The organism is Acidobacteriota bacterium, assembly GCA_038040445.1.
Taxonomy (GTDB): Bacteria; Acidobacteriota; Blastocatellia; order UBA7656; family UBA7656; genus Onstottus_A; species Onstottus_A frigus.
The window spans coordinates 1-55,826 of record JBBPIG010000014.1 but is presented as its reverse complement, the minus strand read 5'-3'; the positions used below and the strand labels follow the sequence as shown (position 1 = coordinate 55,826).

General features: G+C 57.7%; 35 protein-coding genes, 1 pseudogene and 1 riboswitch. Of the genes and pseudogenes, 23 read left to right on the top strand and 13 right to left on the bottom strand.

Translation table 11 applies throughout. The features are described 5' to 3' along the window. From AABO57_15985 to AABO57_15940, 10 genes and pseudogenes are all read right to left on the bottom strand, one after another. On the bottom strand, positions 1 to 1,877 hold a 1,877-nt coding region (locus tag AABO57_15985), incomplete at its 3' end, for a FecR family protein (protein MEK6287240.1). Between the two features lie 348 nt (positions 1,878 to 2,225). Beyond that, entirely contained in the window at positions 2,226 to 3,584 is a 1,359-nt protein-coding gene (locus AABO57_15980) for an amino acid permease (protein ID MEK6287239.1), read from the bottom strand. 70 nt (positions 3,585 to 3,654) lie between these two features. Beyond that, a complete protein-coding gene (locus tag AABO57_15975; GenBank protein MEK6287238.1) occupies positions 3,655 to 6,240 on the bottom strand; it encodes an amidohydrolase family protein in 2,586 nt (861 codons plus the stop codon). Positions 6,241 to 6,395: 155 nt separating this feature from the next. After that, positions 6,396 to 7,733 (bottom strand): hypothetical protein, encoded by a 1,338-nt coding sequence (locus AABO57_15970; protein MEK6287237.1) that lies wholly within the window; start codon positions 7,731 to 7,733, stop codon positions 6,396 to 6,398. A gap of 59 nt (positions 7,734 to 7,792) precedes the next feature. Further along, positions 7,793 to 8,056 carry a hypothetical protein gene (locus AABO57_15965; protein ID MEK6287236.1) on the bottom strand — a complete coding sequence of 88 codons (264 nt, stop codon included), beginning with the start codon at positions 8,054 to 8,056 and terminating at the stop codon, positions 7,793 to 7,795. Positions 8,057 to 8,091: 35 nt separating this feature from the next. Then, positions 8,092 to 8,394 carry a HigA family addiction module antitoxin gene (locus tag AABO57_15960; protein MEK6287235.1) on the bottom strand — a complete coding sequence of 101 codons (303 nt, stop codon included), beginning with the start codon at positions 8,392 to 8,394 and terminating at the stop codon, positions 8,092 to 8,094. Further along, a pseudogene (locus AABO57_15955) lies at positions 8,387 to 8,679 on the bottom strand (type II toxin-antitoxin system RelE/ParE family toxin). The gene AABO57_15960 and the pseudogene AABO57_15955 overlap by 8 nt, the downstream one beginning before the upstream one ends. Before the next feature lie 57 nt (positions 8,680 to 8,736). Beyond that, positions 8,737 to 9,921: a glycosyltransferase family 4 protein gene (locus AABO57_15950; protein MEK6287234.1), complete on the bottom strand. Its 1,185-nt coding sequence runs from the start codon at positions 9,919 to 9,921 to the stop codon at positions 8,737 to 8,739. An 8-nt stretch (positions 9,922 to 9,929) separates the two neighbouring features. Next, positions 9,930 to 11,057, bottom strand: coding sequence for a radical SAM protein (locus tag AABO57_15945; protein MEK6287233.1), 1,128 nt, complete (start codon positions 11,055 to 11,057; stop codon positions 9,930 to 9,932). Positions 11,058 to 11,211: 154 nt separating this feature from the next. Next, on the bottom strand, positions 11,212 to 12,450 hold the full coding sequence (locus AABO57_15940) for a hypothetical protein (GenBank protein ID MEK6287232.1): 1,239 nt from the start codon (positions 12,448 to 12,450) through the stop codon (positions 11,212 to 11,214). A 207-nt stretch (positions 12,451 to 12,657) separates the two neighbouring features. Between AABO57_15940 and AABO57_15935 the strand changes: the two genes are divergently transcribed. Beyond that, entirely contained in the window at positions 12,658 to 13,683 is a 1,026-nt protein-coding gene (locus AABO57_15935; protein ID MEK6287231.1) for a DUF4114 domain-containing protein, read from the top strand. Here the strand turns inward: AABO57_15935 and AABO57_15930 are convergent. Beyond that, positions 13,680 to 18,125 carry a fibronectin type III domain-containing protein gene (locus AABO57_15930; protein ID MEK6287230.1) on the bottom strand — a complete coding sequence of 1,482 codons (4,446 nt, stop codon included), beginning with the start codon at positions 18,123 to 18,125 and terminating at the stop codon, positions 13,680 to 13,682. The two genes, AABO57_15935 and AABO57_15930, sit on opposite strands and share 4 nt — an antisense overlap. 316 nt (positions 18,126 to 18,441) lie before the next feature. Further along, positions 18,442 to 18,511, bottom strand: a riboswitch (cyclic di-GMP riboswitch). A 457-nt stretch (positions 18,512 to 18,968) separates the two neighbouring features. Here AABO57_15930 and AABO57_15925 point away from each other — a divergent pair. From AABO57_15925 to AABO57_15910, 4 genes are all read left to right on the top strand, one after another. After that, a complete protein-coding gene (locus tag AABO57_15925) occupies positions 18,969 to 20,144 on the top strand; it encodes a GNAT family N-acetyltransferase (protein MEK6287229.1) in 1,176 nt (391 codons plus the stop codon). A gap of 1 nt (position 20,145) precedes the next feature. Next, positions 20,146 to 21,075, top strand: a complete 930-nt coding sequence (locus AABO57_15920; protein MEK6287228.1) for a cupin-like domain-containing protein — start codon at positions 20,146 to 20,148, stop codon at positions 21,073 to 21,075. Positions 21,076 to 22,087: 1,012 nt separating this feature from the next. After that, on the top strand, positions 22,088 to 22,534 hold the full coding sequence (locus tag AABO57_15915) for a hypothetical protein (GenBank protein MEK6287227.1): 447 nt from the start codon (positions 22,088 to 22,090) through the stop codon (positions 22,532 to 22,534). Positions 22,535 to 22,695: 161 nt separating this feature from the next. Beyond that, positions 22,696 to 23,541, top strand: coding sequence for a hypothetical protein (locus tag AABO57_15910; protein ID MEK6287226.1), 846 nt, complete (start codon positions 22,696 to 22,698; stop codon positions 23,539 to 23,541). Positions 23,542 to 23,784: 243 nt separating this feature from the next. Here AABO57_15910 and AABO57_15905 read toward each other — a convergent pair whose 3' ends face one another. Both AABO57_15905 and AABO57_15900 read right to left on the bottom strand, forming a co-directional pair. Beyond that, a complete protein-coding gene (locus AABO57_15905; protein ID MEK6287225.1) occupies positions 23,785 to 24,873 on the bottom strand; it encodes a GNAT family N-acetyltransferase in 1,089 nt (362 codons plus the stop codon). Positions 24,874 to 24,924: 51 nt separating this feature from the next. Beyond that, a complete protein-coding gene (locus AABO57_15900; protein ID MEK6287224.1) occupies positions 24,925 to 26,145 on the bottom strand; it encodes a GNAT family N-acetyltransferase in 1,221 nt (406 codons plus the stop codon). Between the two features lie 169 nt (positions 26,146 to 26,314). Between AABO57_15900 and AABO57_15895 the strand changes: the two genes are divergently transcribed. The 18 genes from AABO57_15895 to AABO57_15810 all read left to right on the top strand — a co-directional run bounded on the left by AABO57_15895 (position 26,315) and on the right by AABO57_15810 (position 55,749). Beyond that, complete coding sequence (locus AABO57_15895) at positions 26,315 to 27,913, top strand: Wzz/FepE/Etk N-terminal domain-containing protein (protein ID MEK6287223.1); 1,599 nt, start codon at positions 26,315 to 26,317, stop codon at positions 27,911 to 27,913. A gap of 196 nt (positions 27,914 to 28,109) precedes the next feature. After that, positions 28,110 to 28,985, top strand: a complete 876-nt coding sequence (locus AABO57_15890; GenBank protein MEK6287222.1) for a CpsD/CapB family tyrosine-protein kinase — start codon at positions 28,110 to 28,112, stop codon at positions 28,983 to 28,985. A gap of 111 nt (positions 28,986 to 29,096) precedes the next feature. After that, positions 29,097 to 30,128, top strand: coding sequence for a polysaccharide deacetylase family protein (locus tag AABO57_15885; GenBank protein ID MEK6287221.1), 1,032 nt, complete (start codon positions 29,097 to 29,099; stop codon positions 30,126 to 30,128). After that, on the top strand, positions 30,119 to 31,669 hold the full coding sequence (locus AABO57_15880; protein MEK6287220.1) for an oligosaccharide flippase family protein: 1,551 nt from the start codon (positions 30,119 to 30,121) through the stop codon (positions 31,667 to 31,669). The genes AABO57_15885 and AABO57_15880 overlap by 10 nt, the downstream gene beginning before the upstream one ends. A 1-nt stretch (position 31,670) precedes the next feature. Continuing rightward, the gene (locus tag AABO57_15875) at positions 31,671 to 33,101 is read left to right on the top strand and encodes an O-antigen ligase family protein (GenBank protein MEK6287219.1); all 1,431 of its coding nucleotides are present in this window, start codon (positions 31,671 to 31,673) and stop codon (positions 33,099 to 33,101) included. An 11-nt stretch (positions 33,102 to 33,112) separates the two neighbouring features. After that, a complete protein-coding gene (gene asnB / locus AABO57_15870) occupies positions 33,113 to 35,086 on the top strand; it encodes an asparagine synthase (glutamine-hydrolyzing) (protein ID MEK6287218.1) in 1,974 nt (657 codons plus the stop codon). Beyond that, complete coding sequence (locus AABO57_15865) at positions 35,083 to 36,291, top strand: glycosyltransferase (protein MEK6287217.1); 1,209 nt, start codon at positions 35,083 to 35,085, stop codon at positions 36,289 to 36,291. The genes asnB (AABO57_15870) and AABO57_15865 overlap by 4 nt, the downstream gene beginning before the upstream one ends. 26 nt (positions 36,292 to 36,317) lie before the next feature. Next, positions 36,318 to 38,489, top strand: coding sequence for a bi-domain-containing oxidoreductase (locus tag AABO57_15860; GenBank protein ID MEK6287216.1), 2,172 nt, complete (start codon positions 36,318 to 36,320; stop codon positions 38,487 to 38,489). Positions 38,490 to 38,499: 10 nt separating this feature from the next. Beyond that, a complete protein-coding gene (locus AABO57_15855; protein MEK6287215.1) occupies positions 38,500 to 39,546 on the top strand; it encodes a glycosyltransferase family 4 protein in 1,047 nt (348 codons plus the stop codon). 345 nt (positions 39,547 to 39,891) lie between these two features. Beyond that, complete coding sequence (locus tag AABO57_15850) at positions 39,892 to 40,752, top strand: class I SAM-dependent methyltransferase (protein MEK6287214.1); 861 nt, start codon at positions 39,892 to 39,894, stop codon at positions 40,750 to 40,752. Between the two features lie 507 nt (positions 40,753 to 41,259). Continuing rightward, entirely contained in the window at positions 41,260 to 43,824 is a 2,565-nt protein-coding gene (locus tag AABO57_15845; protein ID MEK6287213.1) for an alginate lyase family protein, read from the top strand. Between the two features lie 6 nt (positions 43,825 to 43,830). Beyond that, entirely contained in the window at positions 43,831 to 45,786 is a 1,956-nt protein-coding gene (gene asnB, locus AABO57_15840) for an asparagine synthase (glutamine-hydrolyzing) (protein ID MEK6287212.1), read from the top strand. A 6-nt stretch (positions 45,787 to 45,792) separates the two neighbouring features. Then, positions 45,793 to 47,172, top strand: coding sequence for a glycosyltransferase family 4 protein (locus AABO57_15835; GenBank protein ID MEK6287211.1), 1,380 nt, complete (start codon positions 45,793 to 45,795; stop codon positions 47,170 to 47,172). Position 47,173: 1 nt separating this feature from the next. Continuing rightward, entirely contained in the window at positions 47,174 to 48,487 is a 1,314-nt protein-coding gene (locus AABO57_15830) for a UDP-glucose/GDP-mannose dehydrogenase family protein (GenBank protein ID MEK6287210.1), read from the top strand. Between the two features lie 23 nt (positions 48,488 to 48,510). Continuing rightward, positions 48,511 to 49,428, top strand: coding sequence for a serine/threonine-protein kinase (locus AABO57_15825; protein ID MEK6287209.1), 918 nt, complete (start codon positions 48,511 to 48,513; stop codon positions 49,426 to 49,428). A gap of 171 nt (positions 49,429 to 49,599) precedes the next feature. After that, entirely contained in the window at positions 49,600 to 50,466 is an 867-nt protein-coding gene (locus AABO57_15820) for an AAA family ATPase (protein MEK6287208.1), read from the top strand. A gap of 321 nt (positions 50,467 to 50,787) precedes the next feature. Next, positions 50,788 to 54,327, top strand: coding sequence for a protein kinase (locus tag AABO57_15815; protein ID MEK6287207.1), 3,540 nt, complete (start codon positions 50,788 to 50,790; stop codon positions 54,325 to 54,327). Positions 54,328 to 54,402: 75 nt separating this feature from the next. Further along, positions 54,403 to 55,749 carry a hypothetical protein gene (locus tag AABO57_15810; protein MEK6287206.1) on the top strand — a complete coding sequence of 449 codons (1,347 nt, stop codon included), beginning with the start codon at positions 54,403 to 54,405 and terminating at the stop codon, positions 55,747 to 55,749. The last annotated feature ends 77 nt before the right edge of the window (positions 55,750 to 55,826 follow it).

Here is a 55,826-nt window from a genome sequence, read left to right as displayed (position 1 = left end):
ATCTGCTGGCGCGACTGCTCCTGTTGGACCTGTTGCTGAGCAGCTTGCTGTTGCGGACCGGCTTGCTGTTGCTGTTCAGCCTTGCGCTGCTGCTTCATCTGCTGGCGCGACTGCTCCTGTTGGACCTGTTGCTGAGCAGCTTGCTGTTGCGGACCGGCTTGTTCCTGGCGCATGAGCTGGCGCATTTCACGACGCGCAGACTTGTCACCCTGCTCAGCGCGTGCCGCAAGCGCAGCCATCCGCGGGTCATTCTCCTGGGATCGAACCACAGGTTGAGGCAAGCCATCGCTGCGGCGCGAGGTTGCGAACTCACCAGTCTCATTGATCCGTAGCTTGTTCTTTCTCTGCTTCTCGGGCGCCACCTCGGCCCTCAACGCCTTGGCGAGATCTGATCGCACGCGCCAGGCTTCAGGCCTTGCGCTAGCAACAACCGGCCTATTGAAAACTTCCTGCTCGTCGCGCGCGAACCTGAGTCTGCGCCGCCCGTCGTCGCGTCTTATCGCAAGCTCCCGAATGCCTTTGACTGCAAATGGGTCGAGTACCTGGCGCGAGTTGGCAAATGCCCTCGGATCACCGGTGGTGAAGACCCCGGGACCGATCACCCGATTCAGCGATCTCACCGGGACGACGGTCACCGCTCCGGGCGCGTTGAAGTTCACAAAGGTCCTCTGAACGGTCACGACGTTGATGACTTCCTGCGACGCAAGGTATCGCGGCCGGAAACTCTCGTCGTAGTATCTGGGGACATACACCTCTCCGGGCCCCAGCGGCACCCAGGCGATCTCCTCCGCTAACGGAATGAAAGCGACTGGCGCCGGGCTATATTCTCGTCGAGTCCTCAGATCACCCGGTACCCAGAACCACCTTTGATTCACGGAAGCCCATCGGCCGTAGTGATAAGGCGCCCAGCCCCACTGCTCGGAAGAAACCCACGACGGACCCCACAGGTCGTCGAGATCCCATCGGCCCGAGCGGAACGGCGCCCACCCCGCACTTACGCGCGGCGCCCAACAGCGTCCGTAGTTGTCGACGTCGACCCAGTCACCATAGTTGTCCAATTCATAAATGCCCGGTATGTCGGCCGAAAGATATTGCGAGCTGACCGAAGTGCGATACGCGTCGTAGTAGAAAGGATCTTCCAAATAGGCGTCATAGTTTTGATAATGCCCATCGTAAGTGCTCGGGTATCGGTCGCGGTAATAGTCGTCGACGATGTTGCCGGCCAGGTTCGGCGCCAGCCTGGATGCTAACGCTTCAGTCGCCACTGCTCCTACAAGAGTGAACATCTGACCGTTGCTTATGTATCCGTCCTGTCCGACTACTTGAGCAAGCCCGCTGAGCACGGAGATGATCGCGTTGTCACCGTCCATGCCGACTTGATAGAGTCCCGGCTCGGTGAAATGAACTGCGCCGCAAGGCGTCGCGACCTCGTACAAATCGTCGGCCTCGAGCGGCCCGACGTCGAACAGCGCTGAACCGCTTCTCAGGGCCAACTGCGTTCTGTCTTCTTCAAGCGAAAGCACGTCCAGCGACGTGCTCGGATTCAATTGAACATAGTCGCGTCCGGTAAGCGCGATCGAGGCACGTGAGCCGTCGCGCGCGAAGATACGATCACCAACACTGACCGGGGTATTAAGCGTGGCTTCAGCCCAATCGAGCTCTTTATCCTCGTACGCGGCCCGGGCGATCCCCACGCTACCATCTACTCGATCTATTCGCGCGGCGTACGGCTGCACCGAAGTATCAGCATTGGCGTCATGGCTGCCGCGGGTGAGCAATAGCGCTACCCCGGATACCGCGACGATCAGAATCAATGCGGCTAATATTGCGACCCGCGGCGAAACGCTGGACAGCCGATTAGTAAATTGTTTTAACATCTGTTCCACCCTCCTCTTTCGCTAGCTCGTTGGACTATCGTTGATACTGCAACAACAATGCCCGAACCTCACCGCTCTATAGCGATGCTGAGACCGAGGGATGAGTTTGCTGAGCTGTCATTAGACGTTTAGTGACGGCATTTAGCGGGTGGTTTGAAATGAGACGAGCAGGCGAGCAATATGCACGATATGGTGTCTGACTCTGATCAATGCAGAATCGAGTTCGGCGGTGTATTCACTAGGCACGCGCACACCAAAGCCGGGCCAGGCCAGGGAGATCTAACTCAAGCTCGAGTAAAGCGCCGATGATTTTGGGGATGTCGCATGATCCTAAGCTTGTCACTCAGTTCACGCGTCGGGACTCACAGATGATTCGAGAGCCGGTGTGCCGCGCGAGCGCCAAACCAGGTAAGCCGGCAGTCCGAGCACGATGATTCCCAGCGCGAGCGCGGTCTTGCCAGGTTGGTCTCTCAGATTGTTGACTAGAGTATTGGTCACCAAAACAAACGCGGCGGCGATGAACAACAGCGGAGTCCATGGATAACCGGGGACTCTATAAGGTCGCTGCGCTTCGGGCAGCCGCTTGCGATAAACGAAGATCGTTGCTGCCGACAGACCATAAAAGATCCACCCGCAGAAGACGACATACGTAAACAACTCTGTGAAGCTCCCGGACACCGCGAGCACGGCGGACCAAAGCGAACCTGCTACGATCGCGAACGCCGGAGTGCCGAACCGCGGATGAACTTCGGCGAGCTTCCGGAAGAACAAACCGTCGTTGGCCATCGCGTAGTAGACGCGGGGACAGGTCAGGACGTTGCTGTTGGCAGCGCTGAAGACAGAAACGAGAATCGCGATTGCTATCAGTTTTGCCGCTGTGGGGTTCACGACCAGAGTGAGGGACTCGGCGGCTACGCTTGTCGAGCCGGCGACGCCTGCAGGCCCCAGCGCCGCCAGGTAAGCCATATTCGCGAGCAGGTAGATTGAGATCAAAGCCGCGGTTCCAAACAATAGTGCGCGGGGGTAGTTGCGCTGAGGGTTCACGACCTCGCCCGCGCTGAAGGTCACGTACTGCCATCCTTCATAAGCCCAGAGCACGCCGATCATCGCCAGCCCGAAACCAGAAACCAGCGAGCCGCTGAAGGCACTCGGCCATATCGCGGCGGTCGATGTACTGAAGCCCTTCCCAAACGCCAACAGCGCAACGGCCATGAGCAGGATCGCGCCAACCTTTATTCCGGTTGTCCAGTTCTGCAAGTCGGCGCTCTCTCGAGTGCCCTTGACGTTCACCAGGGTCAACACCGCGATCATTCCGAGCGAGACGACTTTGATCATCGGAACCGACAACGGAATAATCTGCGACAACGTCGTGCTGAACGCCACGGCAAGCGTCGCGATCGTGCCGCCATTCATCGCAAAGAACAAGGTCCACCCGAACAGAAAAGCCGGGAGCGGACCGAAGCAATCGCGAAGGTGAACGTAGAGTCCGCCGGCCTTCGGATTCACGGCGCTCAACTCGCCGTAGGTCAGCGCCCCCAGCAAGGACAACACTCCGCCCACCAGCCAAACCAGCATCGCCGGTCCGATCTGGCCGCCCGCTTGTCTGAGGACTTCGCCCGGCACTAAGAATATTCCGGACCCGATCACCGATCCGATCGTGAGCAGGGTCAAATCGCGGAGGTTGAGCACGCGAGCTAGTTTGGTCATGAGTGTGGAGTCCTGAGTCTTGATAGTGCCTTAGCATCGAGAAAATTGGAGGCAAGCCACCCTTTCCGCTTTACTTTGCGTACACAACCCGGGCGCCGACGATCGTGTAGACCACTTCCGTCTTCTCAATCTCATCAGGGTTCAGGCGGAAAATGTTCTTCGATAGCACAACCACATCAGCCAGCTTTCCAACTTCAAGCGAGCCTTTGTTCTTCTCGGCAAACTCGGCGTAGGCGCACGATGAGGTATAAGCTCGCACTGCTTCTTCGACTGATATTTTCTGCTCGGGGACCCATCCGCGAGGGTTCCTTCCATCGATGGTTTGGCGCGTCACCGCGGCGTGAATCCCGAGGATTGGCGACAGCGGAGCTACGAACCAGTCTGAGCCGAATACCAGCGTAGCGCCTGAGTCGAGCAGCGACCTGAACGCGTAGGTCGTCCTGATTCGAACCGGACCTATTCGCTTCTCGGCCCAGCGACCGTCGTCGATTGCATGATAGGGCTGCATCGACGCAATCACGCCGAGTTTGGCAATTCGCGAAATGTCCGCCGGTAACAAATGCTGCGCGTGCTCGATGCGGAAGCGGCGGTCGCGCGGGCCATTCTCTTTGGCGACTTCCTGATAGTAGTTGAGCAGAATGTTGTTCGCTTTGTCACCGATGGCGTGAATCGAGCATTGCAAGCCGGCTTTGTCAGCTTCTTTGATGTTCTGTTTGAGCTTGCCTTCAGGAATGTTGTCATCGACCATCAACCCCGAAGTCTTAGGCGCATCGGTGAACGGTTCGAAGAACAATGCAGTCGTCGAGCCCAGCGAGCCGTCCATAAAGGCCTTCAGCCCGCCGAGCCTCAACCAGTCGTCGCCTTTCCCCTGCCGGGCAACGGCGTCGGCCTGACGCTTCCACTGGCTCATCGGAGTGCGGGCGTACACGCGCACAGTCAACCGGCCCGCGCCGCGGAACCTCTTGTATGCTTCATAGTCGTGCCAGGGCGTTATGTCCTGAATCGAAGTCACTCCGACGCGCGCGGCTTCGGCGAGCGAAGCCTTGAGCGCTTCGTCACGCTCCGCTTCGGTTGCTTGCGGAATAGCGCGATACACCAGATCCATCGCGTCGTCTTTCAGAATGCCGGTCGGCTCGCCGGTCTGACCGTCTCGAACAATCGTTCCACCGGGCGGGTCTTTGGTTTCTCTTGTTATGCCGGCCAATCGAAGAGCTACAGTGTTGGCCAAAGCCATATGGCCATCGAGCCGCGAGACGAACACCGGATTGTTCAATGTATGGCGATCGATCAGCTCTTTAGTCGGCAGCGGACCGCCCGGCCAGCGCTCGTGGTCCCAATCGCCGGCCGTTATCCACCGGCCGGCGGGGAGCTTCGCGGCGCGATCTTTTATGCGCCGCGCGAACTCTTCCGGAGTCGCCGCATCGCGCAGCTCGACCGATAGAAGATGAAATCCGCCCTCGATGAAATGAGTGTGATCGTCGATGAAGCCCGGCAGCGCAAGCTTCCCGTTAAGGTCAATCACGCGAGTCTTCGAATCGATGAGCTTCTTGACTTCATCATTCGACCCGACAGCGATGATCCGTTCGCCACGCGAGGCGATGGCGTCGGCCCAGGGTCGCGACTTGTTCCCGGTCCAGATGCGGCCATTGACGATTGCGAGTTCGGCCAGGGGCGGCGTTCGCGAGAAATCGTCGGCGATCATTCGAGACACGAACGGAATGATATCGGCCTGCTTGCTGTTGTCAACGGTGAAGACCGTGAGGATGTACTCGGCTCCGTTCGGCAATCTGATGTAAGCCGCATCGTGGCGCGTGCTGGAGGTCCATCCCGCCTTCGAGTAATACTGGGAGCCCGGCGGCACGGACTTTCCCGCGAACCTGGTTGCTTGATCGTCAGCATCATCGCTCTTCGATTGCGGATCGCGATGCAGCAAGCCCATCATCGCGTGACCGCGAACGGGCGAAACCGCGCGGCCGGTGACGATCTCGCAGACCAACCGCGCGACGGCCTCGGTCGTCAGCTTGTTGCGGTATTCGAAGTTCGGCCCCAACCCTTGCCGTTCGCGTCCGTAAGGGCCTTCACACCAGGTCTTCTGATTGACGTTGATCTTTTCGTAGCCGAGGCCCGCGAAGTAGCGATTGATCGCGTTGCGCCTGTTCATCCATTCGCTCAGGGCGGCTTCATCAAGCTCCGGCCCATCGGTTGTGCCGGTCAGCGCATCCACCACGTAATGCGTCGCGTCATTTGACGACTCAACGATCATGTCGTGAAGCGCCCGCTCGAGCTCGGACGTTTGCTTCAATACACCGGTCTCCATTTGATGATGAGCGGCGACGAGGTAAAAGAGCTTCACAACGCTGGCCGGATACGTCTGCTCTTGCCCGCGATGGCTGGCCCACCCAGGACGCTCGCGGTCGTTGAGATCGATCACCGTAAGCGCGATCTTATCCGCGGTCAGGCCGCCGCTGCCAAATTTTTCGACCGCTGCGGCAACGGCATCGCGAGTGAGCTTTTCAAGCCGCGACGACTGCGCGAACGACAGCTTGGGTCCGGTCGCACCCGTTTGGGACATGACGATTGCCTGGCTCGCAAAAAATGCTGCGGCCAGTAAGCCGAATTGGATTAGCTGAACCCGCCATGATCGCTGGGGATTCATCAGTCACCTCCAGAAATACTGAACAAGAGTTGTGGTAATCTCGGGGAACGAAGAGACGATGCGCAAGGGGAGGCCGGGCGCTGAAGCTTTCTCGGGATCAAAGCTGTAACAATTTGAACGCTTCAAGGATCGATTCAGACTCTTCCATCGTGGGGTCACTTGCTGCTGCTCGCCGCACCCTTCTTGCTTTTCCAGATCAGCTCGGCCACTCGTGACAACTGCTCGCGATTCTGCGCGCCTTCGATCAATACGACGTCTTTGCCTCGAAGCTCGATGGACGCAAGTCCTTCGTCGGTGTCAAACACGCGGGGCTGTGCGTTAAGGCCAGCCGGCTTGCCGAGCTTGTAGCGCTTCTCGGTGCGCTCCGAGTAGGCGTCAAAGAATTCCTTTGCGTCGTTCTCGGTGTCCCACGTCGTGTACTGCGCAAGCGCGACCGCGCCGGTAGCCTTCTTCTCGTAAAGCGCGTAACGATCGCCGCCCCACCCAGCGGCGGCGCGCTGCGCAGCGCGCTTAGGAATGAACTCCGCAAGCGCGACCAGATATCCGAACTCGCCATTCACATCCGCGTCAGCCTTCTTCCAATCGGGCCCGAGCGCCCCGCCGAGGTCGGGCAGCTCAATCTTCACCGGGTTGTCCCGATTGAGGAACCGCTCCGGGTGCATGATCTGCTCGGTCGAAGCGGGCAGGGTCTCGTAGCTCGAATCCAGCGCGCGCCACGAACTATTCTTCAACACTGCGGCGACGAAGCCCGCTCCGTAGAGGTATGGAAACTGGAGGTTCTCTTTCAAAACCTTTGGCGCGCTGGCCAGCACGGGATAGTTCTTAGCGTCGCCGTCGCCATCCTGGTCGAGCAAGCTGTCCGTCAACGAGCCGGCCTTCTTGATATCGAACTTCATACCCTGCTGCTCGAACTCGTACTCGATCATCACCAGGGTCGCCTCGCCTTCTATCAGCGCGTGAACTGCAAGCTCGGCGTCAGAGTCGCCCTTGGGCCAGGTCTCGAACCGGCCAAGGTTGAAATGCTGGTCCTGAAGCGCGTGAACCAACTCATGCGCGATCACTCGTTTCTGATCGGCGATCGGCAGCCAGGCAGCCAGATAGAACTCTTTGGTTTTTGGCTCATAGAAGCCCGCCACCTGCTCGCGCAGAAGCTGCACGATATAGTCGCGCAGGCGGAAGCTCCTGCTAACCAGCCCAAGCTTCACCAGCGTCTTCTGTCCCGCTTCGAACTCCGCAGGTGGAGTGTTCTCGTCCATGTCCTTTATTACCGCCTGCTCGATTTCGTCTTTGGTCTTGAGTGAGCTCTTTACGCTGTGCTTGATATCCAGAGCGCGCAGGCGGCTCACTACCTTGAGTATTTCCTCGGTCGAGTTGAGCGAGGCGGCATCCGGCTTGGCGATCGAAGGCGCGCCCTGTCGTGCCTCGTTCACCGAAGCCGTGAACAACACCAGCGCCAGCAACAGAGCGACGCCGGCCTTGAATCTCTTGTACATCAAAAACCTTTCGTTATGGGATTGGCTTCGGTGAATTGTCTACGTGGAGGATGGCTTTGTCAATTTTGGGCTGGATCGGGAAATGGCGGGCCGGCTTCGTTTCTAGAAAGCAAATCGTCCAAGCCAGATTCCTCAAGAACGTCTTCAAGTGTTCCCATCTCCTCACACGTCTCGATGAATCCCGCGATCGCATCGCGGATATTTCGTCGAGCCTCTTGTAAATCATGACCGCACGAAGATACATCAAGGGGAACACAGTGGGCGATCATGACGGCACCTTCTTCGAAGTAGACGACCGGTATAGCTTTGAGCTTGATGCTCATATCGTCATATTCTCTACAGACGTTTTCGTTTGTATTTAAGCAACGTAAGCGTGCACTTGTTTCTCGATTTCCGGACCAATCAAGCGACGGGCAACCCTCAGATCATAGTCGGCTTGAAGCCCCAACCAAACCTCGGAGGAGACGCGGAAGTACTTAGCCAGTCGTAGCGCAGTATCGGCGGTGATTGACCGCTTCCCTTTGAGGATAGCGCTAATCTTGCCGGGCGCGACTCCTATATCCCGAGCCAGCTTGTTGATGCTGATGCCCAGCGGCTTCATGAACTCCTCGGAAAGAATCTCTCCGGGATGGATCGGGTCAAGCTGCCTTTTGTTAGCCATGAATCACCTTAATATAATCAACGATTTCGACGTCATACGCGTCACCACTTATCCAGATGAAACAGACCCGCCATTGGTCATTGATGCGAATGCATGTTGTCCCCTCCGATCACGTTTCAGCGCCTCCAGCTGATTTCCAGGCGGCACGCGCAAATCCTGAAGCGATCTGGCGCGATGGAGGTATAGCAACTTTCTACGCGCGATTCGTTCAAACGCCTTGAATCGAGGAACATCAACGTCAGCAAACAACGCCTCCGTATCCTTAGATCGGAAGGACCGAATCATCTAGCAGCAGTCTATTACGCGTCGCGTAAACGGGTCAACAAGGTAGGCAACGTGAGGCTAAACAATCGAGGCCAGTTGTTCGCCGACTGCCACTGCGGGGTCCTTGACCGCGATGCCGTATGATGTCACAACCTTTTCCACGTTTAGTTTGAGATCAAACTTCGCTCTTGCTGCTGCGATGCCGGCGCGGCCCATGCGCTCACGCAGATCGCGATCCGCGACGAGCTTCAGAATTCCATCGGCAATGGCTGGAGCGTCGCCGCGTTCCACTACGAAGCCGGTCTTACCGTCTTCTACCAACTCCGGTATTCCTCCGACTCGCGTAGCCACCATCGCCTTGCCGCAAGACATCGCTTCGGCGATCACGTATCCAAAGACCTCTTCCCAACGAGAGACCTGGCAAACCACATCCGCGGCCGCGTAGACTCCTTCGGCCATCGGGTCTTCAACCTGGCCAGTCCAGCTCACGTTGGCTTCAAGACCCATCTCAATCGCCTGACGCGTGTATCGCTCACGATGAGCACCCTCACCGACGAACACAAAATGGACTTTGGAATTTTGAGAGATCACCAGTCGCGCGGCGGCGAGCAAGTCGCCGATTCCCTTCTCGGGAATGATCCAGCTCACCTGAGCTACCAGCATGCGATCCTCCGGGATCGAATGCTTGCGGCGAAACTCGGCGGCTCTCTCTTCTCCATCCGAGGCGCGGGAAAGATCCGCGCTGTTGTAGACCATCTCCAGCCTTTCAAGCGGAAACAAATCTCTGCCTGCCACACAGCGGCAGCCATATTCGCTCACCGTGATGACACGGGTAATCGGGCGATTGATCAGGCGCGCCACACACCGCTTCCAAAAAGGAGCGCGCTGGCTGACGTAGCCTTCAGGCTGCGAAGAATGATCGGTGAAGAAGACTTGCCCGACGGAATAAAGCTTCGCGAGCCACGGATACGGTCCGATGAATCCCGTAAAATGAAGATGGAGGATTTCGGGACGATAACGCCGCAGTATCCGCGACATTCCCCTTATCGCGCGCCACTTCGTTCGCCACGAGTCCTCGATCACCTCGATGCGGACGTTGGGGAGTTGCAGGTAGGAGCGCACCGCTTCGGGTGGCTCTTTCAGAAAGCAGAGGACGCTTCGCCATCCGCGCTCGCCGAGTTGAATTGACAACTCACGCGCGTAAGCCTCGGCGCCTCCGATGCGGGCCGGCTCAATGCCAAAAACTGAAACTACGGTGTTCACCTGAGACACTAGTACGAAGTGAGAACCGGGAGAGAGAGAACAGTCTTCTCTGCAACCGTGCAACGCCTGTCGAGGCAGCAACCGCTTTCCCACCACTGGGGCCGGCTTTCCCAGATATCTCGAATGCGCTGGGTCTTGATGTTGCCGACCGGTTCCATTCCGGTGCACACAGTCACATTACCGTCGGCTTCGAACTGCATCATAGTCAGCGCGGAGCACAAGGCTTTCTCTTCGTGCGCGCTGTGGCTCTGGGTGGCAATTCGCAAAGCATCCGGGTTGCGGAAATAAGGAATCATCGCCTCCAGTTGGGCGTAGCTGTTTGCGATGGGAAGCCCGGTTCGCTTGAGCTCGATCAGTTGCTCGACTACCGCAACCGCCTTATTGGGGTCATCCGGCCAGGTGTTGCTGTGCTCAAACCACTGGGCATCCTCGGCGGTGTTGTAGTTTTGCTCGATGGGTTGGTAGAACACGTGCATTCCATCCTGATTGGCGTAGTGTGCGACCTCGCAGACGTGCTCGAGGTTCTGCCGCATTATGACCGTCTTCAGCCGGATCTCGAAACCGAGAGCCTTCCCCTTGCGCACTCGCTTGAGCGTTTCGATTGAGGCGGCGGTCTTTTCGAAGAACTTCTCGCGGCCGCGAATTCTGTTGTGCACTTCGCCGATTCCATCCAGCGAGATCGTCAACCGCCAGGGCCGCGTGAGCGCCAGCTTCTCGATTTTAGATTGATCATCCCAGTAACCGTGGGTAAGGAACTCGATGAACAGCCCGATCGAAGAACCGTGAGCCGCTATGTCGATCGCAGCCGGGTTCAGCATCGCTTCGCCGCCGCTTATGAAAACGTGTACCGGGCCCAGCCACCCGCGCAAATCCGACAGCAGCATCTTCCAGCGTTCAGGGCTGGGAGAATCTTCTTTGCCGCGATTCTTCCAGATGTCACAGTGAACACAGCGCGCGTTGCAGCGGTAGCTGAGCATCAACCCAATAGAGGTAGGCCGGCAGCGTGAAGCCCAACGGCCGCCTCCGAACGTTCGTAGTCTGTAGTTGAGTCCCTCGTAAACTCGCTTGTAGGCGTAATTGAGCATGGGGAATTGCCTTGCCTCGTTGTCTATCATTTTCAGCACATTTGCGTTCAATCGTCCTGCTTGAACCTGACACCGGTAAGCCTCCCGACTCGAGAGCCACGGGTGGGAATTGCTTCAGTTAAGGCGTCAGACAAGCTGGTGATCTTCCACTCTGCTCATGAGATATGGCGAATGGTTTCGGTTCTCCACCCTATGGAAAAACCAGTCACTGATTCATCGGCGGGACTTTGATGATGAACACATCTCTCCGCGTGCTACCCCAGTTGCTGGTGAACGCTATGAATCTCCCGTCCCGGCTTATGTCGGCCCGAGGCGTGTCCCAGTAGTCCCGGTACGCCGAACGGTGATGCGCCAACCTTCTCACTTTCTGACTCCCGTCGGTCGACGCCTGGAAGATCTCGTTGCGAAACGGTCCAACCGGTCCGCTCCCCGTTGTGTAGTTGCTGATCACGCACCAGCCGTCGTTGTCCGCAAGCATCGAGACGTGATTCGACTGAGACCAGTCACTGCCGAAGCCGACCACCGGCTGGTACTGATGCGGCGCCGCAAGGTTTCTCACCGTGTACTGGTTGTTCCAATTGTCGTGCCCGACGACGATCTGCCGCCCGTTGTCGCTGTGCCCCGGAGAGAAGTCCGGCGCCGGGTCTGTCAGGTTCTCAACTACGCGCGTTTGAAGGTCGGTCACTTGAACGTCTACCGTTCGGTCAAACTTCGCCTTAACCACGAGGTAGCGGCCCGATTTGTCTACCTGAACCTCGTCCAGCGTCCCCATCTCCGCATAGCCCAGGATCTTGTTCTGATCTCGTCGCCAGACTAAATAACCGACGGGCTTGTAGTTCTTGTCTTTCCTGCTGAAGGCAAACACATTGTCGTCGAGGCTCTTGCTCATCTGACCCAGGAAGCCTTCCGTAAGCTCACCGCTGAAGTCTCTGATCAACGAGTATTTCCTTGTCGCCACGTCGTACGCGTAAAGCTTCTGGCCAACGTATCCGAACAGCAGGTTGGCGCTAGTCCCGCTCCATATCGCATCTTCGATAGAGAGGTATCCGCCGCCCCCCACCGGCTTATCGAACAGCGGGCCCTTGCCAAGGATCTGAAAGTTCATCGGGTCTAAGCGGTAGAGCCTGGGATTTTCGTCGCAGGCGATGAAAAACCGCGTACTATCCAGATTAAACGTCGGCCAATAGGAGTAGAAATTCTTACAGGACGTGCCGTCTCCTTCGTCAGTCACCCGCATCATCATTGTGCCAAATGCCGGATCGACAAACGTTCCCCCCGCCCGCGGCAGTTGAGGGGGGTATCCCTCGGAATAGATTCTACGGTCCGTGACTACCGCCGGCGCACTGCTCGCGGCCGGCGCCGGTGGTCTCCTGGTTTGAGCAGGAACTATTAGCGCTGCACTGACAACCAGCAGCGTTGCAGAATTCATAATCTTCTTCTTCATACCTTTTTATCGCGAGTCTGGGGCACGTTAAGCAGTTTGGTTGCGGGGTTGAGAAGATGCGTAGGGACCTGCCCGATTCTACGTTAGCCACACCCCCCGGGCAACAGTTTCCTGAAACGCGTTCATTGACGGTCCAACGCTTCTGGAAGAACAGGCGCTTTGAGAATTTTCCTGCCGTAGAAAGGGGTCTCTGAGAGGTGCTCCTTAATGCATATGATCACTTCCAATAGCACAAGCTACATTCGACAATTCCTGGTACTTGGCATGGTGTTGTCATTGCTCAGTCTGATGATTTCTGCCCCACAGCCGGCTCGCGCTTTCGGCGCCCTGCCGCAGGCCGCAGAGTGCCAGTCTGGAGTTGGCGGGCGGCTCTTCTCGAACGGCGGCGACGCTGAAGTAGAAATCCTCCCGCAGGACGCTGGGTTCACTCTCGAGCTTAGTCTCATCTCACCCGGTCCCTCGCGTTTCATCGGCACAAACCGCGACAGCGGTTTGATCGTCAAGCTCGGAAGCTTTCCAGCGGGCGCCGAACTGGTCTTCAGCGTTTTCGTGAGGGAGACCCAGAGAACTTTTGTGATGGGCTCCGGCTCGGGAAACGCTGACGGTATCGCCCACGCCGAGGTCACCTGCTTCAGCGTTAAGCGGGCGAACATTGGCTTTGAAGATCAACTGGGCGGTGGCGACAGAGACTACAACGATTTGCTCTGCACGGTTCGCCAGACGCAGAGCTGCAACTACTCGCTCTCTCCCGCAAGCCAGTCGTTTGGTTCTGGCGGCGGCAGCGGCAGTGTCAATGTTGGCGCGGCTAGCAGTTGCAGTTGGAGCGCCGCCAGTAACGTGGGATGGGTGACAATCACGTCGGGCGGGTCCGGCAGCGAGAGTGGAAGAACCAATTACTCGGTCGCAATGAATCAAAACACGGACTCACGGACGGGGACGATTTCAGTTCAAGGACAAACGTTCACGGTGTTTCAAGACGGCGCGGGCTCCCAGCCGCAGATAACCGGCACTTTCCGCAAGAGTGATAAGAAGATGTTCGTATACGGCATCAACTTCGATGGCGGCTCGGTCATTCTACTGAATGGCGAAGAGCAAAAAACCCTCTACGATGTCGAAACCCCCACTACCAAATTGATCGGTAAGAAACTCAGCAGATGGGTCCAGCCGGGCGACACGCTGCAGGTTAGAAACTCTTCGGGCGCCGTTTCTCCAGGGCACACTTATACGCCTTAGACAGGACTCCCCTCGGCGGTGAATTGGATTTTAGCCAGGTGAGAGACCCCGGCGAAGCGAGGTGCGAGTCTTACTCCCAGGTTCCACTCGCGGGTGATATCCACCCACAAATCCTTTGCCGCGACGAACCCTTTCGCCACGTCGCCACTTCTGTCCTTCCTCGAGGTGACGGCCAGGGAACCTGCCGTTGCCGCGCTGATCACTGCGCTGTTGACCGTGCCGCCCAGATCCAGGATCACCGCATCCACCCGGAGCGGGTACGTGGGCGCTTTGCTGCTCGAGTAGAAGACCGTGCCGTTCTTGGAGTACTTCACGACGCCGCCCACGATAGCCATGCGGAAGACATCAGAGCCGGTGTACGTCGTTTCACTCTGATAGACATTGTTCTCACGCACCTCGGCCACACCAAAGTCCGTCAGCTTGATCGCGAAGTCTATCGCCGGATACTGCGTATCCAACACGGTGTGAGTGAGCCCGCAGAACCGGATTTGACCTGTCGATCCGGCTGTGAATTCAAAGTAGCCGTCTCCCGACAGGATCTGTTGTTGTGAAACAGCTCCGGCGTCATCTTCGTCATCAAGGCCCGCAGTCTTCAGCAGAGAGCTCCCCGACACCGTGCAGTTGACCACATTGCTCCACGCAACGCTCTGTGTGAAACCTCCGCTGCCTACTCCGCTTGCCGGCGTCGTGAAGCTGAAGTCGCCAGACACTGCCAGGTTCCCGGCTGCGTCTTTCGAGCGCGCCCGGTAATGGTACAGGGTGTTGGCCGAAAGCCCCGCGACCGTTGCGCTGTGACTTGTTACCATTGCGGTGCTGAGAGACGTCCCGCTGCCATATGAGGCGGTCGTTCCGTACTGCACTTGAGTGTCACTTCCCTCGTTGGTGTTCCAACTGATCACGGCGCTCGACGACGTGAGCGATGACGCGCCCACACCGGAAATGACCGGCGGCGTCGTGTCGCCCGGACCCGAACCCGACCCTTGTGGAACTCTTATGATGAACACGTCTCGTCTGACGGCGCTTCCCCAGTTGCTCGTGAACGCTACGAACCTGCCATCCCGGCTTATGTTGGCTCGGGGCGTGTCCCAGTAGTCCCTATACACTGAGCGGTGGTGAGCCAGTCTCCTCACGTTCTGGCTGCCGTCGGTAGAAGCCTGAAATATCTCCTGACGGAACGGACCGAGCGGACCGGTTCCACTGGTGAAGTTGCTTATCACACACCAGCCTTCGTTGTCCGCAAGCATGGACAAGTGATTCGACTGAGACCAATCGTTTCCGAAGGTGATGACCTTCTGGAACTGACGCGGCGATGCAAGAGTCCTAACCGTGTACTGATTGTTCCAGTTGTCGTGTCCGACCACCATCTGCCTCCCGTTGTCGCTGTGACCAGGCGAATAGTCCGGCGTTGAATCTGTCAGGGCCTGTAAATTCGCGGTGTCGAAATCCACTACCTGAAAATCTACCCCGCCGCCAAACTCCGCTTTCACGACCAGGTAGCGTCCGGTTTTGTCCAACTCTACTTCATCGAAGTTCCCCAGAGTGACGTTGCGCAGTACCCGGTTCTGGTCTCTGCGCCAGACGATGTAGCCGGTCGGATGGTAGTTCGTATCCTTCTTGGTGAAGGCAAACACATTGTCATCCAGACTCCTGCTCATCTGGCCCAGGTTGCCCGGAGGAAGCTCGCTGGCGAAGTCTTTGACCATCGTGTAAGTCCTCGCCGAAACATCAAAAGCCCACAGCTTTAACTCGTGGTATCCATACAACACGTTCGGGTTGGTCCCGCTCCATTCGGCGTCTTCCGTCGACATAAACCCGCCGCCCGGGAGCGGTTGATCAAACAACGGGCCTTTGCTGACGATCTGAAAATTGTTCGGGTCAAACCGATAGAGCTTGGGGTTTCCGTCGCAGGCGATGAAGAACCGCGTGCTGTCGAGGTTGAATGTCGGCCAATACGAATAGTAGCTGTAGTTCGACGTGCCGTCATTCTCGTCCGTTACGCGCATGATCGTAGTGCCGAATGTTGGGTCGATGAACGTGCCGCCGGCTCTTGGCAGAGCAGGCGCTTGAGGCTCCGGATGAACGTTGTGGTCGGTGACCACGCCCGACGAGGGAGGAGGCGGCGGTGGAGCCGCGGATGTCGCAAACGTGAAGTCGCCCGACGCGGCAAGGTTCCCCGAGGCGTCTTTCGACTTCACCCGGTAATGATACGAAGTGTTCGCCGAAAGTCCGGTCAACAGTGCGGTGTGACTGGTTCCCAGCGAAGCGTTTACCGCGGTCGATTTTCCGTATCCGGTCGTCGTCCCGAACTCCACCTGGGTATCGCTCGCTTCATTGGTGCTCCAGGTGATCGTAGCGCTGTTGGTTGTAATGCCCGATGCCGCAACCCCGCTGATTACTGGAGGCGTCGTATCGGCGCCGCTGAGCGTCGTGAACGTGAAATCGCTTGATACGGCAAGGTTCCCCGCTGCATCTTTGGACATCACTCGATAGTGATACAAGGCGCCCGGGTTGAGGCCGCCGAAAGCGACGCTATGGCCGGTCACCATCGCGGGATTCTGAGTCGAGAGCGCGCCGAACCAGTCGTCTGTGCCGTACTCGACCTGGGTATCGCTCGGCTCATCAGTGTTCCATGAGATGGTGGCTCCGCTGGCGGTGACGCTTGAAGCGCTGACTGAGCTGATAACCGGCGCTGTCGTGTCGGCGGTAGTCGTGACGGACACCGTCGCCGAAGCGCCGATGCCGGGATTCGACGAGCAGGCTGCTTTGACGATGTAGGTCCCCGGGGCGGCCGGCGCAGTGTACAAGCCGGTGCCGGTAACCGAGCCGGCGGTCGCTGACCATGTGAGGGTGTCGATGCTGCCAGTTACTATTGCGGTAAACTGCGAAGTGGCGCCTGCGGTTGCGTTCGCCGTGGCCGGACTTATCGACACAACTGTGCCGATAGTTGTGATGAATATCATCGCGTTGTTGACCGCAGCCATCGCGTCGACAAGCGAGGCGTTGACCAGCAATGGATAGACAGGCGAGGCGGTGCTGGTATAAAAGACCGAACCGTTCTTGTAGTAGTTCACCGCGCCCGACTCGACGGCGACTCGGAAGACGTTGCCCGGTTTGTACTTTGTCTTTGCCTTGACGACGCCGTTCTCGACGACGAAGGCCTTCCCGTTGTTCGCCAGCTTGATCGCGAAATCGATATCGCCCGCCGACTGATGAATCGCGTTGCTGTTATTCAGACCGCACCATCTTTCCTTGTCATTTTGCTCGGCAGTAAATTCAACATTCGCGTCGCCCGACATGACTGCCTGTGCGGATGTGGCGCTCGCGTCGTCTGCCTGGTCGATGCCTCCGGTCTTTTGCAGCGAATTGGCGATGGCCGAGCAGTTGACCATACTCGTCCAGTTGATGCTCGAAGCAGTGGCCGCTGCGTGCACCGCCGCGATGAACACATCCGAGCGCGAGCCATCCGTGTGTGAGGAGAAAATCGAAAAGCGCCCATCGCGCGATAAGTCAGCTCGCGACGGATTCACCGGACTGCTTATCGTGGTAAAGACATCGGACGCGGCGTTCTGCTCGAACGCGCCCTCGGGCTCCCGAGAATCGCCGGTCGTCTCGAGCTGCACCGACTCGAGCTGTTGTTGTGTTCGGTAGCGCCACACCCGCCTGATATCGCCGCTGACTATGAGCGCTTCACCGGATCGATCGAGGTGCGCTGTGCTAAAGCTCGGTACTCCGGCTAAAGGGTCAGCGAGGTCAAACAGGTAAGTGCTTTCGGTGCTTCTCTCCCACACGATTACAAAGCGCCACGCGGAACCTGGCTCTCGCAGGGCGAACGAGAAATGGTTGTCGTCCGACCACGACTTACTAAAGTGGCCTGCCTCGCCTTTGAAAAGAATCTCCGGGAAGTCCTTCAACAAAGTGTAGCTTCCCGAGCGTGTGTCGTAGCCGTAAATGCGCGTCGAATCGGTAGAGTCCAGCCCTATGACCGTGTCTGGGTTAGTCGCCGACCATTGACAGCTATCGGATTGGAGCGCGATCGAGCCGAAGAGCGGCCCTTGCTTCTGAATACCGAGATTCGAAGGATCCAACGTGTAGAGCGTTGGCTTGCCGTCGAGATCGACGAAGAAGCGCGATGAGTCCAGATTGAAGCTCGAGCTGTTTACACGCGGCGTGAGCGTCGCCCGCCCGTCGCGCTCGTCCGTCACACGCACTATTCTCGTGTCAGAGTCCGAATCAACAAAGACACTGCCGGCTCCTTTCAGCAACGAGTCTGAAGAGCGTTCGCTCGGAACCGGCGCTGCAGAGATTCGCGCGATCGCGCTTTGCTGAACTAGAAGCGCCGCAACGATCATCCATACGGCAACAAGATTTTGTTTCCTGGCGAAGCTGCTTTTGATGCGTCGCGGCAAGACAAGCCGAGAAAAGTGGTGTGTTCGATTAGCCATCTCATACCCCAAGTGTTCGCCGGTTCGAGAAGGCGTGGACTACTTCATTGGCCGAGCAGTCTCAACAGCCATCCAGTCGCCGTCGCGCTGTCCCACGCGGTTCGGAGTCGAAGCCGTCATTCGTGAGAGGGAACCAGGCAGGGGGCTAGCCAGTAATGGAGTGAGATGGACCGTAAAGGAAGGTTTTCATCTCACTTCGGCAGCCAGTCATCCTTCAGAGATTTTGGATTTTAGATTTCCTGGGAGCGCAGGCATCCTTGCCTGCTTGGCGTTTGCGCGGGAAGAAGCAGGCAGGGATGCCTGCGCTCCCAGGAAATCTAAAATCCAAAATCGCAAAGGCCTTGGCTTTGCGACCCAGGATCACTCCTGGTGTGCCTTTATCGGTGAAACAACCGCGCCATTTCTCGAAACACACAGTGACGCGGATAGGTCGGATCGGTGACAGACTATGAAGCTAGTTACTCGCCCGCTACGGGGTGAGCTGAGTCGTCTGCCGGCTGCTGCCAATCCAACCGCTCAAATAACACCGGGTAAGCATTGACCTGCTGAGCAGCACGAGTGCCGCTCGACTCGTAGAGGCTTATCCGTTCCTGAACGGGTGCAAGCGTTGTTCCAACCCGAACTCGTCACCTGTATTGGTTAGTCTCGGTGTTGCTCTCTGGGGTGTGGAGGTTTGTCGTAACGTGCCGCGCCGATGCCTGGGTATTTTCTCCACGACGCGTGGCGAACACCCATCCTGTCTTAAGCACCCGAGAGGCCCCCCATTTCAGGAAGTGGGGGGCTAATTGACATTTATTTAAGGCATGAAGTGAAGACCGCGCGGGCGGTAGCGCTAGAGTGATGATGCAACCCAAGCCAATTTTTTCTGAAGACACTTCTGCGGCGCTCGCCGGGCGGACATCCGTTGTCGTGGTAGAGGACTTCAACAAGCTGCACGACTACATTCATGCATGGGAGGATCTTGCGGACCACGCCTTGGAGCAAAACCCTTTCTACGAGCCGTGGATGCTGATCCCCGCGCTCAAATCCTTCACAACCGGGTCGAACGTCAGGGTTGTCCTCGTCTTCGCGCTCGATCAAGGCGAGCCCCTACTATGCGGCGTTTTTCCTGTTGAGAAAAAGACGCGCTACAAGAAGCTTCCAGTCGCAGCGCTCAGCTTATGGCGGCATATCTATAGCCCTCTTTGCACGCCGCTAATCAGAACTTCTTTCGCCCGCGAATGCATGGATGCTTTTCTCGATTGGCTCGCCTCCGAGCGCGAATGTACGCTGATGGATTTCAATCTCGTCTCCGGCGAGGGACCTTTCCATGAACTTCTGAGCGAGTGTCTGATCGCGCGTGGGTCCGCGAGCCTGGTGAGTGAGGCTCATGCTCGCGCTCTTCTTCGACCGAAAGAGAACGCCGACCAGTACCTGCGCGCCGCGATGAGCCGCGAGCACAGAAAGGATCTCAGGCGAAAGAGACGACGCCTTTCCGAACAAGGTTATCTCGAATTTAACTCGCTCGAACTCGATGGGAACCTGGATAGCTGGACGAAAGAGTTTCTCGAGTTGGAAGCGGGCGGCTGGAAGGGTCACGACGGCGGGGCTTTCGCTTGCAAAGATGTGAACAGAAGTTATTTTCTGACGATCGTAAAGGCGGCCTTCGAAAGGGGGCGGCTGATGATGCTGGCGCTTCGGCTGGACGGCAAGCCCCTGGCAATGAAATGCAATCTGATTGCAGCGCCCGGATCGTTCGCGTTCAAGATCGCCTTCGACGAGAATTATTCGCAGTACTCGCCGGGAGTGCTGTTAGAGCTTGAGAATATCAGCCGCTTTCACGCCGAACGGCGCGTGGAATGGATGGACTCCTGCGCCGTCCCCGGCCACCCAATGATTGATCGTCTGTGGCCCGATCGCAGGGCCATTGAGAGCGTGTTGGTCCCAACAGGCAGGAGGACCGGGGAGCTTGCGATTTCGGCGTTGCCTCTGATGAGGTCGCTCAATCGGAAGATCAGGGGCATTGCAGCTAGAGGCTAGAATGAAATCAAGAGCGAGTTCAGCAAGCGGTTCGCCAGGCGCCGGCGTTGCGTTGTCGAGTCTATCCGAGCGAAATCTGTTGTCTCTCGATGAGGACGTTTTTCGCGCGCGCTTTGATCGCCGCCCCTTCACTATCTCTCATCACCTGGTCGATCATCCGCTCCTCACACTTCCGAGTCTAATCGAGCTTTCAAAGAGGCTGCCCGAGGGCAACATCAGGTACAACCGCGGAGATGTGCCAGCCGGACAACAGCTTTATACAGCCCCGAAAACAGAGTTATCCATCGAAGAAACGATTCGGCAGATAGAGCAGTGTGGTTCGTGGATGGTGATAAGGTTTGTCGAGCAGGATCCCGCATATCGCGATCTGTTGAATCAATGTTTGGATGAGATTCAACCATTATGCGAGCGAGTCGGTCCGGGTATGTTCAGACGTGAGGGCTTCGTCTTCATAAGCTCGCCGGGAAGCGTAACTCCGTTTCACGCGGACCCCGAACATAACTTCCTCCTTCAGATTCGTGGAACGAAGACTGCGAGCCTCTTTGACGTTGCCGACCGCTCGATAGTCTCGGAAGAAGCCTTGGAGAAGTACCTCTGCGGAGCACCGTTCAATAGTCCTTTCAAAGATGAATATCAGGAAAAGGCCTTCGTGTTCGATCTGCGCCCCGGCGATGGTCTGCACTTCCCTTTGAACTGGCCTCACTGGGTAAAGAACGGCGACGAGGTTTCGATCTCTTTCAGCATTACGTTCAGAACGCTTGAGTCTGAGCGCAGAGAGATCGTTTACAAAGTGAACAACTATCTGCGTAAGCGAGCAATCAATCCAAGGCCCTACGGTCAATCACGTCTAATTGACTCCGCCAAATTCTATGCATTCCGCGCTGCCAGGCGCACGAATAGTCTTGTGAGTCGCAACCCCGAAATAAACTGACTGATACATTACTCTTCCAACTGAATCTCGCCTGTTGCTTTTCATATCGCCCCGAGATATTATGCCGCCCGCCGGTTGTTAACATAACTCACGTTTCTCAGTCATCACTCTGAGAAACGACCGCGATGATATAGAAACGCTCACGTACAACCTATAGGTTGGCGAGGACTCTTTGCGAAATCGCGGAGAATGAGACGTTCTCAGGCTAGTGCCAGCTCGACCCTCGGCGGGACTGCGCCCGCTTGCCGCGGTTGGCTGAAGGTATTTTGCAATGGCCGAATCTGAAAGGAGATTCCAATGAACCTAGACCCCAGTAAGTGGGAATATGACATTCCCGTAGCGTCTCACATAAGGATTGAGATGGAAGTATCTGGACGGGTGCTTCACAAGTATCATGTCGGGGAGATCGCACTAAAATGTATCAAGTGTGGAAACGTCGTTCCCCTGTCGCCTTGCTCCAACTGCGACTCAACAACTTATGAACCGGGAAAATCAACTGATGGAACTGTCGGACTATTCTGTACCCAATGCGAAAAGGGATTCAGTAACTGGACTTGTTCGCAATGTGCAACTGAGAACGCAGTCAACAAGACTGTTGCTAAGCAAAAGGGGATGTGCTTCATCGCAACGGCGGCCTTTGAGAGTGCTGAAGCTCCCGAAGTCTTCTTCTTGAGGAAGTTTAGAGACGATACCCTTCTCAATTCGACGGCAGGGGCGTTTTTCGTTGATGTGTATTATCGGGTATCTCCATCTTTAGCTAGCATCGTTTCCCGATCGAGGATCCTAAAACGCTCTTCGCGTGTGATTCTTCGTTACGTTATCCAACACTTAAGAAGCCGAGTATAAGAAAACGATGACTGCATCGCGCGCACAACGATGACGCGAGCGCGACGACCTTGGTTTCCTAGTAGCACGTGTGCCCTTTCAGCTTGCAGGTGTCGCGCGTGCCGCGTGATCGCTGGTGTTAGGCAATAGATCACGTCACCCAACGATCTGACAAAGGAGGAATCTCATGAACAAGACTGATTTTGTTTCCGCATTGCAGGAATTCGGAGACGGCTGCAACACGACAATCATTCCCGCAGGAACGGATTCGTTTGAGTTGCAGCTTCGCGATGCCCCTTCCAGTAGGAGAATGTTTCTTAAAATGGAGACCGAACCTAACGGCAAGGATGTTGCCGAAGTCCTGTATCGTTGTCTCTGTGGGATAGTGACCGACCCTAATGCATTGCCACACATACTGTCTAAGAATTTTGGTGGTGTTATGGGAACCGAGTTCTTTTTTTCCGGTAGAGAGATGGAAGGTAACTTCTGCTTATTCTTGGAAACCCGAGCTTACTTAGACCCGGCGAGTGAGGATAAAGATGAAGTAACCGGACTCATGGTTAATTTCATGATGAGTCCCCTTTTCACGATGGAGTGGGATTTCCCACAAGGAGTAAGGAACTTTCTCTGGTGACTGTGCCCGTAGGATCGAATCGCAGGAGGCATAAAGATGTATATGCCCGCGACCGTCAGGCATATTTCTGAAGTGCTACCTAAAACAATTACTGATGGGTGAAGGCTGCGGTAGTCGCAATGATGCCAAATCTCACCTTTCAGGTTGATAGGAGGACAACGATGACGACCGACAGTAATGCGGCGAGACAAGCAGCGCTAGAGAGCTTTAACCACGCTATTGAGGCCCTTCAGGGGGGAAATAGAGAGGAAGCAGCAAAACACTACCAAAGAGCGTTCGACTCAATTCTAGAGGAGGAAGCGCAAGACCGAGCATTCAAAGCGTTCGTGGCTTATCAATATGGTGTATGTCTATTGAAGCTGCATGGCATAGACCAGCAGAAGGGTTCGAGAGCTACTTCACCTTCTCATCAAGATGCCACAGCAAACATAAAGCATCTTTGGGAAGAAACTCTGCGACTCTTCAATTCGGTTAATAAAAGTACAATCGATGACATCGATAGGCAGTTCCCCCTGTCCTCTGCGGTTCACAACATAGCAAGCGACCCTCTGATGCAAGATGTGATACTCCCCGAAATGATTGAATTCGCATTTGATCTTGCAAGGCAGGGCCAGAAGGCGGAGGCAGTTGAAATGCTTACAAGCGTGCTTCGTAAGCTGGACGAGGCGAACCCAGATCACAAGGTTATGTTAGCCAAGGTGCATAACCGGCTGGCAACACTCTGTAGCGACACAAGGGATAAGCAAGAGGCTGCGGACCACGCGGAGTGGGTCTTGAAGAACGCGCCGCCCATTGATGAAACCATGCAGATGGTAATGGAATTGATTCTCGAACAGGCTGGGCGGAACGCCCCAACAATATCGCAACCTTCAGCTTCGCCACCGCAATCAAGCGCCACATTCAGTAGCCCGGCGAATGCAAAAGCGGGCGGTGGTTGTTCTTCGCTGCTAAGCGTTCTAATTATCTCAGTGCTCGCGTTGATATTGGCCTTCTTTGTTCTCAGATGACTGCTGAAGGCGAATCTCAGAGAGGTGGGTTTCACTCAAAAGGAGGAAAGAGTATGGGACAATGTAATTCATGTAGTGGAAAGGGATCGAGAAGATGTCCTCGTTGTGAAGGCAAAGGTCGTTTAAGCGAAGGCTGGATGACCACCAAGACTGTGCAATGTAACAATTGCCATGGTTCGGGAATCGTGAAGTGCGGTGTGTGTCATGGAAAGGGTTGGTTATAACTCCGGATTGATTTGGTACTCAAAACTCACTCTCATTACTCGAAGGCGGGCTGACGAACACCCTGTCCATATCCTGATCCGCTTCGGTGAAATGCCAGGACTGCGCTTTTAGCAGCACGTCTCGCTGCGGGTCCTCATCCGCTACCGCCACTTGAAACCCGCGTTCCTCTCGGCCAATGAACCCGTGACGGCGAACCCTGCGCGCGAGAGCGCTGTCCTGGGTCAGGCTTATCTCGATGCTCGAACAACCGGCCGCCGCGGCATTTTCTATTGCAAGCTGCAGGATTGCATCCATCAGCTTCGCATCGGGCGCGCTGAACAGGTCGGCTATTGCGGCGAACTCGCCTGCTCGCTCAATCGCGACAAACCCCTCGAGCCGGCCGTTTTGTCTTACGGCAAGCGGGGTCTGACTACGAGCAGGCGCGGCCAGGTATCGCCACGCCAGGTAGCTACAATCGCGGCGACAGGCAACTGGATGTGCGGTTGACGCTCGCTGAAACATGACGTCGAACTCGGCGCCAAAGTCGCCAAAGTCATTGATCTCTTCGAGCGTGTATCCTCTCGCGTTCGACCTGGTCAGGCGGTCGAGCACCCTAATAGGTATGTTTGCCAGATTCGCTTGCCCTTTCGTCGGCATCCGCGAGAAGGCAGCCCGGTATGCTCCCCGGCTGGTCAGCGGGCGCACCCATCGCTTGTAGTTTGTCACCAGATGCGATCCTGCTTTGACCAGCGCGCCCAGGTTGTTCCGCGTCGGCGGGCCATACATGAAATCGACCCCGCGCTCGCGCATCTGGGCAAAGCTCACCGCGTGCAAGGCTGTGGCAAGCCCTTGCCTTCTGACTCGCGGTTCGATGAAGCAGTCGCCGCCAATTCCACCCACGCGCTCGCGTCCCAGGACCATCACCTTTCGAGGGAATATCGAAGTGCACCCGACAGCCTCGCCGCTCGCACGTTCTATCGCTAGCCACGACAGCGCGCGGCCATGTGGATTATCCGTGTACAGCCAGTCGTAGCGGGCGGCCATATCGCCCGGATATATCTTCCCCATTAGCTGGATTACTTGCTCCCGGTCGTTGTGGCTCGCCGGGCTTATTTCAAACTCTTGCATCGAAGTTCTATGCCGCGTGAATGGGATTCGGGAGAGGTTTGTCTGTGCATTTCATTTGTAGTGCCGTTGAGTAATCAGCCGGTGACCGGCAATTCGTAGAGGCTCAGGGATTGTAGCACGCAGCAGAGACTTACCGATCAGCTTCGCCCTCTCGATGCTCTTATGCGCTTTCCAGCGAGTGCCGGCGCGAACCGAAGTCAGGCAGACACTCTCGTTGTAGTCCTTTGTCCAGGCTTCTTTGTATTGGGCGTTCCCGCCCATCAGGTCATATTCATGCACGCTGTCGTCTTCCAGATACGCTCCGATGCACAGACCATTCATCACACTACCAAGCCCGTCGTTGGCATAAGCTGGATCAAATCCCGCCTGAAACGCATGGGCGACGTGGTTGTCCAAGAAATCGAGCCGAACGGCGGCGATCGCTCCATCCACTTCAAGAGTCGTGAGTCCGAGCCGCCGCTCGCTAAGGCTTATGCGCATCGCTTCCTTCAAAAACTCTTCGACGCCGGGCAAGGCAAAGGTCCCCGGCTCGCCCTTGGATTGCCAGCGCGCTTGATGTAGCCGCACAAGCGCGTCCATTGCAGGCCCGAGCTCGTCGGCCGTTTCGACTAGCCTCAGGCTGCAATCATGCAAGCTCAATAGTCTACGGGTGCGGCGAAGGACGTTGTGACGCGCCGAGTTTCTCAAGCCGCGCACAAACGTTTCCCAGTCGACGGTGGTGTCGATGTAATAGGAGCGATTGCAGACCTCGATCTTAGTATCCTCGCCCAGTCCGGCCACCAGATGAACGAGTATGGCCGAAGACGCTGGAATTTCTTTCAGACAGAGGCGGTCCCAGTCGTTGCTGCGTTCAAGGCATTCAACGATAGCCTCAGCGACTTGCCGCTCAAAGCCATGCCGCGCCACGACGTCCAGGTACTCGCTCGTTTGCGCATAAACGCCGGTGCCCAGAAACAACAGCTCCCTCAGATGGGGGATGCCGGCGGTCCGTCTTTGCCGCAAGTAAAAGGGGGCGAGACCGAACAACGCGCCCTGTTCATCTCGGCAGGTAATTATGAAGAGCTGGCTGTCAGGCGGCCTCAACAGGCGCCACCAGAGCCGGTTCCACGCAGATCGCAGAAAGAAGACGCGCTGATCGCTTTGTTCGAGCAACCAGTCCCACTCTGGGGCGAGAAGTTCGAAGTCCAGCTCATCGGTCAACACCGAAGCTCTCAAGCCGGTGTATGTGGTTACGCACGGGCCATCGATCATTGCAGCATCAAGCCTTTCCATACTGTACGTAAATTGCTTTAAGCCCAAGATTTCCACATCGATGGGCGCTCGATAATGCGCTGTCAGCCCTATGGAAAATCCCTGCAATTACGAATTTACCAATCGTGAGACGATCAGAGTGCGCTTGTCTAAATTGCGCTCGATCAACCAGGCACTTGATGAGGTAAATATGGGAAGCTTCAGACCTAGAGGTTTTGCGGAATGCCTACAGATACTCTGGCGGCGAAAATCGTTAATCGCGTTTATAGCAGGGATAGTGTTGACGGCGGCTGCGGCTGTCGTGATAGGCATACCCAAGGTCTACGAGTCACGCGCGCTTACAGTTGTTTCCGGCGCGATATATGACCGTCAGGCGGCAAACGGGGCTCAGGTAGCAGCGGTGACCGAACAGATAACCAGCCGCTCGAACCTCGAGACCCTGATACAGCGCTACAACCTTTACGCCCCGGTTACGAAGATGGACGCCACCGTCCAGCAATTTCAAAAAGAGATCAAGCTCGAAACGAAATTCCGCAGTGATGCGCAAGGGTTCCCCGAGTCGTTCACCATCTCCTATCGTCACCCCGATGCCGTCACCGCCCAACAGGTGGTCACTGACCTGGTTGCGCTCTTCGATCAAGCCAATAAGACGCTCGAGCAGCAAGCCGCTGAAGAAGCGCAGAGAATCAGAACCGAGATCGACGGCATCGAGGCAAAGCTCGGCCACGCCGGCACGCAGCGCATCGCAAACGCCTATCGAAGCACCGCCGCGAGCCGCGCCGCGGGTGCGTTTGAGCGTCAGCGCACCGAACGCAACGCGATAGCGTCAACGCTTGAAACACTCAAGGATCGTCAGTTCGCGCTCGACGCGCAGATCACCGGCCAGAAACGTCTGGTCAATCAGCAGCAGGAAATCGTGAGGACCTCTCCTCCTCCCGCTGACGACACGCGAGCGTCAAGCTCGTATGGCGCGCTTCTCAGACGCAAAGCGGAACTAGAAGGCCAGATTCAAGATTACTCTTCCAAGTTCACGGACAAATACCCTAGACTGGTGCAGGCTCGCGAGCAGCTTGCCGAAATCAATCAGCGGATAGCTCAGGCCAGCGCAGTTGGTGAGCAGGCCCGGGCGACCTCGGCTTCGCCTGCAGCGCTCGAGCTTCGTAACCTGCAGCGTGAATTGTCGCGGATGGAGACGGAGCTCGAGGTAGTCAGACGCGAGATCGATCGCAAACAGCGCGCGGCCTCCAGCCTTCCCTCGAGTTCCATTGCCCCTTCGTACACCCCCGCCCCGGCAGTGTCAATGGCGGACCCTGGCCTGAGTGGCGTATCAGGCGACTTTGGAGCCGAAGGTTTGCGCGAACGCTATACCGCTCTGCTGAGGAGGGAGGATGCGCTTCGCCAATTTCAGCCCTCGACCGCGGGGCCAGCCACACCGTTCTTCCAGATGGTGGACCAGCCCAACCTTCCGCAATCGCCTGCCGGACCGATCAGGTCCAGACTCATGATGGTGGCGGCGCTGCTCGCCCTGGTGATTGGCGTGATCGGAGCGGCGATAGTAGAAGCACGAAAGCTGTCGATGATCTACGACGAGCGCGACGTGAACTATTTTCTGGGAGTGCCGGTTGTCGCGTTGATTCCGGAAACGTTGACCGTTTCCGAGCGTGGACGCAGCGCCCGTCAACTCTTCGCGCGCCGGCTCGCGTACCTGGTGCTGGGCGCTGCGGCAGTTCCAATCCTGGCGTTGCTGCTCGACGCCACGAAGATATTTCAGATTCTGGGAAGCAAGTAGGAGTCGTCTGATGTTCAGAGTTCAAGCTTCAGCTTGCCTGATCTCGAACGAGGAAACTAAGCAACCTAAAGGTTGAACTCTGAACTTCCACCTGGATGCTTAGAGTTCAAGCTTCAGCTTGCCTGATCTCGAACGAGGAAACTGAGCAACCTAAAGGTTGAACTCTGAACTTCCACCTGGTTGAAAGGTGAGGTCGATGGGAAAAGTACACGAAGCGCTAAGTAGGGCACAGAACGCAAGCGACGAGCTCGATCTATTTGACGAAGTGGAGGAGGGGCAAGACGGCCAGTCCGAGCCCGCTCCCGAAAAGTTTCACTTCATGCGCTATTCGTTGGGCGCGACCGCCACGATAGTCGCAAAGGACCAGGCCAAGCGTGGCCCTGCGAACGCCGCGCTTGCGCCGCGAGAGCCGGCGCGGCCGGTGCGCGAGGTCACCCTTATCCCCGAGCGCGTCGATCCACACCTCGTTGCGTTCTTTAACTACGATCCGCGCGCCACGCAGGAATACAACAGGCTCGCCCTGTCTTTGATTTCCAAAGCAGCCGAACGCGGACTCAAGCGGGTGCTTGTAGCATCGGCGCAAGAGGGCGAAGGCCGTACGTGCGTCACCCTGAATCTGGCTTGCGCGCTCGCTCGCGCCCGGCAGCGAGTCCTGGTTGTAGATTGTGATTTGCTCAATCCGTCCGTTGTGCGCCTGCTCGGGCTCAACCCGGAGATTGGCCTCTACGAAGCGTTCGACCGCGCAATGCCCCCAGGCGCGGCGGCGATCACGATTCGTCCTTACGGCTTCAATGTGTTGCCAACAATTCGACCGGTCGACAATCCGGCGGAGCTGTTGGCCGCGCCGGGCTTTTGGAAGATGCTCCAGTCATTCGACGCCGATCACGACTTTATACTCTTCGACTCATCGCCGCTTGCTACTGGAGGGGATTCGAGCCTGCTGGTGCGTTTCACTGACTCAACGCTGATGGTTGTCCGCGCGGGTCAAACCAGTTCCGCGCAGATGGCAAAGGCATTGGCGCCTTTCGCTCAAGATGACATTCTCGGCGTCGTGATCAATCGTGCCGATTAGTAAGGAGCTGACAGCCTTCGCAAGCACGTTTGATCGCCGCGTTTGTCAAAGCGAGTTTCTGGGCAGGGAAAGCCGAGAGAGACCGCACTCGTGAACGGGTACAGATATTCGATGAAGGACGCACTAGTAAGTCTGATGCACAGCGCGGGTGTGTTCGCGCCATTCCGCAGGGCCAATCGCGGCAAGGCGCTGATACTGATGTACCATCGCTTCAGCGAGGCTGAGGATGGCGTATCGACTTCCGTTCGCTGCTTCACCGAGCAACTGGACTACCTGGCCGATCACTATCGGATAGTTCCGCTGTCCGTGTTGGCCGGCTACGTTACGAGCGGCGTCCCTGTACCGCCCGGCCTCGCCGTCATCACGATAGACGACGGTTACCGGGACAGCTTCGACATCGCCTACCCAATTCTTCGCGAGCGCAAGATACCCGCGACCGCCTTCGTGGTTACGGACTTCGTTGATCAGGCAACGTGGCTGTGGACCGACAAGGTTCGATACCTCACGTCGAGGGCGGCAAGCTCGCTGCTCGAAGCCAACATCGACCAGCAGTCGCTGCGAATCGAGCTCGAAGGCCGAATCTCACGGCGTAAGGGCGCCCAGCGAGTCAACGCCGAGCTGAAGCGAATTGCCGATGAAGCGAAAGACGACGCGATTCGACGGATCGCCGCATCGCTCGACGTGCCGCTTCCGGACGCGCCCCCCGCTGAGTTTCTTCCGCTCACCTGGGAGCAGGTGCGCGAGATGGATTCAAACGGAATCGAGATTGGATCGCATACCGTCACTCATCCGATACTGACCAAAATAAGCAGGGACCGGCTCCGCTACGAACTGTGCGAGTCACGCTCCCGGCTCGAGTCGGCGCTTGGTCACAAGGTAGAACTGCTGGGCTATCCCAACGGCGATCACGACGCCACGGTGCAACAGGAAGCGGTGCGTGCAGGCTACAAGTGCGCAGTCACGGCAGACTACGGCTTGAACAACGGGCGCAGCAATCCGCTCGCGCTAAAGCGCATTCACACCGAGCACGACCTCGCGCACTTCGTTAAGAACACATGCGGGTTTGAACAGTTCAGACACATGGTGACGCACCTCGGTGGAGGAGCGCTGGCCGTGGAGCAATCGAGAAATCTATGGCTGTAAACGAATCAACAGCCGGGCGAAACGGGTTGACTAAGCGGGCGGCGTTGTTGGCGGCCGCGAGGGTCTTCGCGTTCGCAATGACGATCCCGCTGCCGCTAGTGCTGGTGCGCACGTTGAATCAGTCGGAGTTCGGTCTGTACAAGCAAGTCTTCCAGATCATGCTGACCGTGCTCGCGCTCGCCGGCCTCGGGGTCAATATGAGCGTCCTGTATTTCTTGCCGCGCAACCCGGATAAGAAGCCGCAAATCGCTTTCAACGTGTTGGCCTTCTACGCGGTGATCGGCTCGGTGGTAGCTCTCTTTTTCGCAGTGTATCCCGGTTGGGTCACGGTCATCTTCAAGGGCGACGGTCTGGTCCCCCACGTTCCCTTGCTTGGAGTGGCGATACTGCTGTGGTTGCTTTCGACCGTGCTCGAGGTAGTCGCGGTTGCCGACAACGACATTCGCTCGGCTAGCTTGTTCATCATCGTCATACAGCTCGCCAAAAGCGGGCTGATGATGGGAGCCGCGCTGTTGTTTGGAAGCGTTCACGCGGTCGTTGTAGCTGCGGTAGTACAGGGAGCGCTTCAGTGTTTGATCATGGTTTGGTATCTGCACAAGCGCTTCGGGCGGTTCTGGGGCACGTTTGATTGGCCCCTGTTCAAGGCTCAACTGGCCAACGCGCTTCCATTCGGGATCGGCGGACTCGCCTACGGCATGCAGGCCGATCTGCACAACTATTTCGTTTCGCATTATTTTGATCCCGACCAGTTTGCGATCTACGCGGTTGGGTGCTTCCAGTTGCCGTTGCTCGGCATGCTGCTGGATTCGGTCATCAGCGTGCTGTTGCCCGAGGTCGCCCGGCGCGAAGCAAACGCCGACTACCAGGGCATCATCGAGCTGTGGGCCTCCGCCGTTCGCAAGCTTGCTCTCTTCTTTGTTCCAGTGTACGTGCTCCTGTTTGTTGTGAGGCAGGAGTTCATTACCACATTGTTTACCAAGAACTATGTAGCCGCCGCGCCTATCTTCGCGATCAACCTATTGAACATTCTCTTATACATCTGTGTGCCGACCTCGATCCTTCGCTCTTTCGACAACCTGAAGTACTTCCGTCTGAAACTCTCATTGGCCATGATCCCGGTCGGCGCCGCGGCCCTATACGTCGGCATACACGCAGCAGGGCTGGTAGGAGCTATCACGGCGGTGGTCATAGTTCAGACACTGGATCTCGCGATACTGTTATTGGCAATCGCGCGAAGACTGAGCATGTCACCGGCGGACGTGCGGCGGTTTGCGCCAGTCTTGAGAACGGTAGGGGCGGCAGCAGTCGCCGGCGTGGCCGCGTTCGCGGTCAGGCTCGCGTTCGCCGGCTGGCATCCTTTCATAACTCTCGTGGTTTGCTCATCAATATTCATAGCCGTGTGGCTGCTTGCGGCCTTCGCCGCAGGGGCGGTGACCCCATCAGAGAAGGCCGAGATGCGAGGCGCATTGCAGAAGCTCTACCAGTCAGGATCGCGGCGGCTGGGCTTTTCACCACGACTGAGATTTCGGAGCAACGAGTAGCATGATCGCTGGCAGTAACAAAATGAAATCCGGTGCGCTGTTTCATCAACACGCCGAGAGTGTGCTTCTGAAAGCACGCCCGGCCGCCGACGCCGCCGCCGCCGCTGATGATAAACCCGCGGTCAGAGCCGTCTCGCATCCATTGGCCTTCGCCGGTTTGTTCCTGTTTACGCTTCTGTTATACGTGCGGCCCAACGAGCTGTTCCCTGAGGTGTTCGGCACGTTTGCCTTCACGAAGATCGTCGCCATTCTCACGCTGGTTGTTTACATCGGCGGAAAGCTAAGCGCAGGCGAACGCCTGACGATCTGGCCGATCGAGATGTCGATGCTCGGCTTGATCGTGCTCATCGGAATTGTTCTGACGCCGGTGGCGGCGTCGCCGGACGCCAGTATCGAAATGCTTTCCGACACATTCTTCAAGGTGGTGGTGATCTTTGTGCTGATGATCAACCTGGTCGACTCGAGAGAGCGGTTGCGTTTGATCTTGAAGCTGGTGGTGATCTGCGGCGCGGGAATCGCGGCCGGAACCATCGTGAAATTCGCGCAGGGCAAGTTCACCTCGACGATCCAAGGTATAGGCGTCAGGGTGGAAGGAACCGTTGGCGGCATCTTCGGGAATCCCAATGATCTTGCAATGTCGTTGGACCTTCTTCTGCCGCTGGCAATCGTGCTCGCGCTGACCAGCAAGCCCGCCGGTCGAGTGTTCTATCTGGGATGCAGCTTGCTGCTGGTGATGGGAGTAGTGGTCAGTTTTTCGCGCGGCGGCTTTTTGGGGCTGGCAGCGGCCGGAGGCGTCCTGCTGTGGAAGCTTGGCCGCCATAACAAATTCACAACTGCAATCGCCGTGCTAGCCGCGTGTGGCGTCCTCGCGCTGTCGATGCCGGTCGGCTATACGGACAGGTTGTTCACGATCCTCCACTCGGACAAGGACACGACTGGCTCAGCGCAGGAACGCCAGGGAGAGTTGATGCGTGTATTGTATGTCGCGTCGCGTCATACAATCATCGGCATCGGCCTGGCCAATTATCCTGTCTATTCCAACCACGCCATCAGGGCGCACAACTCTTTCCTTGAACTTTCTGCCGAGCTGGGCGTGGCCGGACTCATTGCATATTTGATTTTGATTTTCGCGCCGCTAAAACGGTTGAAACAAATCGAACGCGAAACATCCCGAGCAACTAACTTCCGAAGGCGGGAGCTTCACTTCTTAAGCGCCGGGGTGCAGGCGTCAATCATTGGGTTCTTGGTTTGTGCGGTCTTTTCATCCGCTCAATATCAGTGGTTTCTGTATTACCCGGTAGCGTACGCGGTGTCGCTCAAGAGGCTCCACAGTTTTGAAGGGGCCGATGACGACAACGAGGCTTACCACCAGACAGAAGAGCCGGTCACGACACCGGGACTGCTGTGGAAGCGGCCGGGGGTGAACAGCTAGGACTGAGTCTTATGTGTGGTATCGCAGGAATGTTCGGACCTGAAGGCACGATGAGCCCCGACCAGCGGCGCGGGGTCATCCAACAGATGTGCCATGTGATCGAGCATCGCGGCCCGGACGACGAAGGCTTTCTGGTTGACGGCGGGATGGCGATGGGAATGCGCCGGCTGTCGATCATAGATCTGTTCACCGGCCGCCAGCCAATCTCGAACGAAGACGGCTCGATATGGATCGTATTCAACGGCGAGATCTACAACTTCAAGGAGCTTCGCGAAGATCTTATTCGCCGCGGACACACGTTTCGAACCAACACAGATACTGAAGCGATCGTTCACCTCTACGAAGACGAAGGCGAACGCTGCGTCGAGCGGCTTCGCGGGATGTTCGCGTTCGCCATCTGGGATAATCGTGAGCGCAAGCTTTTCATAGCCCGCGATCGGGTCGGCGTTAAGCCGCTGCACTACTGCCTGGCTGGCGAAACCCTGGTCTTCGCCTCCGAAATCAAATCGATTCTTCAACACCCCGATGTGACTCGCGAGGTGAATCTGGAAGCGATCTCGGACTTCCTGACGTTCGGCTATGTGCCGGACCCGGCGAGCGCGTTCCGCGGCATATTCAAGCTCCTGCCCGGCCACACGCTGACTTTCAAGGACGGGCGCTTGAGCACGCGATGCTATTGGGATTTTCAGTACCCTCAGAACGGCGAGTTTGGACCGGTTCGCGAAGAGAGCTACTACACCGAGCGGATCCGCGAGTTGATCGCCGAGTCCGTCAGATTGCGGCTGATAAGCGATGTTCCGCTTGGCGCATTCCTATCGGGCGGCATCGATTCGAGCACCGTTGTCGCGATGATGGCACGCGAGATGGACAGACCGGTGAAGACGTTTTCAATCGGCTTCACCGAATCCAGCTTCGACGAGCTTCATTACGCGCGGATGACGGCTCGTCATTTCAACACCGAGCATCACGAGTTCATCGTCACCCCCGACGTGTGCAACATCGTCGAGGAAATCATCTGGCACCACGACGAACCGTTCGCCGACGTTTCGAGCATACCGACCTACATCGTGTCGAAGATGGCTCGCGAGCATGTAACCGTGGTCCTGTCGGGTGACGGCGGCGATGAGCTGTTCGGCGGCTACGATCGCTATCTGGTAGACCGCAATCGCGAAAGGTTCGAGCGCATCCCGGGCTTCCTGCGGCGGAATTTCATGCTGAGGGCAAGCCGCGCGATTCCGCGAGCAACCTACGGCAAGAATTTCCTGCGCAACGTCTCGCTCGATTCGGACGCGCGTTACGTCGACAGCGTCTCTTACTTCGACGAAGACGCGAAGCGAAATCTGCTTTCGCTCGACGTGCGGCGGTGGCTTGCGGGGCGCGACTCCGCTGACGCATTCAAGCGGCTGCTCGCCGTGCCCAATTCCTCGGAGCGGCTCGACCATTTGCTGTATCTCGACAGCAAGACCTACCTTCCGGGCGACATACTGACCAAGGTCGATCGAATGAGCATGGCTCACTCTATCGAGGCGCGTGAGCCGTTGCTCGATCACAAGCTGATCGAGTTCGTTCAAACCATACCCGCGTCGCTAAAGCTGCGCGGGTCCGTGGGCAAGCACATCTTGAAGGAGGCCGTTCGTGGTCTGATTCCCGATGAAATCATCAACCGCCAGAAACAGGGTTTCGGCGTCCCAATCAAGAGGTGGTTCAACAACGAGCTTCGCGAGCTGCTCTACGACACGCTGACCGATCGCCGGACTCTGCAGCGCGGCTACTTCAATCAAAAGGCGGTCGAGGAAATCCTGGATGAACATCGCCGGGGCCGCCGCGACAACTCGACGCACCTATGGGGGCTACTGACTCTGGAGCTCTGGCACCGCGCTTTCATCGATCGCTGCCCCGATCCCAACTTTGAAGGCGCAAAACGAATTGGGCTTGCTTCCCTGGCCGTAAACAGCGAGACCGTGAGTGAGGGGGCCGGGCGATGAGCGTGGCAATAACCGAAACAGCAGCCGCTCAACGCGACCTGCGATCGAGCGTGTCCGTCCGCCGGCGGCCGCGCGTGCTTCACCTGATTACCAGCTTCGAGATCGGTGGCACCGAGCGGCAGGCCGTCGAGCTTCTCAAGCGACTCGACTCTGAGCGCTACGATGTGCGTCTCGCCGCGCTGCGAAATGAAGGACCGTTCTACGAAGAAATAGCGGCGCGGTTCCCCGAGGTGCGCGAATTCCCGCTCACCAGCTTCTACAACCGAAACGCGGTGAAGCAGCTCTGGCGGCTGCGCAAATTAATGAAGAGCGCGCAGGTAGACATTCTGCACGCGCATGACTTCTATGGCGGATTGATTGGGGCGTCCGCAGCGCGGCTCGCGGGCGTGAGGGTCGTTGCCTGCCAAAGGCACTTGAAACTCTCGGATCGCAGAAGTCACCGCTGGGGTCAGCGCATCATTCACCTGCTCGCTCATCGGATACTGGTCAACTCCGAAGCGATACGCGATTACATCATCTCGAACGACGGCGCGCCCGCCGGCAAGATCGTTGTCATCAAGAACGGAATAAGCTCGCTATCATCAAGCGAATCGGCCGCGGCTTCGCCTTTCGCGCGCCGCGAAACTCATGACGCGCTGTGCCGCGAGCTTGGGCTTGATAGGAATGCGAAGCTTGTCGGAATGATCGCAAGGCTTCAGCCGGTCAAAGGCCATCGCTACTTCATCGAAGCCGCGGCAAGCGTGCTCACGAAAGAGCCCTCGGCTCACTTCATTTTAGCCGGCGACGGCCCGCTCCGCGGCGAAATTGAGAATCACATTGCGCAGCTTGGCATCAGGGAGCACGTGCACCTGCTCGGCGATCGAAGCGACGTGTCGCGGCTCACGGCTTCGTTCGATCTGATGGCCCTTGCATCTTTGCACGAAGGGCTGCCCAACGCCGTCATGGAAGCGATGGCCGCGGGCGTGCCGGTTGTAGCGACAGCCGTCGGCGGAACGAAAGAGTTGATCGTCGATGGCCAGACCGGCTATCTGGTTCCGCCTGCCAATGCAGGCGCGCTTGCCGAACGAATCACTTTCGCGCTGGCGAATGAAGAGACGAGCCGGCGCCTTGCCGCGCGTGGTTTTGAGTTTGTGAGGGACAGGTTCAGCATCGAGAGAATGGTCGAAGCTGTCGAGAATCTCTATGAAGAATTGACGGAGGACTAGCGCAGGTTGCGCTTGATAAAGACGAGATGAAACAGGTTCTGCGAAAAGGATTCAAAGAAATAGTCGTTGACGAAGTCCCCGACCCAATGGTCGTGCCGCATCACGTACTCGTTCGTCCCCACTACTCGCTCATCAGCAGCGGAACCGAGACGGCCAGCATTCATCAGGACGGCGTCTTGAAGGAAGTCGCCGACAATCCGTCACACTTGCGAAAGATTCGCGACGTGATGAAAGCGGTAGGCCCTGTGCGCACCGTCACGGAAGTCAAAGCAAAGTTTAGCGAGTACGCCGTGCTCGGATACTCAGGCGCGGGCGTTATTGTAGACAAACATCCGACGGTCACCGATCTGGAGATTGGCGACCGCGTGGCGTACGGCGGCGAGGGCACCGGGCACGGCGAAACAATCCTGGCCGGGCGAAATCTCGTGGCGAAAATGGCCGACTCGGTTGGCTTCGAACACGCCTGCTTCACGACTCTGGGCAGCATCGCGCTAAACGCCGTGCGCACCGCGAACATCGGCGTCGGCGATACGGTTGCGGTGATCGGTCTCGGGCTCGTCGGGCAGCTTGTCGCCCAACTGGTGAGGCTTCAAGGCGGCGCGGTCATCGCCCTCGATCTCAAAGCTGATCGCGTCGAGCTCGCGCGAAGACTTGGCGCGGATTATGCGCTGGCCGGCGGCAACTCGACCGCGCAGGAAGTGCGCGCACTCACATCGGGCCGCGGAGCGGATTGCGTGATAGTCGCCGCGGCCGCAAAGTCAGCGGCTCCCGCCCGGCTGGCCCTGGAGCTTTGTCGCGATCGCGGCCGACTGGTGATAGTCGGCGCCGTGGAGCTGAATCTCCCCTGGTATGAAATGTATCTGAAAGAGATTCAACTGTTCATGTCACGCGCATACGGGCCGGGCAGCTACGACTCGGATTATGAAAAGCAGGCGCGCGATTACCCGTTCGCTTACGTGCGCTGGACTGAGAACCGGAACATGGAAGAGTTTCTGCGGCTCATCGCTTTGGGCCGCGTGGAGCTTGAGCCGCTCATCACTCATCAGTTCGACCTGGATCAGTCGGCCGCGGCTTATCAAACAATCCTCAATCCATCTTCCAACAGCCTCGCGGTGTTGTTGCGCTACCGGGAGGCTGAATCCGATGAACCGGCAGCGGCTTTCAGGCCGCGAAGGAAAGTTCAGGTTGCGGCGCAATCGGCTGTCCTGTCTGAAGTGCAAGTCGCGCTGGTTGGCGCCGGCAATATCGCGCGATGGGATCATCTGCCCAACCTGAAAAAGGCTCCGGGCGCCACTTTGCGGGCAGTCTGCTCGACGAGCGGCGCGCGGGGAAAAACCTACGCTCTCAGGTTCGGCGCGGCTTACTGCTGTTCTGACTACGAAGAGATTCTCAGCGATCCCGAGATTGACGTGGTGATGATTGCGAGCCGCAACCAGTATCACGGCGCGCAGTCTCTTGCCGCGCTCCGCGCAGGCAAACACGTCTTCGTCGAAAAGCCGATGGCGCTGACCGAAGAAGAGTGTCGCGATATTTGCCGCGCAGTCAAAGAAACTGGAAAGCATCTCACGGTTGGATTCAATCGCCGCTTCGCTCCTTTCTACGTCGAGATGAAAAAGCAGCTCGCTCTTCGCTCGGGGCCGGCGGTGCTGAATTGCCGCATCAATTCGCCGGGCATCAGCGGCGACTATTGGATGGCCGACCCGGCAACGGGCGGAGCTATCCTGGGCGAAGCGTGCCACTTCGTCGACCTGCTTTACTGGCTGCTCGATTCTGAACCGGTCGCGGTTTCTGCTTATTCGCTTCCGACCGGCAAGAAGGAGCCGATTGGCGAGAACAATCTTGTTGCAAGCTTTCGTTTCGAGGACGGCTCCATCGGCAACCTCACTTATTGCACCGTCGGGAGCCGCGCTTCCGCGGGCGAGCGCGTGGAAGCCTTTGCGCAGGGGGCCGGCGTCGTGGTCGAAGACTTCAAGCGCCTGAAAATTCAGACCGGTCTCCAACGTAAACGCTCGCGCCTGTTTGCGGATAAAGGCTATCGCGCTCAACTCGAATCTTTCCTAACCTCAATTCGCAAAGGCACGACGCCTGAAGTGACGGCGCGCGACGGGGCGCGCGCCACCATTGGCTGTCTGCGCATGCTCGAGTCTGCGCGAACCAGGCGCCCGTGCGCGATTGATCCGGACGAAACTATCGGATGAACTGACTGCAATGCGGATTCTTGAAATCGGACCATATCCGCCTCCTCACGGCGGCGTTCAAACCCACCTGGTGGCGATTCGCGAGTATCTTCGCCGGCGAGGGATTTCTTGCGCCGTCATCAACGTGACACGCAATCGTCAGCCCGATGCCGATGAAGTCTATTACCCCAAGAGCGGGCTCGAGGTCGTGAAGCTTCTGTTGCGGCTGCGCTATGACGTCGTTCACCTGCACTTCGGCGGCACGCTTACTGCGCGATTGCTGGCGCTTGGATTTATCTGCACCTTGATCCCTTGGCGCAAGGTCGTCCTGACATTTCATTCCGGCGGCTATCCGGTTTCCGGCGAAGGCCGCGGCGCTCATCGCCGCACACTGCGCGGTTTCGTATTCCGCCGGTTCGATAGAGTTATTGGAGTCAATCAGCAGCTCGTGGACTTATTCAAGAGGCTCGGCGTGAGACCCGATAGGATTCGCCTGATACAACCTCACGCGCTATCCATCGAACCGGCCGAGTCGCTTTCGCCTCGGTTGCAGCGCTTCTTCGAATCTCACACGCCCTTGCTCACGACTGTTGGATTGCTGGAGCCTGAGTATGATCTTTCGCTTCAAATCGAAGCTCTCGGCGCGGTACGCGAGCGATTTCCAAAGGCCGGTCTGGTGATCATCGGCTCAGGCAGCCTCGAAGCTGATCTGCGAACGCAAATCAGCGGCAAGCCATATGCTCAACACATATTGCTGCCCGGAGACGTTCCACATCGAGAGACGCTGCGGGTGATTGCCGAAAGCGATCTATTCCTGCGCACGACGCTTTACGATGGCGATTCGATCTCCGTGCGCGAGGCCTTGCACATCGGAGTGCCGGTGATTGCGACCGACAACCAGATGCGCCCAAGCGGGGTTGATTTGATTCCGGCGTCGGGCATTAACGCGCTTCGCGGAGCTATTGAACGACGACTGACAAACAGCAGCGAGCGGCAAAGTTGTGGCCCTGCCGATGAGCAGAACCTCGAAGCTGTGTTTGAGCTTTATCAGGAATTGGTGAAAGAGACGAGATCGTGATTTTAGAACAGATGGGCTTCGCTAATCCAACCGACGGCAAAGACTGTGTCAAAACCTCCAGCTTCAGTTGGGGGATCGCCCTCCGGTAGAAGGGCCATGTTTATGGAACGGGAGGCTGCGCCAGGCCGCACTCCGTTAGGAGGGCGAACCCCCAACTTCAAGTTGGGGGTTTTTACACAGTCGCTGCCATGGGTGGGATTCGCCAATTGTAAAACGTGGCCGATTCGGACTTTCTATTCTCATTAATGATGGGATTGGTTGGGCGCGTTCGGCCCGCGGTTAAGCCGGCGTGCAGAATTGGACTAAAGTCCAGCGAGGCGGAAGAGAGGGAGGAACAGCGAGGATATGATGGTTGAAGCACAAATCGAATCGGGGATGAGATTGCACGAACGTGAAGTCGCTTCAGGCGAGAGGTTCGAGTTCGGAAAAAACTGGGCTCGATTTCTGACGCTCGTCGACGAAGACAGAATCGCTAGGGCCGCGAGCTCGCTCAAGAATTGGCTCGAAGTCGAAGACCTGAACGGCAAGAGCTTCCTGGATATCGGCTCGGGCAGCGGTCTGTACAGCCTCGCCGCGCGACGCCTGGGAGCGCGAGTGCATTCCTTCGACTATGATCCGTACTCTGTAGCTTGCACGGCTGAGCTGAGGCGGCGCTATTTCGCCGGCGACCTGAGCTGGAAGGTTGAGGAGGGTTCCGCGCTGGATGTGGATTATCTGAAGTCGCTCGGAACGTTCGACGTCGTTTACTCCTGGGGGGTGCTGCACCACACCGGCCAGATGTGGCGGGCGCTTGATAACGCTCGATTGCCGGTCGCGGAAGGCGGCAAGCTGTTCATCGCGATCTACAACGATACAGGCAGCCAGAGCGCGCGCTGGAAATGGATAAAACGAACCTATAACAATCTGCCCAGGATTTTGAGGCTCCCGTTCATTCTTGTGGTCTCGGCGCCGAGTGAGACGAAATCAGCGCTTCGCGCACTCGTGAGTTTTAAGATCCGAGAGTACGTTCGCTCGTGGACCGAGCCGCGCCCGGAGCGAGGTATGAGCCGCTGGCGGGACATCGTCGACTGGGTAGGCGGCTATCCGTATGAAGTCGCCAAGCCCGAAGAGCTCTTCGACTTTTACCGAGCGCGCGGCTTTGCGCTGGCTCGCATGCAATGCGGAGGCGTGGGGCTCGGTTGTAGCCAATTCGTGTTTAAGAAGTAAGTCCCGAGTTTGACACCTCACAGACTGAAGATCATCGCCCTCGTGGGAGGTTGCAGTAAGAACCCCAGCTAAGCAGTTGGTGGAGCAACCCCGACGGGGTTGCATCTCTCAGCCCAGGGTTGCTGTACTCGGCTACCCTGGGTGACGGTGCCGCGCCGAGTCGGTTGTTGGTGGCAACCTCGAAGGGGTTGCGGCCTAGGTAGCAGTTTACACAGCACCGGCACGTTTCGTTGTTCATCTTCCTTGGCGCGAGAGGCGCAACCCCTTTGGGGTTGGGACCCGTCGCGATCCGGCGTCCCAAGGTAGCCGAGTACGACAACCTTGGGCTATGAGATGCAATCCCGTTGGGATTGGCCTTAATGGTCCCCTCCGACCACCAACGTTGGCGCAATACCCAAAAGGGTCATATCCGCCGGCCTCGCTTCTGGGGAAATCCCTCAAATAGACATTTTAGATACATGAACGCCGAGTCTGTCGATGGGCGCCGCGAGAAGGACCAATTCCCCAATGGCCTCTACTATCGCACAATTGAAGAAGCTCCGCGGAAAGAGCCTTCACGAGATAGGTGTTCGCAGCCGGCAGGAACTCGCCAAACTGAACGAGCGCCTCCTTCGCGCGGGCACCGTGGAGATGGCCGACGAAGCGCTGCTTCGCGAGATCGATCCCGCGTCGCGCAACGGAAACGGCGAAGGCTCGGCGATGCTCATTCTCGATCGCATCCGTTCTTCGACCACATCGGCTTCTCACTCGACAACCCCGCTTCCGTTCTTCGCTTCGCTTGCTCGCCGCGACGAGACTTCCGCAATAATTAAGCAGCGCTTCCCAAATGAACGGCAAGCGATCCTCGAACGCGCGGAGCGGGCAATTCGCGGCCGCTTCGATCTGCTCGGCTTCACTGATCTGAGCTTTGGCGATCCGATCGATTGGCATCTCGATCCAACGACCGGCAAGCGAACGCCACTCACTCATTGGAGCAAGATCGACTATCTGGACCCAAATATCGCAGGCGATAAGAAGGTTACCTGGGAACTAAACCGGCACGCGCACTTTGTCACGCTCGGGCAGGCATACTGGCTGACCGGCGATGAGCGTTTCGTTGAAGCATTCGTTTCGCAGGCGTCGTCGTGGATGGACGCCAACCCGCCGAAGATCGGCATCAATTGGGCGAGCAGTCTCGAGCTTTCGTTTCGAGTGATCGCCTGGCTTTGGGCGCTGCATTTATGCGCCGATTCGGATCGCCTGGTTTCAAAGTTCGTTTCGCGCTTCTTCAAATATCTGATCGCCCAGGGCCGTCACATCGAGTCGTATCTCTCACACTACTTCAGCCCCAACACGCACCTGACCGGCGAGGCGCTCGGGTTGTTCTATCTGGGGGCGGCGCTGCCTGAACTGGCGCGCGCGAAGCGCTGGTCTGTTACCGGCCTCGGCGTATTGTTGAATCAACTACCAGAGCACATCCGTCCCGACGGAGTCTACTTCGAGCAGTCATCTTACTATCACCGCTACACCGTGGACTTCTACACGCATCTTCTCTTGCTTGCTCGCGCGGCCAACGTGAAGCTGCCGCGCGAAGTGGAAGACCGGCTCGCGCTGGCTCTTGATCACCTGATGTGGATCGGCAGACCCGACGGCACATCGACGCGCTATGGCGATGACGATGGAGGGCGGCTGCTCTCGCTGAACGCCCGCCCGGCCGATGATTTTCGCGACACGCTTGCGACGGGCGCGGCGTTGCTGGGTAGGGGCGACTGGAAGTTCGTCGCCGGCGATGCGGCGATCGAGACGCTATGGCTCGGCGGCCCGGACGCACTCTCTTGCTACGATCAGATCGAAGCGAGCGCCCCACTCGATAACAGTCGCGCGTTTGACGATGGCGGCTGTTACGTTATGCGAGACGGGTGGTCCAAGCAGTCCAGCTACGTGCTCGCGGATTGTGGACCTCACGGTTCATCTACCGGCGCTCACGGGCATGCGGATGCGCTCGCATTCGAGTACGCCTTAGACGGAAAAACCTGGCTGGTGGACCCGGGGACCTTCACCTACACGGGTGATGCGAGCCTGCGCGATCAGTTCCGCTCAAGCGAAGCACACAATACCGCGACCGTCGACGACCAGCCGCAGTCGGTTCCAGCCGGACCTTTTGGATGGGAGCACATCGCTCGATCTAACGCGAATGAGTTCATCTCCGACAGCGCGTTTGATTATTTCGAGGGCTCCCACGATGGCTATGAGCGGCTCGATGACCCGGTCACACATACCAGGTCGCTCTTCTTTTTGAAGCAGAGCTCCGAGTATTCTCCGCTGCTTTTTGTGCGCGATCAGTTCGACGCTCGCCAACGCCATCGCTACGCTTTGCGATATCACATAGCGCCGGGTAGCTCTGTTATTGCCGGCGACAACAACGTGAAGGCTTTGGACGCTTCCGGGAACGCGCTGTCAATCAGCGTGTTTGGTCAGAGCGAGCAGAAGACACAAATCGCAGACGGATGGGTGTCACGAGGCTACGGTCAACGCGAACCCGCGCCTGTGGCGCTGTTCGAATCTGAAGGCGAAAGGGTTCACGAGCTCGTCAGCGTTATAGCTTCCTCCGCCGGCGCTCATCAAGCACCGCCGGTCATCGAAGAAACGCGTGTCACTCGGCAGGACGTGATCACCCTGGAGGACCGTTCCTACGGCGTGTATTCGATCCGTGCCGGCGACTTGCTCGATGTCATTTTGATGGGTGAGCAAGCGACACCGATCAGACACGGCTTGATAACGACGTCCGGCTCGATGGGGTGGGCGCGATTCGTCGCCGGAACTTTCACGCGCGGCTGCTTGATAAACGGAAGCAGATTCGAACTGGAGTGCTTGGCCCTCGATTCGCCCAGTACCTTTAGATGGTGCGCCCTTCAAATAAATCGAGGCCAGATTGAGATTACTATTCACGGCGCCAGCCGTTTTGACTTATCCTTCTACAACCCCCAGACCAAAGTCGTGGTCAACAATCTCAGCTTCGATTTAGCATCAGGCTCCCGGGCGGCCCGGTTCGCCGTCGAAGGCTCAGTCTGGAAGCTTTTAGGAGAGGAATAAGTCTGGATGTGTGGCATCTGCGGCATCGCAATTCCGGAAAAGCTGAACCGCTCGGTTGACGCGGCGGCGCTGGTTCGCATGCGCGATAGCCTCACGCATCGCGGACCTGATGATGCCGGAGTGTTCGTCGATGGAGCTGTTGGGCTCGGACATCGGCGGCTTTCCATCGTCGATCTGGCCGGCGGTCACCAGCCGATGCCTAACGAGGACGGCAAGGTCTGGATAACTTACAACGGCGAGGTGTACAACCATCGCGAGCTGCGCCCGGCGCTCGAGGAACGCGGGCACGTTTACCAAACCGCCAGCGACACCGAAACGATAATTCACTTATACGAAGAACGCGGCCCGCGCGCGGTCGAGCAGCTTCGCGGGATGTTCGCATTCGCGATATGGGACGCGCCGCGGCGCCGGCTCGTGTTGGCGCGCGACCGGCTTGGAATCAAGCCGCTGTATTACACGCTTTCTGATGATGGCGTAATCTGCTTCGCGTCGGAGATCAAAGCTCTTATAGAGGCGCGCGCGGTGAGAGCCGAACTCAACTACGATGCGTTGGCAGATTACGCCGCCAACCGTTCCACCTCCGGCGAAGACACTCTGTTTCGCGGCGTGAAGCGATTGCTTCCAGGACACATCCTGGTATGGAGCGACGGGCAAATTCGAATCGAGCGCTACTGGGATGTAAGCTTCGCAAAACCCGATGAGCCCCTCAGCGACGGCCAATACATCGACCAGTTTGAAGATCTGTTTCGCGAGTCCGTACGGCTGCGATTAATGGCTGATGTGCCGCTTGGCGTGTTCCTTTCGGGAGGGATCGATTCGAGCGCCATCGTCGCCGTGATGAGCGAGATGGTCGCCGAACCGATCAAGACTTTCTCGGTAGCCTTCGACGAGCGCGAAGCCAACGAGCTCGAATACGCGCGGACGGTGGCGCGCGCGTTCGGCGCCGATCATCACGAAGTCATCGTCAGCCCGCAGCAATTCTTTGACGCGCTGCCCGCGCTGGTCTATCAGGAAGACGAGCCGATCGCCCATCCCTCGAGCGTCCCGCTTTATTTCGTCTCGAAGCTGGCGAGCCGCCACGTCAAGGTAGTGCTGACCGGCGAGGGAAGCGACGAGCTGCTGGCAGGATACGACAAGTATCGCAAGACTGTTTTCAACCTGGCGCTCGGCCGAGCTTATCAAACCACGATGCCTGCTTCAGTGCGGCGCGCGATCGAGCGAGCGATTCTGAAACTGAACGGCACATCGCGCGTTCGGCAAAAGCTCTCGCGCACTTTCTTTTGTCTTCAGCCCGAGATTGAAGACATCTACTTCGACAACTTCTCGGTCTTTTCACGAGCGATGCAGCGGCGTCTTTTCACCGGCGAAGCGCGCGAACAGATGACTCAAAGCGATCCGTATCGTACATCGCTGGACCTGGTTGGAACCGCGGATTCAGACTCGTTGCTCGATCAGTTGCTCGCCGCCGATCTCAAGACTTACTTGCACGAGCTGTTGATGAAGCAAGACCAGATGAGCATGGCCGCTTCAATCGAAAGCCGCGTGCCTTTTCTCGATCACAAGCTGGTCGAGTTCGCCGCCGCGTTGCCGGTGAATATGAAGCTTCGAGGCTTGACCCCGAAATATATTCTGCGGAAGGCGATGCGCGATCTGTTGCCGAAGGAGATTTTGACTCGCCGCAAGATGGGCTTTCCGGTTCCCGTCGGCAAGTGGCTTCGCGGCCCATTCAGCCACGTGGTCGATGAGTACTTGCTGAATCCGCGGTCGCTCGAAAGAGCGATATTCAACGCCGACTTCGTTCGTGAGCTGGTTGCGCAACACCGGGCGGGCGAAAACCATACCGAGAGGCTATGGGCGCTGATCAACTTCGAAATCTGGCAACGGCGTTTCTTCGATGGCGAGCCGGTCAGCTCCGAGACTGGGGTCGCGCGCCAGTTGGCGACCGCAAGCGCGATTGTTTAGGCAGATATGAGAATTCTTTGGGTCAAAGCGGGCAAGCTGCTCCCGGTAGACACCGGCGGGAAGATCCGGTCGTACAACATTCTTCGCCGGCTCCAGGCGAGAAATGATGTCACGTTGCTGTCTTACTATGGCGGGCCGCGCGACGAGGCTTACGAGAAAGAGATCGAAGAGCACTTGCCGGGCGCAATGGCTGTTCACACCGGAGGATCGGACTCGAACATGCTCGCGAGCGGCTTCGACTATCTACGCCGGCTTCGTTCAAAGGCACCCTACGCGGTCACTAAATTCACCTCGCGTAAGGTGCAAAGCAAGATCGCGGCGTTGCTGGCAGCAAACCGCTTTGACGTGGCGGTGTGTGATTTTCTGGCGGCCTCGCTCAACTTTCCAAGCGCGCTTGAAACACCGACCGTTCTGTTTCAGCATAACGTCGAGTCGTCGCTCTGGCAGCGGCAGGCTCGTTACGAACCTGATTTTTTCAAGCGAATGATCTTTAAGCTGGAGGCGGCTAAGATGCTTCGTTACGAACGCGCGGCAGTTGGCAGGTTTCATCACGTGATCGCCGTGTCGGACAACGACCGCGAGCTTATGAGCACGATGACCGGCGTCTCCCGGATAAGCGTGGTTCCCACAGGAGTAGACTTGCAGCAGTATCGGGCCGGGCGAGAGGTCACGGAACAGGCGAAGCCAAACGAGCCAGCGCCTGGGAGCGCAGGCATCCCTGCCTGCTTGGCGTCTGCGCGGGAAGAAGCAGGCAGGGATGCCTGCGCTCCCAGATCGCTTGTGGTCTTTGCTGGGTCGATGGACTGGGAAGCAAACATCGATGCCGTGGATTATTTCTGCCGCGAGATCTGGCCTGCGGTGAAACGGGCAGTGCCCGGCGCGCGATTCAGAATCGTCGGGCGAAATCCTCCTCCGCGAGTCCTTAAGCTCGCGAGCGACTCGATTGAAGTGACCGGCACAGTCGCGTCGGTGATCGAACACTATCGAGAAGCAACGGTTAATATCGTCCCGTTGCGTGTCGGCGGCGGAACGCGTTTGAAAATCTACGAAGCGATGGCGATGGGCAAAGCTACGGTATCGACGTCGATTGGAGCCGAGGGGCTGGACGTGAATGACGGCAGCGACATCTTGATTGCCGATTCCTCGGAGAAGTTTGCCGACTCGATGATCGCTCTGTTGAAGAACGAACAGTTGCGCGGTAGCATCGAGAACGCTGCAGCCGAGCAGGCGGCGCGCTATGATTGGAAGGTGATCACGGAACGCTTTGAAGAGGTTTTGGCGCGAGTAAGCCTGGGAGCGCAGGCATCCCTGCCTGCTTCTTCCCGCGCTGCTTCTTCCGGCGCAAAGGCCAGGCAGGCAGGGATGACTGCGCTCCCAAAGGTTTGAAATGAAACTAAGCATATTTGGTCTGGGTTATGTCGGGTGCGTTTCGGCCGCCTGCTTCGCCAACAACGGCGATGAAGTCATCGGCGTCGACGTGAACCCGCTGAAGGTCGACATCATCAACGGCGGCCGAAGCCCAATAGTCGAGCCGGGAATCGAAGAGTTGATCGCCCGGGCGGTGAAGCAGGGGAAGCTTCGCGCTACAAGCGACGCCAACGAAGCGGTCGCCAACTCGGACGTCTCGCTTGTGTGCATAGGCACGCCCGGCAATCACAATGGCAGCCTCGATCTGAGCTACATCAAGAGAGCGTGTCAGCAGATCGGCGAAGCGCTCGCCGAGAAGGGCCGCTATCACATCGTCGCAATGCGCAGCACGATGCTGCCGGGCACGATCGAGCAGGTCGTCATTCCCACGCTCGAAGTTTTCTCTGGCAAGCGCGCCGGGCGCGACTTCGGCGTCGCGGTCAACCCGGAGTTCTTACGCGAGGGCACCTCGATTTATGACTTCAGCCATCCGCCGTTTACGTTGATCGGCGCCGACGATGAAGAATCGCTTCTTCCCTTGCAGCGGCTTTACGCAAGCATCGAAGCTCCGCTGGTCAACGTGGGAATCAAAGAGGCCGAGATGGTCAAGTACGCGTGCAATAGTTTTCACGCGTTGAAAGTCACTTTCGCCAACGAGATCGGCAACATCTCGAAAGCGCTCGGAGTGGACAGCCACGTTGTGATGGATGTCTTCTGCAAAGACACCAAGCTCAACCTGTCACCTTATTATCTCAAGCCGGGGTTTGCGTTCGGCGGATCGTGTCTGCCAAAAGACCTCCGCGCGATAACTTACAAGGCGAAAGAGCTGGACGTAGAAGCCCCGATGCTCAACTCGATCCTGTTGAGCAACCGCCAGCAGATCGATCGGGCGGTCGATACGGTGCTGCGAAGCGGGCGCAAGAACGTCGGTGTGTTAGGGCTGAGCTTTAAGGCGGGCACGGACGACCTGCGCGAAAGCCCCATGGTGACGCTTATCGAAACGTTGATAGGCAAGGGTCTGAAGCTGACGATCTACGATCGCGATGTCGAGCTTGCCAGGTTGTTCGGCGCCAACAAACAGTACATCGAGCGCGAGATTCCGCACATTTCTTCGCTGATGAATTCTGACCTGGGGGCGGTGATCGAACAGGCCGAGATCATCATCATCGGAAAGAAAGAAGACGAGTTTCGCGTGCTTGCTGAAAAGCTGAACAATGGACGCTTGATCATCGATCTGGTCCGGCTGTTTGATGTGCCGGACACACGGAAGCAGTATCAGGGCATCTGCTGGTGAGGCAGCACGGACCTTAGTCTGCTATGAATGCAAGGGTCATCAGTATTGGAGACAGACGCCGGGACGCGGTAACGGCGCAGCGTCCGGTTGCCGCGGCTGCCGCGCCTGTCGCTGAACCGGACATCGAGCGTGTTCGGCGAGCGCTTGCGAACAGCTTCACCGTTTTGAAAACGCTTGAATCGGATTCTGAGGTCGAACGCTATCTGGCGCGCGACCTGCGCGGCGGGACTGTGCAGCTCAAGGTCCTTTCAACCCACGCGGCCGGCCACGCCCGAGCGCGAGAGTTGTTCTACCTCGAGGCTCAAGCCGCGTCGAAGCTGGCGCACATGAACATTTTGGCTAACACCAATGCCGAACACGCGCACGGCGTTGATTTCTGCGTCGTCGAGCACAAGCAAGACGCCCGAACGCTCGGCGACTTACTCGATCGGAACGGCTGGCTCGATGCAACTCAAGCTGCGCAAATCGCCGATCAGATCGCCAGCGCGCTTGATCACGCGCACATGATGGGCGTGTTGCATTTGCGGCTGCAGCCCGAATGCGTGCTCGTCGAACCCGATGGCTGGGTGACGATTGCGGACTTCGGAGTAGAAGCAAACGCGGGTTCGGAAAGGTGGAAAGGACCGCGTGTTCAATACGCGAGCCCGGAGCTAACGCGGAGAGCGACGGTAGATCATCGCAGCGATCTGTATTCGCTTGGCGCGTTGCTTTACGAGATGCTGACCGACCGGACGCCGTTCGACTCGAATGACGCGGCCTACGTGAGTCGAAGGCAGGTGAGCTTCAGGCCATCACCGCCCCACTTGATTTCGCCGGATGTGCCCGAGGCGGTTTCGAATGTGGTTATGAAGCTGTTAGACCGAGAACCGGCCAAGCGCTTCGCCAGCGCGGCTGCGTTACAGGCGGCGCTCGATGATGCGATCAGTAGCTCTAAGAACTAATGGGCGTACCCAACAAGGAGCGCTCTGAAATACCACAACGACAGTTGGGGGAATCTTTCGTTCGTAGTCCCGCCTTCAGGCGGAAGTTTGAATCTGACGACACCCTTTAGCTACGAGCTTCCGCCTGAAGGCGGGACTACGAACGCGAGCTGACGAATGAGGAGCTGACCGATGTACCTTGAGTTCTACGGTCTGAAGGAAATGCCCTTCGGGCTGACGCCGGACCCCAGATACATATTCAAGACCGAGAGCCACCTTGAAATGCTCGCGACGGTCCGCTACGCGATCGAGCACAACAAAGGGCTCGTCGTCGTGGTCGGCGAAGTGGGCACCGGCAAGACGACCACGTTGCGCGCAGCGCTTCAGCAGTTCAGTGACGAAGTGTTGTGCGTGTACATTTTCAATCCCTTTCTTACCGCGTCGGAATTCTTTGAGCAGTTGGCTGATGAGTTTGAGCTTGGTCTGAACAAGACCGCTTCAAAGCCCGAGTTGCTCGCGGCGCTCGGACACTTCCTCGCGTTGCGTCATTCGAAGGGTCAGCGCACGGTGCTGATCGTCGATGAGGCGCACGGCTTGCCGACGGCGCTGCTCGAAGAAATACGTTTGCTGTTGAACTTCGAGACGAACAGCGAAAAGCTGTTGCAGGTGATACTGTCAGGGCAGCCCGAGTTGCAGGATTCGCTCAACCGCCCGGCGCTTCGCCAGCTAAAACAACGGGTTTCGCTGCGCTGCCAGATCAAGCCGCTCAGCGTGTTCGAAATCAACAAGTACATCCGCTTCCGCTTGAAGCAAGCCGGCGCAACCAACGTGAACCTGTTTGATAGCGGCGCTATCGGTTTGATCGGCAATGTCTCGCAAGGCATCCCGCGCATAGTAAACAACATTTGTGACAACGCCCTCTTGTACGGCTACGCCGCCGGAGCCGAAGTGATCACACGCGACATAATCGAAGAAGTGATCGAATCGCTCGACCTTTCGCCAGGCGGAAGCAACCGGCGATCGGCTGCATATGATGACGAAGCAAGCTCCGGCATTTGAATTTGTAACCAACCTTTCGACCCGCCGATCAATCGCCTGGGCCACCGGATAAGCGTTAAGGTTACTTCGGGTGCTCAATAGCTTCACAGAAATCAATCTAACCTAACCGGTCTTGCGTGTTCCGACTTCGTCGCGCCGAATCGCGACAATCGGATTCTGATTCCGCGGTCGCGCCGGAATCAAATATGAAACCGTTTGACAAACCTCGACTGCCGGAGGTAGAAGAGGCACGGACAAGCAGACTCACACCTATTTCGCGCACAACGCCGGCTCCTGAAACGAAGGCTCTGGTATTTCAGGCGGCAACGCGAGCATCGTCGAATGATCACCCGGACTATCTCGCACTATCGCATCCTTGAAAAACTCGGTGCCGGTGGAATGGGTGAAGTTTTCCTTGCCGAGGACTTGAGGCTCGCGCGCAAGGTCGCGCTCAAGTTTCTCCCCACCGCGCTATGCTCCGATGAAGACAGGCTGCGCCGCTTCATGCTGGAAGCCCGAGCCGCGTCCGCGCTAAACCACCCGAACATCATAACCGTCTACGATATTGGCGACGATGAAGCAGGCCGCTTCATAGTCATGGAGTACATCGAGGGCCGCACGCTGCGCGCGATTGTGAATCAAAGAGCTTCTCTGAGCTCACTGGCCGCAATCGGGAGGCAGGTCTCCAGGGCGCTGGCCGTCGCGCACGCCGCCGGTATCATTCACCGCGACATCAAGCCTGAGAACGTGATGGTACGCGATGACGGCTATGTGAAGGTGCTCGACTTCGGCCTGGCGAGGCTCGCTTCGCCTGACGGCAATATCTCATCGGCTCAGACGGCGTTCGCGACCAGCCCCGGCGCGTTCATCGGCACGGCGGCCTACGTGTCACCGGAGCAGGCTCGCGCGGAACCTTTAGAGGTAGCAACCGACGTGTTCTCCTTAGGGATCGTCCTTTACGAACTGGCGACCACCAGGCATCCATTCAAGGCCGATTCGGTGATCGGCTTTCTGCACGCAATAGTGGCCGAGCCGGTTGTTTCCCCGTCGCTCCTCAACCCCGAAATCCCGGCGAGTCTCGACAGACTCATCCTTCAAATGCTGGAGAAGGACTGGCGCAACCGGCCCAGCGCAGTCGAGGTTGAAGCGGCTCTGGCCCAGTTGGATCGAAGCGCGGAATTGGAAGAGCACGTCACCTCCATTCTCCCCTCATCCACAATCCTTTCAGTAGCGGCGGCTCCCACAACTCCGCGGCGATTAACCGTCGGCCGCGAAGCAGAACGCGGGAGACTACAAGATGGATTTGCGGCGGCGGCAGCGGGGCACGGGTCGATGATTTGTATCGCGGGCGAGCCGGGGATCGGCAAGACAACTCTAGTCGAAGACTTTCTCGCGGAGTTGACGGCCAGCGGCGCACGTTCCGGCATCGCGCGCGGCCGCTGCTCGGAGCGCATGGCCGGCGCCGAAGCTTACCTGCCGTTTCTCGAGGCTCTCGAGAGCCTGTTGCGCGGAGAAGGCAGCGGAGCCGGCGCTCGACTAATGGCGGCGATAGCACCGACCTGGTACATCCAGGTGGCGCCTCAACTGACTGAAAGCACCTCGGATCGGCTCAACGATGAAGTAAGAAACGCGACTCAGCAACAGATGAAGCGGCAACTCGGCTCCCTGTTCGGTGAACTGTCACAGCAGCGTCCGTTGATTCTCTTCTTTGACGACCTTCAATGGGCCGATCTCTCAACCGTGGATCTGCTCGCCTACATCGCAACCAGGCTCGACGGAATGCGGCTGCTGATTCTGATCACCTATCGGTCATCGGAGATGCTGCTAAGCAAACATCCGTTCCTGCTGGTGAAGCTCGATCTGCAAGGCCGGGGGCTCTGTCACGAAATCCCTCTCGGACTACTCGACTCGGAGCACATCAGGAGTTTTCTATCGCTCGAGTTTCCCGGACACGATTTCCCGGGCGAGTTCGTCGAGCTGATATATGAAAAGACCGAGGGCAGCCCGTTGTTCATGGTCGATCTGCTGAGATATCTGCGCGACCGGGGAGTCATCAGGAAGCAAGAAGGCAAGTGGATCCTGGCGCAATCGGCGCCCGATCTGGCCCATGACTTACCCGAGTCGGTTCGAAGCATGATCGAACGTAAGCTCGACCAACTGGAGGAGGAAGATCGCAAGTTGCTGGTCTGCGCCAGCGTGCAAGGCTACGAGTTCGACTCGGCGGTCCTATCGAAAGCGCTCGGCGCCGATTCGGCCGACGTGGAGGAACGGCTGGAGATCCTGGAGCGGACACACGCGTTTGTGAAGCTCACCGGCGAGCAAGAGTTCCCGGATCGGACGCTGACGCTGCGCTATCGCTTCGTACACGCTCTCTATCAGAATGCGCTTTATGGATCGCTGAAACCCACACGCAAGGCGTCGCTGAGCGCGGCGGTTGCGCAGGCGCTGCTGAGCTTCTACGGTGACAAAAAAGCCTCCGAGGTGGCGTCTGAACTTGCGCTGCTCTTTGAATCGGCGCGGGACTTCGATCGCGCTTCAGCCTACTTCATGAGCGCCGCGAAACACGCCCTTAGCGTCTTTGCCTATCAAGAGGCAGCCGCTTTGTCGCGGCGCGGCGTCGACCTGATTCTCAAGCTGCCCGAAGGGCCGGAGCGCGACCAGCGAGAACTCGACGGTCAGATGACACTCGGCGTCACCCTTCCGCCGATAAAGGGGTTTGCCGCGCCGGAAGTCGAGCACGCCTTCAGCCGGGCCCGGCAACTCTGTCACCAGTTTGGTGAAAGCCCGAAGGTGTTCAGAGTGCTGTATGGGCTCTGGACCGTTTATGTGATCCGAGCGGACTTTCAAACGGCGAGCGATCTGGCGGACCGTCTTATGAAACTCGCCCAGATCGCGGAGCAGCCGCGCTTGTTGAGTCGCGCGCACTTCGCCCGGGGCTTTACGTCAGACTACATGGGGGACCACCGGCAAGCGCGTGAAAACTACGAACGGTTACTGACACTCGCTGATCCACAACAGTTTCTCGACGACGCTTACGCCTACGGCAATGATGCGGCGATGGTCGCTCAATCGCGTCTTGCCTGGCTGGTGTGGGTAGCCGGATATCCGGATCAGGCGGCAACCCTCACGGAGAAATGCGTCGAGACAGCCCGGCGTAAGGCACACCCGTTTACGTCGGCTTCGGCGTTGCTGACAATCCCGCAGCTCTACTTCGAACTTCGATTGCCGCACCGAGCTCAGGAGATTGCGGAGGAAGCGATGGCGATCTCGACTGAATACGGCTTTCCGTTGAACCTCGCTTATGCCGCGATTCATCGAGGTTGGGCGATTGCGTTACAGGGAAGATTCGAAGAAGGAATCGAAGAGATGCGGCGGCATTTTCAGGTGCTATCCGCCATGGGCGCTGAGATGTCGTGGACCGGATACCAGGTCTCGATGGCCGACGTGTATCGCGAAGCGGGGCACGTCGAGGAGGGATTGAAGGTCGTAGCCGAAGCCCTGGCAAGAGCTGACCGAACCGGCGAGCGCTTCTTCGAAGCCGAGCTTTACCGTGCCATGGGCGACCTCCTGGTGGAATTCGTTGACACGGGCAGGCAGGTCGATAGCACCTCACCGCCGAATGCCGAAAACCCGGGCGGCGATGGTGCAGAAGCAAGTTTTCTCAGGGCTATCAGTATCGCGCGGGAACGGGGTGCAAAGTCGCACGAACTCCGCGCCACGATCAGTCTCAGTCGTCTTATGGCGAAACAAGGCGAGCGCGGCCGTGCTCGCGAGATATTGGCTGATCTTCTAAGCTGGTTTCGAGAAGGGTTCGATACATCGGATCTGAGGACCGCACGCGCACTTTTGAGCGAACTCGAAAAAACGGCGAGCGCGGATTGATCGGCGCAGGGACCCGGGCGTGTGATGACTACAACGAAATGGACAAACGAGTTCCTTGATTCAACGGAGGACACAATGACTATTCCTGTGAATGACCTGGCAAGCTACTCGCTGTTGGACGCCTTGCGAGATCGGCGATCGCGGCGGTTTGGGTTGGGAATGAAGATGGAAGGCGCGTTGGCCTTTGAGAGCAAGCGCGATCCAATGCCCCTCACCGACGACGAGGAGGCCCTGCTGGCCTTTGCGGCTTGCGGGGTCACGGGCTATGCGCTCGCCGATCTCGCCTTCGCTCCCGGACAGGGCGGCGACATCATGACTCACTTGATCGCTCGGGCGGTCTCCAGTGGGGACGGCGCGCAAGCGGTCGCGATCATCGTGAGCAACGATACGGGAACCTACTACTTCAAGCGGCCGCAGGACCTGACTTACGACGAAGCGAGAGACCTGGTCGAGGCGGCCCGAAAAGGAAACCTCACCGAGTTCTACAAGAGAACCCGGGTAAAGATAAAAGACGGCCGCGCGGCGCCTCCCATCGATCCAATGTACAACCTGAATTGCAATCACTGGTCGGTCTACAAGCCGGGTACCAGTTATTACGTTCCCATAAACGACCTCTCTTTTATTTACATCAACGGGCTGCTGAACATCTTGAGTCCCGACACCGGCGCTTACATCCTGGACGAACGCGCAAACTTCAAGTCGGCGGGACTGGAGCGATTCGCTCGAAGTAAAGGCGGGCACTTGAACGACGATCCCGCGGCTCACGAGGTTCTAACCATACAACGCATGGAGATTGGGGTTGCCGAACTGGTTGCGATCGAGCAGGGCATGATGCACCAGAACATGGCGTTGATGGCGCAGGCAATGGGAATCGGCGGCTTCCCAAATTATGCGGTTCACGAATTTGGCTGGTTCCAGGCACTCGGCTTTCGAATGGGACAGATGCCCACCAGTCGATACTTCGGTGAAGGCCATCTGTTCACGATCGAGGCAACTCTGCTCCGCCGCGATCTACCGATCCCATTCCCGCTCGGGCTGGAGTCGGGTGAACAGGTGCTGCTGCGGGGACACTGTCCGCCGTATTTCGCGACGATGCGCGACGCCGTCATGGCGGTTGTCGCGGAAAAGTTCGGCCCGGAAGGAACCTTTCGCGGAAAGATTGGGCTCAGCGAGTGGCGCGACCCGGCAGGCGTCCAGGCCGCCACTCCCGGGTCAAGCGAAGAAGGTATCGAAGCGACGATTGCCTACTGCGAGTATGTATACGATCGGTATGGGCGGTTCCCCGGCTTCGTTGCCCCGTTCCGCACGATACTGGGCTTTCAGGCAGCGCATCTCGATGTCGACTACTACGATCGCTACTACAAACCCGAAGCGCTCTCATCAACTCACCGCGAGCATATGGCGCGCTGGCACAGCGAGTAACCTGGGAGCGCAGGCATCCCTGCCTGCCTCTTTCGCGAACGTTATTTTATTTATAGGGGCACGCCCGGCAGGCAGGG

What these genes read in the sequence shown, in the direction of transcription:
- AABO57_15960 (MEK6287235.1), bottom strand. Translation starts at nt 8,394, where the DNA reads ATGGCTAACAAAAGGCAGCTTGACCCGATCCATCCCGGAGAGATTCTT.
- AABO57_15820 (MEK6287208.1), top strand. Translation starts at nt 49,600, where the DNA reads ATGTACCTTGAGTTCTACGGTCTGAAGGAAATGCCCTTCGGGCTGACG.
- AABO57_15810 (MEK6287206.1), top strand. Translation starts at nt 54,403, where the DNA reads ATGACTATTCCTGTGAATGACCTGGCAAGCTACTCGCTGTTGGACGCC.
- AABO57_15915 (MEK6287227.1), top strand. Translation starts at nt 22,088, where the DNA reads ATGAACAAGACTGATTTTGTTTCCGCATTGCAGGAATTCGGAGACGGC.
- AABO57_15835 (MEK6287211.1), top strand. Translation starts at nt 45,793, where the DNA reads ATGAGAATTCTTTGGGTCAAAGCGGGCAAGCTGCTCCCGGTAGACACC.
- AABO57_15935 (MEK6287231.1), top strand. Translation starts at nt 12,658, where the DNA reads ATGCATATGATCACTTCCAATAGCACAAGCTACATTCGACAATTCCTG.
- AABO57_15830 (MEK6287210.1), top strand. Translation starts at nt 47,174, where the DNA reads ATGAAACTAAGCATATTTGGTCTGGGTTATGTCGGGTGCGTTTCGGCC.
- AABO57_15850 (MEK6287214.1), top strand. Translation starts at nt 39,892, where the DNA reads ATGATGGTTGAAGCACAAATCGAATCGGGGATGAGATTGCACGAACGT.
- asnB (MEK6287218.1), top strand. Translation starts at nt 33,113, where the DNA reads ATGTGTGGTATCGCAGGAATGTTCGGACCTGAAGGCACGATGAGCCCC.
- AABO57_15910 (MEK6287226.1), top strand. Translation starts at nt 22,696, where the DNA reads ATGACGACCGACAGTAATGCGGCGAGACAAGCAGCGCTAGAGAGCTTT.
- AABO57_15980 (MEK6287239.1), bottom strand. Translation starts at nt 3,584, where the DNA reads ATGACCAAACTAGCTCGCGTGCTCAACCTCCGCGATTTGACCCTGCTC.
- AABO57_15825 (MEK6287209.1), top strand. Translation starts at nt 48,511, where the DNA reads ATGAATGCAAGGGTCATCAGTATTGGAGACAGACGCCGGGACGCGGTA.
- AABO57_15855 (MEK6287215.1), top strand. Translation starts at nt 38,500, where the DNA reads ATGCGGATTCTTGAAATCGGACCATATCCGCCTCCTCACGGCGGCGTT.
- AABO57_15875 (MEK6287219.1), top strand. Translation starts at nt 31,671, where the DNA reads ATGATCGCTGGCAGTAACAAAATGAAATCCGGTGCGCTGTTTCATCAA.
- AABO57_15905 (MEK6287225.1), bottom strand. Translation starts at nt 24,873, where the DNA reads ATGCAAGAGTTTGAAATAAGCCCGGCGAGCCACAACGACCGGGAGCAA.
- AABO57_15900 (MEK6287224.1), bottom strand. Translation starts at nt 26,145, where the DNA reads ATGGAAAGGCTTGATGCTGCAATGATCGATGGCCCGTGCGTAACCACA.
- AABO57_15890 (MEK6287222.1), top strand. Translation starts at nt 28,110, where the DNA reads ATGGGAAAAGTACACGAAGCGCTAAGTAGGGCACAGAACGCAAGCGAC.
- AABO57_15925 (MEK6287229.1), top strand. Translation starts at nt 18,969, where the DNA reads ATGCAACCCAAGCCAATTTTTTCTGAAGACACTTCTGCGGCGCTCGCC.
- asnB (MEK6287212.1), top strand. Translation starts at nt 43,831, where the DNA reads ATGTGTGGCATCTGCGGCATCGCAATTCCGGAAAAGCTGAACCGCTCG.
- AABO57_15930 (MEK6287230.1), bottom strand. Translation starts at nt 18,125, where the DNA reads ATGGCTAATCGAACACACCACTTTTCTCGGCTTGTCTTGCCGCGACGC.
- AABO57_15885 (MEK6287221.1), top strand. Translation starts at nt 29,097, where the DNA reads ATGAAGGACGCACTAGTAAGTCTGATGCACAGCGCGGGTGTGTTCGCG.
- AABO57_15920 (MEK6287228.1), top strand. Translation starts at nt 20,146, where the DNA reads ATGAAATCAAGAGCGAGTTCAGCAAGCGGTTCGCCAGGCGCCGGCGTT.
- AABO57_15975 (MEK6287238.1), bottom strand. Translation starts at nt 6,240, where the DNA reads ATGAATCCCCAGCGATCATGGCGGGTTCAGCTAATCCAATTCGGCTTA.
- AABO57_15965 (MEK6287236.1), bottom strand. Translation starts at nt 8,056, where the DNA reads ATGAGCATCAAGCTCAAAGCTATACCGGTCGTCTACTTCGAAGAAGGT.
- AABO57_15940 (MEK6287232.1), bottom strand. Translation starts at nt 12,450, where the DNA reads ATGAAGAAGAAGATTATGAATTCTGCAACGCTGCTGGTTGTCAGTGCA.
- AABO57_15845 (MEK6287213.1), top strand. Translation starts at nt 41,260, where the DNA reads ATGGCCTCTACTATCGCACAATTGAAGAAGCTCCGCGGAAAGAGCCTT.
- AABO57_15880 (MEK6287220.1), top strand. Translation starts at nt 30,119, where the DNA reads ATGGCTGTAAACGAATCAACAGCCGGGCGAAACGGGTTGACTAAGCGG.
- AABO57_15865 (MEK6287217.1), top strand. Translation starts at nt 35,083, where the DNA reads ATGAGCGTGGCAATAACCGAAACAGCAGCCGCTCAACGCGACCTGCGA.
- AABO57_15860 (MEK6287216.1), top strand. Translation starts at nt 36,318, where the DNA reads ATGAAACAGGTTCTGCGAAAAGGATTCAAAGAAATAGTCGTTGACGAA.
- AABO57_15970 (MEK6287237.1), bottom strand. Translation starts at nt 7,733, where the DNA reads ATGTACAAGAGATTCAAGGCCGGCGTCGCTCTGTTGCTGGCGCTGGTG.
- AABO57_15815 (MEK6287207.1), top strand. Translation starts at nt 50,788, where the DNA reads ATGATCACCCGGACTATCTCGCACTATCGCATCCTTGAAAAACTCGGT.
- AABO57_15895 (MEK6287223.1), top strand. Translation starts at nt 26,315, where the DNA reads ATGGGAAGCTTCAGACCTAGAGGTTTTGCGGAATGCCTACAGATACTC.